General features: G+C 60.8%; 51 protein-coding genes (2 of these 51 only partly in view). 21 read left to right on the top strand and 30 right to left on the bottom strand.

The window, feature by feature from the left end:
- Together GOQ28_RS17215 and GOQ28_RS17220 are read left to right on the top strand one after the other, a co-directional pair.
- Window positions 1–1022, top strand: partial view of an MFS transporter gene (locus GOQ28_RS17215; RefSeq protein WP_160357319.1) — the 3' portion only. The gene continues 292 nt to the left of window position 1, outside the view; only the last 1022 of its 1314 coding nucleotides appear in the window; the start codon falls outside the window, past its left edge; it ends in the stop codon at window positions 1020–1022.
- A 7-nt stretch (window positions 1023–1029) separates the two neighbouring features.
- Window positions 1030–2523 (top strand): M81 family metallopeptidase, encoded by a 1494-nt coding sequence (locus GOQ28_RS17220; protein WP_160357320.1) that lies wholly within the window; start codon window positions 1030–1032, stop codon window positions 2521–2523.
- Here the strand turns inward: GOQ28_RS17220 and GOQ28_RS17225 are convergent.
- Window positions 2520–3410 (bottom strand): AraC family transcriptional regulator, encoded by an 891-nt coding sequence (locus GOQ28_RS17225; RefSeq protein WP_160357321.1) that lies wholly within the window; start codon window positions 3408–3410, stop codon window positions 2520–2522. The two genes, GOQ28_RS17220 and GOQ28_RS17225, sit on opposite strands and share 4 nt — an antisense overlap.
- A 142-nt stretch (window positions 3411–3552) precedes the next feature.
- On the opposite strand from GOQ28_RS17225, the gene GOQ28_RS17230 reads away from it, so the two are divergent.
- Entirely contained in the window at window positions 3553–4308 is a 756-nt protein-coding gene (locus GOQ28_RS17230) for an SDR family NAD(P)-dependent oxidoreductase (protein ID WP_160357322.1), read from the top strand.
- A 79-nt stretch (window positions 4309–4387) separates the two neighbouring features.
- On the opposite strand, the gene GOQ28_RS17235 is transcribed toward GOQ28_RS17230, so the two are convergent.
- From GOQ28_RS17235 to purL, 4 genes are all read right to left on the bottom strand, one after another.
- Window positions 4388–4945 (bottom strand): DUF1415 domain-containing protein, encoded by a 558-nt coding sequence (locus GOQ28_RS17235; RefSeq protein WP_160349573.1) that lies wholly within the window; start codon window positions 4943–4945, stop codon window positions 4388–4390.
- Between the two features lie 21 nt (window positions 4946–4966).
- The gene (locus GOQ28_RS17240) at window positions 4967–6433 is read right to left on the bottom strand and encodes a M20 family metallopeptidase (RefSeq protein WP_160357323.1); all 1467 of its coding nucleotides are present in this window, start codon (window positions 6431–6433) and stop codon (window positions 4967–4969) included.
- A 142-nt stretch (window positions 6434–6575) separates the two neighbouring features.
- Window positions 6576–6773 (bottom strand): YqaE/Pmp3 family membrane protein, encoded by a 198-nt coding sequence (locus GOQ28_RS17245; RefSeq protein WP_160357324.1) that lies wholly within the window; start codon window positions 6771–6773, stop codon window positions 6576–6578.
- 183 nt (window positions 6774–6956) lie between these two features.
- Window positions 6957–11006: a phosphoribosylformylglycinamidine synthase gene (purL, locus tag GOQ28_RS17250; RefSeq protein ID WP_160357325.1), complete on the bottom strand. Its 4050-nt coding sequence runs from the start codon at window positions 11004–11006 to the stop codon at window positions 6957–6959.
- Window positions 11007–11420: 414 nt separating this feature from the next.
- Between purL and GOQ28_RS17255 the strand changes: the two genes are divergently transcribed.
- The 3 genes from GOQ28_RS17255 (at window position 11421) to GOQ28_RS17265 (ending at window position 14346) form a co-directional block, all read left to right on the top strand.
- A complete protein-coding gene (locus GOQ28_RS17255) occupies window positions 11421–11960 on the top strand; it encodes a TRAP transporter small permease (protein WP_160357326.1) in 540 nt (179 codons plus the stop codon).
- Entirely contained in the window at window positions 11957–13255 is a 1299-nt protein-coding gene (locus tag GOQ28_RS17260) for a TRAP transporter large permease (RefSeq protein WP_160357327.1), read from the top strand. Before GOQ28_RS17255 ends, GOQ28_RS17260 begins: the two co-directional genes overlap by 4 nt.
- A 62-nt stretch (window positions 13256–13317) precedes the next feature.
- Window positions 13318–14346 carry a DctP family TRAP transporter solute-binding subunit gene (locus GOQ28_RS17265; RefSeq protein WP_160357328.1) on the top strand — a complete coding sequence of 343 codons (1029 nt, stop codon included), beginning with the start codon at window positions 13318–13320 and terminating at the stop codon, window positions 14344–14346.
- Window positions 14347–14444: 98 nt separating this feature from the next.
- Here GOQ28_RS17265 and GOQ28_RS17270 read toward each other — a convergent pair whose 3' ends face one another.
- Together GOQ28_RS17270 and GOQ28_RS17275 are read right to left on the bottom strand one after the other, a co-directional pair.
- Complete coding sequence (locus tag GOQ28_RS17270) at window positions 14445–15455, bottom strand: Bug family tripartite tricarboxylate transporter substrate binding protein (protein WP_160349580.1); 1011 nt, start codon at window positions 15453–15455, stop codon at window positions 14445–14447.
- 46 nt (window positions 15456–15501) lie between these two features.
- A complete protein-coding gene (locus GOQ28_RS17275) occupies window positions 15502–16578 on the bottom strand; it encodes a TauD/TfdA family dioxygenase (protein WP_160349581.1) in 1077 nt (358 codons plus the stop codon).
- A gap of 118 nt (window positions 16579–16696) precedes the next feature.
- Here GOQ28_RS17275 and GOQ28_RS17280 point away from each other — a divergent pair, with 118 nt between their 5' ends.
- Window positions 16697–17662 carry a LysR family transcriptional regulator gene (locus GOQ28_RS17280; protein WP_160357329.1) on the top strand — a complete coding sequence of 322 codons (966 nt, stop codon included), beginning with the start codon at window positions 16697–16699 and terminating at the stop codon, window positions 17660–17662.
- 22 nt (window positions 17663–17684) lie between these two features.
- Here GOQ28_RS17280 and greB read toward each other — a convergent pair whose 3' ends face one another.
- The 6 genes from greB to GOQ28_RS17310 all read right to left on the bottom strand — a co-directional run bounded on the left by greB (window position 17685) and on the right by GOQ28_RS17310 (window position 25289).
- Window positions 17685–18236, bottom strand: coding sequence for a transcription elongation factor GreB (gene greB / locus GOQ28_RS17285; protein WP_160349583.1), 552 nt, complete (start codon window positions 18234–18236; stop codon window positions 17685–17687).
- Window positions 18237–18243: 7 nt separating this feature from the next.
- Window positions 18244–19089, bottom strand: a complete 846-nt coding sequence (locus GOQ28_RS17290; protein ID WP_160357330.1) for a 3',5'-nucleoside bisphosphate phosphatase — start codon at window positions 19087–19089, stop codon at window positions 18244–18246.
- 97 nt (window positions 19090–19186) lie between these two features.
- Window positions 19187–20905 carry an NAD+ synthase gene (locus tag GOQ28_RS17295; protein WP_160357331.1) on the bottom strand — a complete coding sequence of 573 codons (1719 nt, stop codon included), beginning with the start codon at window positions 20903–20905 and terminating at the stop codon, window positions 19187–19189.
- Between the two features lie 123 nt (window positions 20906–21028).
- A complete protein-coding gene (locus GOQ28_RS17300) occupies window positions 21029–21970 on the bottom strand; it encodes an alpha/beta fold hydrolase (RefSeq protein ID WP_160357332.1) in 942 nt (313 codons plus the stop codon).
- 30 nt (window positions 21971–22000) lie between these two features.
- On the bottom strand, window positions 22001–24511 hold the full coding sequence (locus GOQ28_RS17305; RefSeq protein WP_236844399.1) for a DNA internalization-related competence protein ComEC/Rec2: 2511 nt from the start codon (window positions 24509–24511) through the stop codon (window positions 22001–22003).
- Between the two features lie 112 nt (window positions 24512–24623).
- Complete coding sequence (locus GOQ28_RS17310) at window positions 24624–25289, bottom strand: FCD domain-containing protein (RefSeq protein WP_160349587.1); 666 nt, start codon at window positions 25287–25289, stop codon at window positions 24624–24626.
- A gap of 284 nt (window positions 25290–25573) precedes the next feature.
- Here GOQ28_RS17310 and GOQ28_RS17315 point away from each other — a divergent pair, with 284 nt between their 5' ends.
- The 5 genes from GOQ28_RS17315 to GOQ28_RS17335 are packed head-to-tail and all read left to right on the top strand — an operon-like array spanning window position 25574 to window position 30994.
- A complete protein-coding gene (locus GOQ28_RS17315) occupies window positions 25574–26356 on the top strand; it encodes an SDR family oxidoreductase (RefSeq protein WP_160349588.1) in 783 nt (260 codons plus the stop codon).
- Window positions 26357–26383: 27 nt separating this feature from the next.
- Window positions 26384–27517, top strand: a complete 1134-nt coding sequence (locus GOQ28_RS17320; RefSeq protein ID WP_160349589.1) for a pyridoxal phosphate-dependent aminotransferase — start codon at window positions 26384–26386, stop codon at window positions 27515–27517.
- 10 nt (window positions 27518–27527) lie between these two features.
- Window positions 27528–28409, top strand: a complete 882-nt coding sequence (locus GOQ28_RS17325) for an alpha/beta fold hydrolase (protein WP_160349590.1) — start codon at window positions 27528–27530, stop codon at window positions 28407–28409.
- Window positions 28406–29650, top strand: a complete 1245-nt coding sequence (locus GOQ28_RS17330; protein ID WP_160357333.1) for a M20 family metallo-hydrolase — start codon at window positions 28406–28408, stop codon at window positions 29648–29650. Before GOQ28_RS17325 ends, GOQ28_RS17330 begins: the two co-directional genes overlap by 4 nt.
- Window positions 29651–29680: 30 nt before the next feature.
- Window positions 29681–30994 (top strand): MFS transporter, encoded by a 1314-nt coding sequence (locus tag GOQ28_RS17335; protein WP_160349592.1) that lies wholly within the window; start codon window positions 29681–29683, stop codon window positions 30992–30994.
- 158 nt (window positions 30995–31152) lie between these two features.
- On the opposite strand, the gene GOQ28_RS17340 is transcribed toward GOQ28_RS17335, so the two are convergent.
- The 5 genes from GOQ28_RS17340 to GOQ28_RS17360 form a co-directional block, all read right to left on the bottom strand.
- Complete coding sequence (locus GOQ28_RS17340) at window positions 31153–31809, bottom strand: hypothetical protein (protein WP_160357334.1); 657 nt, start codon at window positions 31807–31809, stop codon at window positions 31153–31155.
- 128 nt (window positions 31810–31937) lie between these two features.
- Window positions 31938–32585: a hypothetical protein gene (locus tag GOQ28_RS17345; protein ID WP_160357335.1), complete on the bottom strand. Its 648-nt coding sequence runs from the start codon at window positions 32583–32585 to the stop codon at window positions 31938–31940.
- A gap of 221 nt (window positions 32586–32806) precedes the next feature.
- Window positions 32807–33619 (bottom strand): TatD family hydrolase, encoded by an 813-nt coding sequence (locus tag GOQ28_RS17350; protein WP_160357336.1) that lies wholly within the window; start codon window positions 33617–33619, stop codon window positions 32807–32809.
- Between the two features lie 21 nt (window positions 33620–33640).
- Window positions 33641–34336: an ABC transporter ATP-binding protein gene (locus GOQ28_RS17355; RefSeq protein ID WP_160357337.1), complete on the bottom strand. Its 696-nt coding sequence runs from the start codon at window positions 34334–34336 to the stop codon at window positions 33641–33643.
- Window positions 34329–35561 carry a lipoprotein-releasing ABC transporter permease subunit gene (locus GOQ28_RS17360; RefSeq protein WP_236844400.1) on the bottom strand — a complete coding sequence of 411 codons (1233 nt, stop codon included), beginning with the start codon at window positions 35559–35561 and terminating at the stop codon, window positions 34329–34331. The genes GOQ28_RS17355 and GOQ28_RS17360 overlap by 8 nt, the downstream gene beginning before the upstream one ends.
- Before the next feature lie 175 nt (window positions 35562–35736).
- Here GOQ28_RS17360 and GOQ28_RS17365 point away from each other — a divergent pair, with 175 nt between their 5' ends.
- The 7 genes from GOQ28_RS17365 to GOQ28_RS17395 all read left to right on the top strand — a co-directional run bounded on the left by GOQ28_RS17365 (window position 35737) and on the right by GOQ28_RS17395 (window position 43234).
- The gene (locus GOQ28_RS17365; protein ID WP_202109769.1) at window positions 35737–36708 is read left to right on the top strand and encodes a hypothetical protein; all 972 of its coding nucleotides are present in this window, start codon (window positions 35737–35739) and stop codon (window positions 36706–36708) included.
- On the top strand, window positions 36690–38390 hold the full coding sequence (gene recJ, locus GOQ28_RS17370; protein ID WP_160357340.1) for a single-stranded-DNA-specific exonuclease RecJ: 1701 nt from the start codon (window positions 36690–36692) through the stop codon (window positions 38388–38390). Before GOQ28_RS17365 ends, recJ begins: the two co-directional genes overlap by 19 nt.
- A gap of 48 nt (window positions 38391–38438) precedes the next feature.
- A protein-coding gene (gene prfB, locus GOQ28_RS17375) for a peptide chain release factor 2 (protein WP_160349600.1) occupies window positions 38439–39543 on the top strand; the annotation gives its coding sequence in 2 pieces (ribosomal slippage) (window positions 38439–38519 and window positions 38521–39543; 1104 coding nt in all).
- A gap of 52 nt (window positions 39544–39595) precedes the next feature.
- On the top strand, window positions 39596–40351 hold the full coding sequence (locus tag GOQ28_RS17380; RefSeq protein ID WP_160357341.1) for an SDR family oxidoreductase: 756 nt from the start codon (window positions 39596–39598) through the stop codon (window positions 40349–40351).
- 6 nt (window positions 40352–40357) lie between these two features.
- The gene (gene lysS, locus GOQ28_RS17385; protein WP_160349602.1) at window positions 40358–41881 is read left to right on the top strand and encodes a lysine--tRNA ligase; all 1524 of its coding nucleotides are present in this window, start codon (window positions 40358–40360) and stop codon (window positions 41879–41881) included.
- 17 nt (window positions 41882–41898) lie between these two features.
- Window positions 41899–42216 carry a hypothetical protein gene (locus tag GOQ28_RS17390; RefSeq protein ID WP_160349603.1) on the top strand — a complete coding sequence of 106 codons (318 nt, stop codon included), beginning with the start codon at window positions 41899–41901 and terminating at the stop codon, window positions 42214–42216.
- 43 nt (window positions 42217–42259) lie between these two features.
- Window positions 42260–43234: a Bug family tripartite tricarboxylate transporter substrate binding protein gene (locus GOQ28_RS17395; RefSeq protein ID WP_160357342.1), complete on the top strand. Its 975-nt coding sequence runs from the start codon at window positions 42260–42262 to the stop codon at window positions 43232–43234.
- Window positions 43235–43337: 103 nt separating this feature from the next.
- Here the strand turns inward: GOQ28_RS17395 and GOQ28_RS17400 are convergent, their stop codons facing one another.
- From GOQ28_RS17400 to uvrB, 11 genes are all read right to left on the bottom strand, one after another.
- Window positions 43338–44228 (bottom strand): methylglyoxal synthase, encoded by an 891-nt coding sequence (locus tag GOQ28_RS17400; RefSeq protein WP_160349605.1) that lies wholly within the window; start codon window positions 44226–44228, stop codon window positions 43338–43340.
- A gap of 157 nt (window positions 44229–44385) precedes the next feature.
- Complete coding sequence (gene iscX, locus GOQ28_RS17405; RefSeq protein ID WP_160349606.1) at window positions 44386–44580, bottom strand: Fe-S cluster assembly protein IscX; 195 nt, start codon at window positions 44578–44580, stop codon at window positions 44386–44388.
- Window positions 44580–44921 carry an ISC system 2Fe-2S type ferredoxin gene (fdx, locus tag GOQ28_RS17410; protein WP_160349607.1) on the bottom strand — a complete coding sequence of 114 codons (342 nt, stop codon included), beginning with the start codon at window positions 44919–44921 and terminating at the stop codon, window positions 44580–44582. The genes iscX and fdx overlap by 1 nt, the downstream gene beginning before the upstream one ends.
- 3 nt (window positions 44922–44924) lie before the next feature.
- Window positions 44925–46844 (bottom strand): Fe-S protein assembly chaperone HscA, encoded by a 1920-nt coding sequence (gene hscA / locus GOQ28_RS17415; RefSeq protein WP_160357343.1) that lies wholly within the window; start codon window positions 46842–46844, stop codon window positions 44925–44927.
- A gap of 64 nt (window positions 46845–46908) precedes the next feature.
- Window positions 46909–47418, bottom strand: a complete 510-nt coding sequence (hscB, locus tag GOQ28_RS17420) for a Fe-S protein assembly co-chaperone HscB (RefSeq protein WP_160357344.1) — start codon at window positions 47416–47418, stop codon at window positions 46909–46911.
- A 2-nt stretch (window positions 47419–47420) separates the two neighbouring features.
- On the bottom strand, window positions 47421–47744 hold the full coding sequence (gene iscA, locus GOQ28_RS17425) for an iron-sulfur cluster assembly protein IscA (RefSeq protein ID WP_160349610.1): 324 nt from the start codon (window positions 47742–47744) through the stop codon (window positions 47421–47423).
- Between the two features lie 2 nt (window positions 47745–47746).
- Window positions 47747–48172 carry a Fe-S cluster assembly scaffold IscU gene (iscU, locus tag GOQ28_RS17430; protein WP_160349611.1) on the bottom strand — a complete coding sequence of 142 codons (426 nt, stop codon included), beginning with the start codon at window positions 48170–48172 and terminating at the stop codon, window positions 47747–47749.
- 30 nt (window positions 48173–48202) lie between these two features.
- Window positions 48203–49414 (bottom strand): IscS subfamily cysteine desulfurase, encoded by a 1212-nt coding sequence (locus GOQ28_RS17435; RefSeq protein WP_160349612.1) that lies wholly within the window; start codon window positions 49412–49414, stop codon window positions 48203–48205.
- Window positions 49415–49429: 15 nt separating this feature from the next.
- A complete protein-coding gene (gene iscR, locus GOQ28_RS17440; protein WP_160349613.1) occupies window positions 49430–49966 on the bottom strand; it encodes a Fe-S cluster assembly transcriptional regulator IscR in 537 nt (178 codons plus the stop codon).
- Window positions 49967–50200: 234 nt separating this feature from the next.
- Window positions 50201–50692, bottom strand: coding sequence for a low molecular weight protein-tyrosine-phosphatase (locus tag GOQ28_RS17445; protein WP_160349614.1), 492 nt, complete (start codon window positions 50690–50692; stop codon window positions 50201–50203).
- Window positions 50693–50960: 268 nt separating this feature from the next.
- On the bottom strand, window positions 50961–52982 hold the full coding sequence (gene uvrB, locus GOQ28_RS17450; RefSeq protein ID WP_160357345.1) for an excinuclease ABC subunit UvrB: 2022 nt from the start codon (window positions 52980–52982) through the stop codon (window positions 50961–50963).
- Between the two features lie 78 nt (window positions 52983–53060).
- Between uvrB and GOQ28_RS17455 the strand changes: the two genes are divergently transcribed.
- Window positions 53061–54263 (top strand): amino acid aminotransferase, encoded by a 1203-nt coding sequence (locus GOQ28_RS17455; RefSeq protein WP_160357346.1) that lies wholly within the window; start codon window positions 53061–53063, stop codon window positions 54261–54263.
- 385 nt (window positions 54264–54648) lie between these two features.
- Window positions 54649–55341 (top strand): transcriptional repressor LexA, encoded by a 693-nt coding sequence (gene lexA, locus GOQ28_RS17460; protein ID WP_160349617.1) that lies wholly within the window; start codon window positions 54649–54651, stop codon window positions 55339–55341.
- A gap of 272 nt (window positions 55342–55613) precedes the next feature.
- Here the strand turns inward: lexA and lon are convergent, their stop codons facing one another.
- Window positions 55614–57671 carry the 3' portion of an endopeptidase La gene (gene lon / locus GOQ28_RS17465; RefSeq protein WP_160357347.1) on the bottom strand. The gene runs 405 nt beyond the window's last position, so only the last 2058 of its 2463 coding nucleotides appear in the window; its start codon lies off the right edge, out of view; it ends in the stop codon at window positions 55614–55616.

A 57671-nucleotide genomic window follows, 5' to 3' on the forward strand; every position in this document is an offset into this window, starting at 1 on the left:
GCCGCATCATGCTGCTTTGGGGGCTGACATCGGCCAGCATGTTGTTCGTGCAAGGTGAATACAGCTTTTACGCGTTGCGCTTTTTGCTCGGCGTATTCGAAGCCGGCTTCGCGCCTGGCATGATTTTCTTTTTGACCTATTGGTATTCAAGTTCGCGCATGGCGGGCGTCATGGCAGTGGTGATGTGCGCGGGGCCCATCGGCGGCATGCTTGGCGGCCCGGTGTCCGCATGGATCATGACGCGCTTCAATGGTCTGCATGGACTGGAGGGCTGGCAGTGGATGTTCCTGATCGAAGGCTTGCCCTGTGTGTTGCTTGGATTCATCGCCTATCGATGCCTGACGGATAAACCCGAAGAAGCGCGCTGGCTGACGGATGACGAACGCAAGCTGCTTGCCGCCGACCTGCAGACCCGCAAGCCCGCCGACACCACGCACTCGTTTCGCGACGTGTTGAAAGACCCCGGCATCTACGCGCTGGCGATTCCTTATTTCTGCCTGATCTCGGGTATCTATGCCGTGAGCTTCTGGCTGCCGACGTTGCTACAGGCCTCTGGCGTGCAGGACACCATGGCGATCGGCTTCTGGTCGGCCGTGCCGTATATCGCGGCCATCATCGCGATGTTTGTGTTGTCACGTAGCTCCGACAGAATGCGCGAACGCCGCTGGCATGTGACCGGCACGGCGATTGTGGCGGGCGTGGCGTTGATTGCCGCATTGCGTATGCCCGAGTATTTCCTGCTGTCGATGACCTTGCTGGTGATTTCCACCGCATTGATGTGGGCCGCGTATACCGTGTTCTGGGCAGTGCCGTCGCAGCATCTCACGGGTCCGGCCGCCGCTGGCGGTATCGCATTGATTAATAGCATCGGTCTGCTCGGCGGTTTTGCCAGCCCGGCATTGATCGGCTGGTTGAAGACCGCGACCGGGTCGCTCAATGCCGGTTTGTATGTCATCGTGGGACTGCTGATTGTCGGCACTCTGCCTTTGCTGTTTACCCGCCACGCGCGTGTCCAAGGATAAATCTGTCATGAGAATTCTGGTCGCTGGTTTCCAGCATGAAACCAATACCTTTGCACCTACGCCGACCGATTACGATAATTTCGTGCGCGGCGAAGGCTTTCCTGCCCTGGCGCGTGGCGACGAGGTGCTGGCGCTAGCGGGCGTCAACATCCCCGCGGGCGGCTTCTTGCAGGCCGCCCAAGCCGACGGGCATGAGATCGTGCCAGTCCTCTGGGCCGCCGCCAGCCCGGCCGCGCATGTGACGCGCCGAGCATTCGAAACGATCGCCACCGAGATTGTCGAGGCCGCGCGCAAAGCAACGTATGACGCGATTTATCTGGATCTGCACGGCGCCATGGTGACGGTTGATGCGGACGATGGCGAGGGCGAACTGCTGGCGCGCCTGCGGGCCTGTGTGGGACCCGACATGCCCATCGTGGTGAGTCTGGACCTGCACGCGAACGTCACTGCCGGCATGCTGCGCGACGCGACGGCGATGGTGGCGTATCGCAGCTATCCGCACGTGGACATGGCGGACACGGGTGCCAACGCCTATCGGTTGCTTCAACAAGTGATGCAAGCCGGCGGCAAACTGCATACCTTCTCGCTGCGTCTGCCCTTTCTTATTCCGATCAATGGCATGTGCACGCTGCTGGAACCGGCGCGTTCGATTTACGACGCCGTGGCGTCATTGGAAGCTGAGGCGGGGCTGGCGTCGCTGTCGTTTACTCCGGGTTTTCCGGCGGCCGATTTCCCCGAATGCGGACCTGTCGTATGGGGCCACGGCACCGATCCCGAGGCGCTGCGCACGGCGGTGCAGGCCCTGTACGATCGCGTCGAACAGGCTGAACCCGAATGGGCGGTGCCCTTCCTGGCACCCGCCGAAGCAATCCTGCAAGCGCAGGATTTGGCCAGACATGCATCCAAGCCCGTCGTGATCGCCGATACGCAGGACAATCCGGGTGCGGGCGGCGACTCCAACACTACCGGCATGCTACGCGCGCTCATCGATGCGGATGCGCAGGACGCCGCGCTGGGGCTGCTCTGGGACCCCGAGGCCGTCCAGCAAGCCATTGCTGCTGGCGTGGGCAACAAGGTGACACTCTCGCTAGGCGGGAAATCCAAGGTAGCCGGGGTGGAACCTTTGCTAGCCGAATTTCTCGTCGAATACGTGGGGGATGGAAAATGCCGCTTTGATGGCCCGATGATGCATGGCGTTCAGGCTGATGTGGGGCCTGTCGTATGTCTGCGTATTGGTGGCGTGCGCGTCGTGGTCAGTTCAGGTAAATCGCAGATGCTGGACCGCAATCTATTTCGCACTGGCAACGTACAGCCAGAGACCATGAAGATTCTGGTGGTCAAAAGCTCTGTACATTTCCGCGCGGACTTTCAGCCGATTGCTGAAGCCGTACTCGTGGCGAAAGCGCCCGGCCCCATGATGGCGGACTGCGCGGACCTGCCATGGACGCGGCTTTCGCCTGGCATACGTACGCGCCCAATGGGGCAAGCGTTCGCGAGTTAGGCCGACACGGCTTGGTCTTGCCGCGCCGCTCGCACATCCCTTGCGGGCGGCGTGCCGAAGAATCGCGCATAGTCCCGGGTGAATTGCGGCACGCTTTCATAGCCCACCGCAAAAGCCGCACGACTAGCCGTTGCGGCTTGTCCATGCATCAGGCGGCGCGCCTCGATCAGGCGCAGTTGCTTTTGAAACTGCAGCGGAGACAACGACGTCGCGCGACGAAAGTGCTGGTAGAACGACGACGGACTCATGCCCGCCACGTCGGCGAGTTTTTCCATCCGCAGCTTCTGCGTGTATTCACGCCGCAGCACTGCTACCGCTCGCGCGATACGACGGGCGGGGGCATGGTTCAAGCCTAAACGTCTGATCGCGGGACTATGTTTTCCTTGGAGCAACCAGTAGTGCATTTCACGCACGAGTTGCGCCTGTAACACGGCCAGCGCGTCGGGACGATCCAGCAGTTGCACCAGCCGCAATGCGGCGTCCGCTACTTCACGCTCGGTGGATATCACTCGGATTGGACTTTCTTCCTCGGGCACGCTGTCCGCGATCTGTTCGGTCAGTTCGGCGATCAGCGCCAGATCGAGTTCCAAGGTCAGCGCCAGATAGGGTTTGACCAGGGTCGCAGCCGTGATCTGGCTTGTGGTGGGCACATCGCCGGTGATCAAGAGCGAGTCGCCCGCATTGAAGATAAAGGTCTGGTGGCCCAGCGTGACGTGTTTTGTGCCTTGCAGGATGAGGCAAACCAGTGGACGCGGAATAGAGTGCGCGAGCCCACTGGGCGCCACTGCACGCACGGTTGTCAAACCCGCGACAGGGGTGACCCCCACGCCTTCCAGCAAGCCGTGGGCCTCGGTGTAACGCGTGACGGCATCGAGCAAGGAGTCCATGCGCAGAGTCTACTGCCGATGGCGCACTCTCGGCTGGCCGTTGGAGAATCAGGCAAGAAAATCCCAATATCCGGCAACGCGCGTTTCTCGTGGCGGCGCATCATTTGTCCACCCTCTTCCACCACTTAATTGAGGAACCGCTATGACCACCATTTCCCTCATCACCGGCGCCAGCCGTGGCCTGGGCCGCAACACCGCATTGAGCATCGCCAAGCGCGGCGGCGATGTCGTCCTGACCTATCGCAGCCAGGAACAAGAAGCCCAAGCCGTCGTAGAAGAAATCCAAGCACTGGGACGCCAGGCAATCGCCCTGCCCTTGGATACGGGCAACGTTGCCAGCTTCGTGGCCTTCGCGGAAAGCCTGCGCGCCGCGTTGCGCGAGAACTGGTCGCGCGACACTATCGATCATCTTGTCAATAATGCAGGCCACGGCGACTACGCGACGATTGATCAGTTGACCGAAGCGCAGTTCGACGGCCTGGTCGATGTGCACTTCAAGGGCGTGTTTTTCCTGACGCAAACGCTGTTGCCAATCATCGCCGACGGCGGACGCATCATCAATCTGTCCACGGGTCTGACACGTTTCAGCGCACCAGGGTACTCGGTCTACGCGGCCGCCAAAGGCGCGGTCGAGGTGCTGACCCGCTATATGGCCAAGGAACTAGGCCCGCGCGGCATCGCGGTCAATACGGTGGCGCCGGGCGCTATCGAAACCGATTTCGGTGGCGGGGTCGTGCGCGACAACCTTGAGCTCAACCGCCAGTTCGCGGCGATGACGGCGCTGGGCCGCGTAGGCATGCCCGATGACATTGGCCCCATGATCGCGAGTCTGCTGTCCGCCGACAATCGTTGGGTAACGGCGCAGCGTATCGAGGTGTCGGGCGGACAGGCGATCTGATCGCGCACGCAAGGCGTCTCGTTCGGGCGGGCTCGCGGGCAGATCTTCTTTAATCGCGAGCCCGCCCGGTTTGATGCGCCTATTCTTGCGACATCAGCTTGCGCCAACCTTCCCAGCCCAGGCGCTGCATCGTCGCGATGTTCTTCTCGTAGATCTCCGACGCGTCGGCAAAGGCTTCCACCGCCCGGTCGATGCTGTCTTCGCGCAAGATGTGCAGAATCGGATGCGGCGAACGATTCGTACAGTTTTCTATGTCGTCGGGATTCGTGTCGGCAAACTGAAAGTCAGGATGAAACGTCGCGACCTGGAAATCGCCAACCAGACGCATGCGTTTGAGCAAACGCTCGGAATAATCTTCAAAGTCGTTGAAGTCATAGAAGTCATTCAACGCGTCCGGCAGAATCAACAGCGTGGTGTCGATGTCCTCTGGCGCGGCTTCCGAGATCAGCATCAACTCGCTTTCCAGATCGGTCAGCACGCCCTCGTCATCGGTGGCGTCGCTGACCGCATAGCGCACTTGGTTCTTGACCTGCACGGCCTTGGCGAAAGGACAGAGATTCAAGCCAATGACGGCCTGCTCTACCCATCGGCGGGTCTCGTCGATGACACGCTGATAGGCGCCGTCGGTGTGAATCATTTATCTACTCGATCAAAAAGATTAAACCGGCATTTGCGCCATGATTTGCGCAACGGAAGCGGTCAGACGTTTGCCGTAAGGCACGTGCAGGAATTCATTGGGGCCGTGCGCGTTCGATCGTGGACCCAGCACGCCACACACCATGAATTGTGCTTTGGGGAAACCCTCTTGCAACAGGCTCATCAAGGGAATCGTGCCGCCCTGGCCGATATATCCGCAAGGCGCATCGTAGTACTGACGCGATGCCGCATCGAGCGCGTGGGTCAGCCAGGCCTCGGAAGCCGGGGCGTTCCAACCGGTCGCGCTGTGGTCGGCGCTGAAGATGACCTTGGCGTTGTAAGGAGAGTCCGCTTCCAGCAAGTGTTTGATCTCGTCCGACGCGGCGGCGGCATCGACCAGCGGCGGCAGGCGCAGCGACAGCTTGAACGAGGTACGCGGGCGCAAGACATTGCCCGCGCTGGTCAAGGGCGGCAGGCCTTCGGCGCCGGTCACCGAGAGCGTGGGGCGCCATGTACGGTTGAGCAAGGCTTCTTCGGGCTCGGTGGTCATCGGCAGCACAAAACTGCCGTCCGCGCCACAGCTCCAGGGGAAACGCCGCCACACTTCATCGCCCAAGATGCGCGCAGCTTCGACGACTTGTTCGCGGCGTTCTGCGGGAATCTCGCAGTGCAGGCTCTGCGGCAACAAACGGCCGGTGGAACTGTCCTCAAGCCGATCCAGCAAATGACGCAGAATGCGGAAGCTCGACGGCACCACCCCGCTGGAATCGCCCGAGTGCACGCCCTCGTCGAGCACCTGCACCTCCAGCGTGCCCGCGACCATGCCACGCAGCGAGGTCGTCATCCACAGCTGATCGTAGTTACCCGCGCCGGAGTCCAGACACACCACCAACGCGACATTGCCTAGGCGGTCACGCAGTGCATCGACGTAGGGCAGCAGGTCATAGCTGCCTGATTCCTCGCAGGTTTCCACGATGCCCACGCATCGCGGACGCGGGATGCCCTGTGCGTCCAGCGCCATGATCGCCGTGATCGACGCGTAAATCGCATAGCCGTCATCGGCGCCGCCACGGCCATACAGCTTGCCGTCTTCGTATTTCGGCGTCCACGGACCTAGATCGGACCGCCAGCCGGAGAACTCCGGTTGTTTATCCAGATGCCCATACAACAACACCGTGTCGCCATTATCCGCACGCGTGGCCGGCGCATCGAAGAAAATCACCGGCGTGCGACCCGGCAGGCGCACCACCTCGAGTTTCAACCCATGGATTTTCTTGGACTCGACCCACTGCGCGGCATCGCGCACGACGCGCTCGATGTACGCATTCTTTTCCCAGTCGGGATCAAACGCCGGGCTCTTGGCCGGGACGGCAATGTAATCGGTCAACGCCGGGACGATTTCGTCGTCCCATTGGCGATCGACAAACGCCTGCAAGGCGTCGGGGTCTAAGGTCGGCGGCAGAGCGTCGTCGGGGATGCGTGCATTCATGGCGCAGATCCTGTACGAAAGAGAGCAAACCCCATTTTATGCCTTTCGTGCGCGACAGTTGCGCATGGGGCGCCGACTGTGCACCGCAAGCGAGCGATTTTGCCCGGACGCACCGCCGGGCATCCGGGCCGATACAGTGGCTTTATCGAGATTTGGGGCCTAGCGCTTTCTCGATCTTTTTGTCCACGTGGTATTGGTTGAGGGCATACACCGACCATATGGCCGCGGGTACCCAGCCAATCAGTGTCAATTGCAAAATCAGGCAGATGATGCCCGCGATGGGACGGCCGATGGTGAAAAACTGCAACCAAGGGAGCAACAGGGCCAAAATCAAACGCATATTCGAGAGTTCTCACAAAGAGTGTGTTGCGGGCATTCTAACGCGCTGATACCGATGCCAAAGGGACAATTCTGGCCCATGTACGACGGGCGTCGTTGCGGCTCATCCAGCGGCATTGAACCACCGGCTGATATAAAGAAGCCTGGCCAAAGCCAGGCTTCTTTAAACGCCCGTCAATCGGACTTAACCGACCCAGACCCGCGCATTACGGAACATACGCATCCAGGGTGTAAACGCACCGCCGCTATCGGCCTCGCCCCACTGCTTGGGCGCCCAAGACATCATCACATTTCGCGTGACACGCTCGGGGTGCGGCATGATGACCGTAAAGCGGCCATCGGCCGTGGTCACCGAGGTCTGGCCGCCCGGGCTGCCGTTCGGGTTGAACGGATAGGCCTCGGTAGGATTGCCACGGTGGTCAATGAAGCGCGCGGCCACCAGCACCTGGCTGGCGTCGCCTTGCTTACTGTAGTCGGCATAGCCTTCGCCGTGCGCCACGGCAACCGGTACGCGCGTGCCTTCCATGCCTTTGAAAAAGATCGAGGGCGACGCGGTCAGTTCGACCAGCGACAGACGGGCTTCGTATTTTTCCGACTGGTTGCGCGTGAAGCGCGGCCAGTACTCGGCGCCCGGAATCATGGGCGCGAGAGCCGCCATCATCTGGCAGCCATTGCACACGCCCAGCGCGAACGTATCCTGACGGGCAAAGTACTCGGCAAACTGATCCGACAGACGGCTGTTGAACCGGATCGTACGCGCCCAGCCCTCGCCCGCGCCCAACACGTCGCCGTAGCTAAAGCCGCCCACGGCGACCAGGCCTTGCATGGTGCTGAGGTCGATGCGACCGGACAGCAAATCCGTCATATGCACGTCGATGGCGTCAAAGCCTGCCGTATCGAACGCCCAGGCCATTTCCACCTGGCTGTTGCAACCCTGCTCGCGCAGGATGGCGACACGCGGACGCTTGCCGGTGGCGATAAACGGCGCGGCGATGTCTTCTTGCGGATCGAACGCGACGCGCGGCGACAAGCCGGGATCTTGTGTGTCGTTCCAGATGTCCAGCTCGGCTTGCGCGCAGGCGGGGTTATCGCGGCGCGACATGATGCGATAGCTGACTTCGCTCCAGGCGCGGCCCAGATCGGCGCGCGGTTGGCTCCAGATCTTTTTGCCATCGCGATAGAACTCGATGGTATCGGAGTCGTTCAAGCCACCAATCACATGCGAATGGGCGGACAACCCGGCGCCACGCAGCACCTGCATGACGGCATCACGCTCGGAGGCAGGGACTTGAATGACAGCGCCGGCTTCTTCGCAGAACAGCGCCTTCAGTGTCAGCTCGTCGCGTTGTACCGCGACCTGTTCCGGACGGATCTTGTAGTCGCCCCAGTCGGCCGAATTGGCGTCGAAGGTGAGCATATCCAGGTTGACCGAAATACCGGTGCGGCCAGCAAACGCCATTTCGCACAGCGTGGCGAACAGACCGCCATCGGAACGATCGTGATAGGCGAGCAGCACGCCGGCTTCGGCCAGCGTACGGATCGTCACGAAGAACGCACGCAGATCCTGCGGCGAGTCGATATCGGGCACGTTTTCGCCGACTTGATTGAACGCCTGAGCCAGGATGGACCCGCCCATGCGATGCCGGCCACGACCCAGATCGATCACGATCAACACACTGTCGCCCGCCTCGGCGCGCAGTTGCGGCGTGAGGCTGTTGCGCACATCGCCCACCGGCGAGAACGCGGTGACGATCAGCGACACTGGCGCGACGACCTGGCGATTTTCGCCGTCCTGGTTCCAGGTGGTCTTCATCGACAGCGAATCCTTACCGACCGGGATCGACAGACCCGTGGCCTGGCACAGTTCGCTGACAGCAGAAACGGTGTCATAGAGCGCGGCGTCCTGGCCCTCGACGCCGCAAGCGGCCATCCAGTTAGCGGACAGCTTGATGTCTTCCAGACGCGCCACATCGGCGGCCGCGAGGTTAGTCAGCGCTTCGGCCACGGCCATACGACCCGAGGCCGGTGCATTCAGCACGGCCAGCGGCGTGCGTTCGCCCATGGCCATGGCTTCGCCACGGAATCCCTCGTAATCCGCCAACGTCACCGCGCAATCGGCGACGGGGACTTGCCACGGGCCGACCATTTGATCGCGGCTGGACAGGCCACCCACGGTACGATCGCCGATGGTGATGAGAAACGATTTATTGGCCACGGTCGGGTGGCGCAACACGCGGTAGGCGGCCTCGGTCAGATCGATGCCGACGAGATCCAGCGGCTCGGACACGCCGGGCAGACGCTTGACATCGCGCGTCATGCGGGGCGGTTTGCCGAGGATCACATCGATGGGCACATCGACCGGGCGGGCGTTCGCTTCGGAAGCCTGAATCAATTCGTCCAAACCGGGCAGGCCCTCGCCATCGACCACGCGCAGTTGGCGCTCTTCGGTAGCGACGCCGACAACGGCATAGGGGCAACGTTCGCGGCGGGCAATGGCATCGAAACGGGCCAGGTCCTGGGGCAGAATCGACAGAACATAGCGTTCCTGCGACTCGTTGCTCCAGATCTCGGCAGGCGATAAGCCGGATTCTTCTACCGGGACGCGTTTCAGATCGAACACGGCGCCACGACCGGCATCGTTGACGAGCTCGGGGAAGGCATTCGACAAGCCACCCGCGCCCACGTCGTGAATCGCCAGGATGGGGTTGTTATTGCCTTGCTGCCAGCAGCGGTCGATGACTTCTTGTGCGCGGCGCTCGATTTCCGGGTTGCCACGTTGCACGGAGTCGAAATCCAGCTCGGCGGAGTTGCTGCCCATGCTGATACTGGAAGCCGCGCCGCCGCCCATGCCGATACGGAAGCCGGGGCCGCCCAACTGAATCAGCAAGGCACCGGGAGGGATGATTTCTTTCTTGGTCAGCTCGGCGTCGATGCTGCCCAGACCACCCGCGATCATGATGGGCTTGTGATAGCCCCAGCGCGTATCGCCAGCGGTTTGCTCGTAGGTACGGAAGTAACCCAGCAGGTTCGGACGACCGTATTCGTTATTGAAGGCCGCGCCGCCGATGGGGCCATCGATCATGATGGACAGGGGCGAGGCGATACGGTCGGGCAAGCCGTGATGGTCGGCTTCCCACGGTTGAATCGCGTCGGGAAAGCGCAGATGCGACACGGTAAAGCCGGTCAGGCCGGCCTTGGGCTTGGAACCCCGGCCGGTCGCGCCTTCGTCGCGGATCTCGCCGCCCGCGCCCGTCGAGGCACCCGGGAAAGGCGCGATCGCGGTCGGGTGGTTGTGCGTTTCGACCTTCATCAAGGTGTGCACGAGCGCGTCGCGGCGCACGTAGCGCGCGGCTTCGCTGCCCTGGCCATCATCGGACGGCACGCCAGCCTGGAATCGCTGCGCGGGGCCGCCTTCCATCACGGCGGCGTTATCCGAATAGGCGATGACCGTGCCTTGCGGCTGGGCCTTGTGCGTGGCGCGGATCATGCCGAACAGGGTTTCGGACTGCGGCTGGCCGTCGATGACCCATTGCGCGTTAAAGATCTTGTGGCGGCAGTGTTCGCTATTAGCCTGGGCGAACATCATCAGTTCGACATCGGTCGGATCACGGCCCAGGGTGGTGAAGGACTGCGCAAGGTAGTCGATTTCGTCTTCCGACAGCGCCAGACCCAGCGTAGTGTTGGCTTCGACCAGCGCATCGCGTCCCTGGGCTTGCACCGCGACGGTACGCATCGGCTTGCCCGCCAGCGGCTGGAACAGCGCCTGGCTGTCAAAATCGGCGCCCACCACGGTCTCGGTCATGCGGTCATGCAGGCAGTCGGCCGCGCGCGCCAGCATGGCGTCATCGATGGACTTCGTGCCGAGCAGGCCTTTTTCCGGGACCAGGAAATAGCGGATGCCGCGCTCGATGCGCCGCACGGCATCCAGGCCGCAGTTGTGCGCGATGTCGGTGGCCTTACTGGCCCACGGCGAAATCGTGCCCAGGCGCGGAATCACCAGCAGCGACAGGCTCTTGGCCGGCGGCTCGATCGCGTCGGCCGTGCCGTAGTCGAGCAGTTGGGTCAGCTGTTGCTGTTGTGCGGCATCGAGCGCCGCCTCCGTGCTGACAAAATGCTCGTAGCGAGCGGAAATATCCGCGACGGGCAGGCCCGCCTCTCGCAGCTGTGCCAGGAGACGCTCACGGCGGAAGGCGGAAAGGACAGATGAACCGGGCAAATGCTGGACGAGAGACACGATGCGGGCGCCGTTTGGAGAAGTGAATAGAAGCAAAAGCAGCATTTTACCTTTTCAGGGGTTTTCCCGAAGCGGCGGAGCAAAAAGAAGCTGCAATTGAGCCGCTGCCTCCGTTACAAATTCGTGGGATCGTTACCCTGCCCCCGTTTTTTGCGGCGCAAAAAGGCGGTGGCGCTGGCGCGATTCACCTGAATCCTGCCTGCACTCACGGGCGGCATGACGGCGAAATTGCCGCCCCGCAGCATAGGCGCCCGCCCTTCACCCACGGGAAAACACGCACTACCTTGCACCATTCATGCAGGTAGGATGCTGCAAGTTCGCATCGCAAGGGTGGACTGGATGGCGTTGGCTGCCTCCCATAAGGAAAGGTCAACGCTGTTTGTCCGCGTTTTATGTCCAGGCTGTTCGCTATCCATGTCCCGTCCTGACGTTCCCGTTAACCCGCCGTCTTCCCCTGAGCCCATCATCGCCGTCGAACCCGACCCGCCAGTGAAAGTGCCGCTGGCCATCGAGGACGGCCTCGCCGTGGGCGTGCTGGCCACTCTGGCTTTGATCACGCTGGGCAACGTGCTGGTGCGTTACTTCACCGACCAGTCGTTCGCCTGGACTGAAGAGATCTCGGTATTTCTCTTGATTGTGCTGACCATGGCCGGTGCGAGCAGTGCCTTTGTCAGGAACCACCACATTCGTATCGAAGCCTTCGCCGATGGCGGGACACCCGCGCGCAAACGGGGTTTGGCTATCGCCTCGCACACGATCGTTCTGCTGTTTTTCATACTGCTCACCGTGCTGTCCGCCCGTCTGGTGTGGGATGAATACCGTTACGAAGACACCTCCCCCGCCATCGGGGTGCCAACGTGGTGGTATTCAATCTGGCTGCCCGCCATGTCCGCGGCAATCACGTTGCGTACGTTGGGCATCCTGCGCCGTCTGCTGCGAGGCGCTGTGCAATGATCGCTGCGCTGCTGTTTGTCGTTTTCGCTATCTTGATGATTATCGGCGTGCCGGTGGGCGTGGCATTGGGAATCGCGGGCACGCTGGCGATCGCGCTGTCGAATCTGGACGTGGCCTGGTTCGGTCTGCTGGCCGTGCCTCAGAATTTTTATGCGGGGCTGGCGAAATACCCGCTCTTGGCGATTCCGATGTTTGTGCTGGTCGGCTCGATATTCGATCGATCGGGCGTGGCGCGGCGGCTGGTGGATTTAGCCATCGCCATCGTGGGCCGGGGATCGGGCATGCTGCCGCTGATCGCGATCGCGGTGGCGATGTTTTTGGGTGGGATTTCCGGTTCGGGTCCAGCGTGCGCGGCTGCCGTGGGCGCGGTCATGATCGCCGCCATGTCGCGTGCCGGTTACCCGGCGTCGTTTTCGGCCTCGGTCGTCGCGGCGGGCGCGGCCACGGATATTCTGATCCCACCGTCCATCGCCTTTATTGTTTATTCCGTTCTGGTGCCCGGCGCGTCCGTCCCCGCCCTGTTTGCCGCCGGCATGGTGCCGGGGCTACTGGCGGGGATCGCGCTGATCGTGCCCGCGGTGTGGCTTTCGCGTAAGTACAAACTTGGCATTCATGAATCCCATCTGCCTCGCCCGCCTTTCTGGGCGAGCCTGCGCGAGGCGGTGTGGGGGCTGGCCGCGCCGGTGCTGATTCTGGGCGGCATGCGGCTGGGCTGGTTCACGCCCACCGAGGCCGCCGTGGTGGCCGTGTTCTACGGGCTGTTTGTCGGCATGTTTATTCATCGCACGATACGCGTGCGGGATCTTTATACGATCCTGCGCGAGGCGGCGGAACTGTCGGCCGTCATCATGATGGTGGTGGCGTTGGCGGGTGTATTCGCGTGGGCATTGTCGACGCTGAGCATCATCGACCCGATCACGCATGCCATCGTCAACTCTGGCTTAGGCGAATGGGGTGTGATGTCCTTATTGGTGCTGCTCCTGATGGTCATGGGCATGTTCCTCGATGGCATCTCGATATTCCTGATTTTTGTGCCGCTTCTGATGCCGATAGCCGATGCGTATGGCTGGAACCCGGTATGGTTCGGTGTCATCCTCACGCTGATGGTCGCACTGGGTCAGTTCACGCCGCCCTTGGCAGTGAACCTGATGGTGTCCTGCCGCATTGCGCGCGTGCCTATGGAGTCCACCACGCGGTGGGTGCTATGGCTGCTTGCGGCCATGTTCGTGGTGTTGGTAGCGGTGATCGTGTTTCCGCAGCTCGCGTTATGGCTGCCGCATCAATTGGGGTACTAGCCAGGAGGCGCAGTTGGCGTTCCAATAACGCACAGATTAGACAAACATAAGGAGACAAACCGATGAAACTACACAAACTGTTTTGCGCCGCTCTTGTTGCGGCAACGGCGTTTGCCTTAGCGCCAGCACAGGCGCGCGAGTACAAGCCCGAGTACAAGCTTTCCATCGTCGTCGGCACCACATTCCCTTGGGGCCAGGGCGCGGTGATCTGGTCGGATCTGGTTCGCGAGCGTACCAACGGCCGCATCAATATCAAAGTCTACCCAGGCACCTCGCTGGTCCAGGGCGATCAAACCCGCGAATTCACCGCGATCCGGCAAGGCGTCATCGACATGGCCGTCGGTTCGACCATTAATTGGTCCCCGCAGGTAAAACAGCTGAACCTGTTCTCCCTGCCCTTCTTGATGCCCGATTACGCAGCCATTGACGCATTGGTGCAAGGCGAAGTCGGCAAAGAACTATTCAAGGTCATCGAGAAAGCCGGCGTCGTGCCGCTGGCCTGGGGGGAAAACGGCTATCGCCAGCTCAGCAATTCGCGCCGGGTGATTTCCAAACCCGAGGACATGAAAGGCATGAAGCTGCGCGTGGTCGGCTCGCCGCTTTACATCGACACGTTCACCGCCCTGGGCGCCAACCCAACGCAAATGAGCTGGGCCGATGCGCAGCCGGCGCTGGCCAGCGGCGCGGTCGATGGTCAGGAGAATCCCCTATCGATTTATACCGGTGCAAAGCTATACGATGTGGCCCAGAAATACCTGACGCTCTGGAACTATGTCGCCGACCCACTGGTATTCGTGGTCAATCGCGAGGTCTGGGAGTCCTGGTCGGAAGAAGATCGCAAAATCGTGCGCGAAGCCGCACTGGAAGCCGCAAAAAAGGAAATCGCTATCGCCCGTAAAGGGGTAACGCCGGAAGATCCCTCCTTGCTCAAGGAGATCGAGAGCCATGGCGTCACCATCACCACGCTTAACGAAGATCAACACAAGGCGTTTGTCGAGGCCACCAAACCCGTCTACGAAAAATGGAAGCCTCGCGTGGGCAACGAACTGGTCGACCTGGCCGAGAAATCGATCGCGGCACGCAACAAATAAGCAGTAACCCAAGGGGATCGGCGGTCACACCGCCTGGGGAGGCAAGTACGCAAGTGTTTGCATCCGGCACGGACGCCACGAGGCGTCCGTGTTTTTTTTCAGCCTTCAAGCTTGATGTTGCCGGCCTGAATGATGTCACGCCACTTGGCGATCTCTGCAGCGATGAGCCGCGAGAAATCCTCGCCGCCCGTCGACACGTTTTCAGAGCCAAACGAAGCAATGACGGAACGCACAGACGGCACGCTCGCCGCTTGCATGGTCGCCTCGGTCAAGCGCTTGGTGATCTGCGGATCGATGTTGGCGGGCGCCAACAGACCATACCATCCCCGCGCCTCGAAGCCATCCACGCCCGATTCGGCCACCGTGGGCACATCCGGTAGCTGCACGGTCCGGCGCGCGCTCGAGACGGCCAGCGCCTTCATCTTTCCACTTTGCAGATGCGGCTGCACAAGCGCGAGATTTTCGAACGAATACAACACCTCGCCGCCAATCACCGCGACCACCGCGGGCGCCCCACCTTTGTACGCAACATGCGTGGCATGACCACCGGTTCGCTGCTTTAACAATTCGCCGGCCAGGTGCTGCGGTGTGCCTGTTCCCGCCGAACCATAAAAGGGCGGATTCTTGGCGTCTTGCATCCGGCTCATCAGCTGATCAAACGAATTGATGCCCGATTGGCTGCCGGTGACCAACACCAGCGGCGTCGCGGCGATCAGCGAGATCGGGGTGAAATCACGGGTGGAGTCGTAAGTCAGATTTTTCTGCAGCGAGACATTGATTGCCAAAGGGCCGCTCGCGCCTAACAGCAGCGTATAGGGATCGCCCGAGGCCCGCGCCACGAACGCGGTACCGATATTGCCGCCTGCGCCGGGCTTGTCCTCCACAATAATGGGTTGCCCCAGCGTTTTACTGATTTCCGCCCCGACCAACCGCGCCAGAATATCCACGATCCCGCCTGGCGGGTATGGGTTGATGATGCGCAGTGGCTGGCTCGGCCAATTTGTCGCGGCGGCACTCGCCTCCGCTGCCCACGCTCGCATAGAGTGTGTTGCGCCGAGCGCACCCGCCATGGCGGTCGCGACACCGCCTAGAAATTCACGTCTTTTCATATATTTGTCCCCCTCCAACCGGCCAACATCATGCCCTCGATCCGGCTCAAGCCGGTTGCAAGGCAAAAGTCAGCGTCGTGCCTTTCACAATAATGCCGCCGCGCTCACCCGGCGTCAGCGAGCCATAGCGCGCCGCGAACGACGGCGGCAAGGCACGCGCTTCCTTAGGCGCTAACCATAGGCGCAGCAAATGACGTTTGCGCTCCGGCTCGGGCCAATCTTCGAAATCGGTGCGCGAGTGCAGGATTTGATGGTTATGCAGGAACTGTATGTCGCCGGGCAGGAACTCCATTTGCAGACAGAACTGCGGATCGTTGGCCAGCTCGTCGAGCATGGCGAGCGCCTCGATCTCCCGCTCGGTCAGACGACGCGCCTGTGGGAAGTTTTTCTGTGCACTGCGGATGTATTGGCCCACATAGATAGTGGTGAGCTGTCCGTCGAACCAGTTGAACACCGGCACATCGAACCAGGGTTTTTGCCCGTCGGGGACTTCGCCGCGACGATCCGTGGGAAACGCATGGAACAGCTCCGCCGCGAGGTCGGGCCGGCGTTCCATCATGGCGTTGTAGATCGAATAGGAACTGACGATACGACTCTCGCCGCCAGACTTGGAAGTTTTCAAACACATCAGACCGACGATGTCGCACGAGTCGGTGTGATATTCCAGCTGCCGGTTCGTCTGATAGTAACGAGTCGCCGGCTGATTGATGTCGGCACCCGTATCACGAACATGGCCCAGCAAATGCCCGGCTGCATTTTGCGAGCGGAAACTGCCGAACCAAGAACCAATCCCGAGGTACGCGATCGCCGCCTGCTCGGTCGTATAGCGCTCAACCGGAAAGCCGCGTAGCAACACAAACCCCCGGCCGTTGAGCACCTCTTGCAGCATATCCTTCAGACGCGGTCCGAGCGTGGGTAGCAGAAAGGTCTCTGGCGAAATATCAGCGAAGGTTCGGCCGGAGGTGAGGTGGTGCCGGATGGCGGCATCGATCTCCTCGATTTCGGTGGGCGTCAGGACTTCAATCCATCGGGTGTCCCGCGCCATTTCCGCACCCAGCCAAGCACCGGGGCTGGTCAGGCGCGCGGGCGGCAGATCTTCCTGCACGTTGGCAAGCTGTTGCATCGTGGTCTCCTTCACTCAAGCATCTTGTGGCATTGCTAAAACGTGGCTATAAGTCTACTGAGCGACCCGGATCGCTCCAAACGAATAATATTTATTAACTTATCGCTTCATTCAATAGATGAGTTCCGCCAACATCACGCTCAAGCAGTTGCGCGCCTTCACCGCCGTTGCCCGCGAAGGCAGCTTCACACGCGCCTCTGAAATGCTGCACGTGACACAGTCCACGCTCACCACATCGATCAAGATTCTGGAGAGCGAGATCGGTGTGCGTCTCTTTGATCGTTCGACGCGCGCGGTGCTGTTGACGGCTCAGGGCACGCAGTTCTTGCCAGCGGCCGAGCGCATGCTGCGTGATCTGACCGAGTCGCTCGAAGAACTGCGCCTGACGGTCACGCGACAGCGCGGCTCGGCCGTGGTCGCGGCGGCGGCTTCGTTCATCAACTATGTGATGTCACCCGCAGTGATGGAGATGGCCTCGCGGTATCCGGGCATCAGCGTACGGATGCGCGAGGAAACCACGGAAGGCGTCTGTCGGCTCGTACTAGGGGGTGATGCGGATTTTGGCGTAACGACGCTGTTCCAGACCGTACCCGAGCTCGACAGCACACTGATACTGACGGACGACTATGGCGCGGTCTATCACAGCGGCCACGCACTCGCTCAGGAAGACTCGCCCATGCCCTGGAGTCGTCTGGCCTCGCACACCATGGTGGCCCTGCATCCCTCTAACGGGATACGGGCGCTGGTCGATCTACATCCTCGCATCGCCACGCGGTATAAGAAACCCGCTTATGAAGTGGGATCGATGTCCACGCTTTTGCCATTGCTGCAACGCGGACTGGGTTACGCCGCCCTACCAGCGCTGGCTGCGGCGCCGCTAGTGACAGCGGGCTTGAAATTCAAGCCCCTACGTCAACCGGTATTGCGCAGGAACCTGTACATAGTGAAAAAACGCGGCCGAGCCCTGTCGCCTTCGGCCTATGCAATGCTCGAAGCCATGACACGCGCGGTCCAGCGTATCGATGTACACGCCCAAGTTGATGTGGCGTTTAACGAAGCCAGGATGCGGGAATTCGCGGGATAGCGGTGCTGCTTGGACCAAAGCGCTAGTCTGGGTAGCGAACCTCGAGAATATCGAGTTCCTGCACACCGCCAGGCGTGCGCAACACGACTGTGTCGCCCTCGCGCGCTTTGATCAACGCGCGCGCAACGGGCGAAATCCAGCTGATCTTGCCCGCCAGCGGCTCGGCTTCGTCCACGCCGACGATGGTGACGGTTTGCTCCTCGCCGTTCTGATCGGCGTAGGTCACCGTAGCGCCAAAGAAAACTTGATCACGATTAGGCTGGGCGGCGGGATCGACAACCTCGGCAATGTCCAGGCGTTTCGTGAGGAATCGCATGCGCCGGTCGATTTCGCGCAGGCGTTTTTTCCCATAAAGATAGTCGCCGTTTTCTGAACGATCGCCGTTGGAGGCCGCCCAGGATACGACTTGCACAACAGAAGGACGCTCGACGTTCATCAGATGCGCCAACTCATCGCGCAAACGGGCATAGCCCTCGGGCGTCATATAGTTGCGTGTACCCGTGGGCAGCGCCTGCGCTTCGGGCAATTCCTCGTCGTCGTCGCGATCCGACTCTTTAACAAAAGCCTTGTTCATTCGTCGCCTAGAACCAATCGTGCCACACGGGCTTTAAGTCATCGGGCAAGGGTGGCAAGGCACCAAGATCCGCCTTGCTCTCCGTTGGACTATGGAAGTCGGATCCACGCGAGGCCAGAAACCCATAACGCCGTGCCACGCCGGCATAGTGGCGCGCTTCATCCGGGGTGTGGCTACCGGTCACGACCTCGATGCCTTCCCCGCCTAGTTGAATGAATTCATCGAATAACGCCTGAAACTGCAGGATGGAGTATTTATATCGTCCCGGATGCGCGATCACCGCGCGACCGCCCGCGCCTCGGATCCAGCCTACCGCATCAGAGAGCGTCGCCCATTGCATCGGCACATGCCCCGGGCAGTCGTCGCCGAGGAATTTGTTGAATACGGTTTGCACGTCGGGACAATAGCCGGCCTGAACCAGATAGCGCGCGAAATGGGTGCGACTGACAAGCTCCGGGTTTCCAGCCAGCGGAATTGCGCCTTCGTAGGCGCCGGGCATGCCCATTTCCGCCAGTCGATCACCCATCCGGCGGGCGCGTTCGGCGCGCCCCGCGCGCGTGCGCCGCAAGCCGTTGACCAACGTGGCGTTGCTGGCATCGAACCCCAGGCCGACGATGTGCACGGTGTGACCGCTCCAGGTCACGGAAATCTCGCTGCCCGTGACGAACCGCATGCCGAGCTCCTGCGCGGTGGCTTGCGCCTCGGCCAGACCGCCCACTTCGTCATGATCGGTCAACGCCCACACATCCACCCCGTTCGCGTGTGCGCGCCGCGCCACTTCCGCTGGCGGCAGAATGCCGTCAGACACCGTGGAATGGCAATGCAGGTCGATATTCAAGGCGGTAGGATCCATAGCGGGTATTGTACGGCTGCAAACCAGGCCCACAAGCGCTAAGCGACGGGCCGCCATAAAACACAGCCGTGCCTCGCACCCATGTGAGCCTGCCGCATCAATACTGACGCGCCACGATAAATACGCGCCTACCCGCCTCGGGCGCGGCGCGCATTCTGATAATTGGCGGCGACTGCCGCCGTTTGTATTCGCTGCGCGCGATGAGCTGCTCAACTTTCTGCAATGTGGCTCGGCCGTTCTCCGTCAGCTGTAAATCGTCAACCGTGCCTTGAGCCGCCTCGCGCTCCTCGGGTGCGAGGAACGCGCCTTCGACGCGCACTTTCAGAATGTCATCCAACACCTCGTATGGCGGTAAAGCGTCGGAATCTTTCTGCCCCGGCGCCAGCTCAGCCGATGGCGGCTTGTCGATGATGGCGTTCGGTATCAGCTCGCGCCCCGCCGTATCGTTGATATGCCGCGACAACGCAAAAACCTCGGTCTTGTATAGATCGCCGATCAAACCCAAACCACCATTGGTGTCGCCATAAAGGGTGCAATACCCCACCGACGCCTCGGACTTGTTACCCGTGGTCAATAGCAAGGGCCCATACTGGTTCGAATACGTCATCAACAACGTGCCGCGCACCCGGGCTTGCAGGTTTTCCAAAGCCAGACCACTGGGCGCCTCCTGCACGTCGCTCTGCTCCATCGAGGAGGAAAACTGCGAGACGATGTCGCGGATCGGGACCTGATATAGCGTCACACCGAGATTGCCGCACAGCGTCACCGAATCCGACACACTGCCTTCGCTGGAATAAACGGAGGGCATCGTAATGGCGACGACGTTTTCCGCGCCCAGCGCCTCGGCGGCCAAAGCGATCGTGAGTGCCGAATCAATGCCGCCGGACGAACCAACCAGGGCCTTTTTAAATCCACAGCGGCGTGCATAATCGCGCAGGCCCACGACAGCCTGACGTCGGTAGAACTCCATCAATGGCAAGCCTTCGGGGTCTATCGGCGCGAGCGCCTCGCCTTGCCCGTCAACAAACCGCGGCGGATCCAGTTCGAACCGCAAGGTCGGCGCATCTGGCTCGAACCGTTTGGCTTCGAATACCACGGTGCCTTCTGCATCGACCGCAAACGACCCGCCATCGAACACAATATGATCCTGCCCGCCGACCTGCGCCACGCAGACCATGGACAGGTGATAGCGCGTGCAGACCTCGGCAATACGCTGGTGACGGTTGCGACGCGCGCCTTTGCTACTTGGGCTTGCCTGCAGCGACACAACCAGATCCGGCGAGGCATCAGCCAGTCGTCGCAGCGGCGCTGTCGGGCAATCCGAGCCCCCGTCGCACCACGCGTCCGCGCCAATCAGAAAACCCACGGTGGCATCGCGAATACGCAGTACTTTCACGCTTTCGCCGCCTGCGCTGAAGTGCCGATGCTCATCAAAGACGCCATCACCAGACAGCGACTGCTTGCTCTGAGTCAAGACGACCACCCCGTTGAGCAAGACCTGCACACCGTTATAAAACGATCCGCTCGCGCCACCCTCCTTGCGCAAAGGCTGGCCGACTACCCAGTAAACATCGGGAGTTTTCCGGCTGGCTTCGCACAAAAGCGCACGCGCGTCGTTCAAACGCTCGGCGAACAAGGGATCGGCCAACAGGTCGCCCGGCGTATACCCGGTGAGTGCCAGCTCCGGAAACACCACCATGTCCACGCCCTCAGCCTGCGCTTCGGCGGCGACGGCTGACATCAAGGCAACATTGCCTTCCATGTCGCCGATGGTGGGATTGATCTGACCAAGCTTGATTGAAAGGGGGTTTCGCATAGTGAACCTTCGAAGCATTCAAATAGGCGTTGCCCGAAGTGGGTCGTTACTATGACCACCGCTCCTGGCGCGATGCGCGAACCCCAGCATCTATCGTTCCCATCACCCAGGACCCGGGCGGGATCATGGGTGAGTCGGCTCACGCTCCAATAAAAACCCCACGACGGGATCGAGCTGCGCCGCATCCATCAGAGTGGGCGCATGTCCGACGAGCGGGACAGTCACAAGACGCGCCCGAGGATTTCGCCGCAGCATTTCCGACGCGGTAGCCGTCGACAGCAAGTCCGAAGCTTCACCGCGTACGATCAGCACCGGACAATCCAGCGAGTCGTAGGCATTCCATAACATCTGCTCGCCCGTGGAATAGACTTCCGCAGCCTGGGCGGCCAGCGGCAAGGCGAGATTCAGATCGTAGTGCTTGACCCATTTCCCATCGCGCTCTACGTAGGTTCGGCGGGTAAAGCGTTCCCACTGTTCATCTGTCATGGGACCGAACGGCGCCGCTGTCTGGCGCACCGACCGGATAGCCTCGTCCAACGAATTGAATTCCCCCGTTTGACCGACATACTGACCGATACGACCGAGCGCCAGGGGGTCCAATCTAGGCCCGACATCATTGAGCACCATGCTATCGAAACGGATCTGCGCATCAGGTGGCAAGCCCCCCACGCGAGGCTGCATGACCGAGCTCATGCGCGCCCAGTTCGCCACGCCAGCCAAGGACAAACCTATGAGTCCGCCCATCGAGGTACCCACCCACGACAGAGACGCTGGCCGCAGTCGCGCGATCAATGTCACCATATCCGCGACATATTGCGGCACGCTGTACAAAGTGGGCGTCGTCAGCCAATCCGAGCGGCCACGCCCGACCACATCCGGACACACCACTCGGAATTCACCGGCCAAACGCTGCGCGAGCTCATCGAAATCCCGCCCGTGCCGCGTCAAACCATGCACGCAGATGAGCACGCGATCATTGTCGGGGTCTCCCCATTCGGTATAGGCCATGCGATGCAGCCCGGCAGGACTGGCGCACGTGACGTAATCGAATCGCGGCGTGAACATGCGTGCTCCTGGGTGACAGAAACAGGCATCTTATCGCAAGGCCGGGGCGGCGACAGCAGGTGTTTCCCGATGCCAATAACGGCGCGCGGACTGAGCATATGACTGCACGTCCAGGCCACCCGCATAAGATTGCACGATCATGGCGCCATGATGATCGGTACGCCAAAACTGCGCGCCCGCCTCGGTCCAACGTGTTTGTACCGCGGGCGTGGGATGGTTAAACCGATTCATGTACCCCGCTTGAGCAATGACATGCTGTGCTTGCACCGTGCGCACCAACGCGGCGCTCGATGAAGTCTTCGACCCATGATGCGGAGCAAGGACGATATGAACTTGTGGCAAGGCGGCGATCAGACGGCGTTCCTGCGCAACGCCGATATCTCCGGGTAGCAGTGCGGTATGCGCTCTACCCTGGATGAGCAGTACACAACTACTCGCGTTACCCGGTTCATCGCTAGCCTGCCCCGACGCCGGATGCAGGAAGCGAAACTGCACATCATCGGCTGTCCACGTCAAACCTGCATAGCAGCGATCCATCGAATTAGGCAACCGTTCTTCGCTCGTCAGCGCGGCGTTGCTGTCGTTGCGACCTCGTTTACGCAGGAATTTCGACAGATCGAAGGAGGTATACGCACGATCGACCGGCATCGCCGCGAGCACACTGGCCGAACCGCCCGAATGATCCATGTCGGCATGCGAAACGATCAGGCCATCAATGTGTCGATGGCCTCTGGCACGTAGATACGGGACCACCACGCGCTCACCGGCATCCGTGCCTTGACGCGAGCTCGGGCCAGTATCAAAGAGCCAAACCTGTGTCGCCGTCTCCACCACAATAGCGCCTCCCTGCCCCACATCCAACGCCGTCAACGTCCAATAACCCGGCGCTGGACGGTCGGGCTTAGACAAGAGCATGGGCAGCATCAGCAGCCATCCCGCCCATCGCAATGGCAGACCCGCCGGCTGCACCGCCCAAACGACACCGCAAACCGCCAGGACCACCCACGGCAATGGCGCCGCTGCCACGTCCAGCACCGCCCATGAAGCATCGCTCATCCAGCGTACCGGGCCCATCATCGCCTCGAACACGGCATGCCCCATGACGCCGGTGACTTCGGCCAACCAATGCAATCCTGGCACGGCGCTCAACATCGCGCATGCCAAGGCGAGCGGCGTCACCACGAAGCTGACAATCGGTATCGCATACACGTTAACCAACGGCGAGACGATCGATACCTGATTCATCAGGAAAGCAAGCAAGGGAACCAAGCCTAATGTGATCGCCATCTGCACCATACCGAACTCACGAAGCATGGCTCGCAAACGCGTGCGCCAACCGTCGGTTTTCAGCGACCCGCTTTGCTCCACGGACACGGCCAGACGAAGCAAGATCGCCACCGCGCCAAACGATAACCAAAACCCTGGCGCGAGAGGCGCCCAAGGATCCATCAATGCAATCGACGCCCCGGCCACCGCCAGGATTCGCGAGGGCGACAAAGGCAGGCGTGCCATCGCCGCCAAAGCCACGACGGCCAGCATGAAGAAAGTCCGCCTTGCCGGCACGCCCCATCCTGCCAACAGGCAATAAAGCAATGCCACCCATAACGCGATGGCCGCGCCCACTACTTGTGCCGGCAAATACTCGGCCAGCCTTACTCCGCGCCAGCTTGCTCGCCGCCAAAACACCATCGCCAACACGCTTCCCATTGCCGCGATTAAGGTGACATGCATGCCGCTGATCGACACCAGATGCGTAATGCCACTGCGATTGAATATTTGCCAATCGCCTCGCGCCACAGCCGCCTGATCACCCAACGCCAACGCAATCATCACGGGCGCATATCGACGCTCGCCCAAGGCGCGGCGCATGCCCTCGCGCAGCCAATGACGAATCCGCTCTATCAATATGCCGGCGCTATGGAATGGTTCGTCCGCCAACAGTACCGGGACGCCTCGCACAGTCGCTGTTGCCAGGATGCCCGAGGCGAACATGCGCCCTTCCGCGTCGAAGCCATAAGGGTTACGCAGCCCGTGCGGTTGACGAAGCACCAATGCCATACGCCACAGCTGGCCAGGCTTCAGTTGAGTCGCGGGCTTATCGCCCACGACATCCCAGCTCACGGAGATACGCGCGGGTATGCCGTCGGGTCGAGGTTCGCTCACATCAGCCGCGAATCGGTAATGCCCTTCGTCGCCCTGGGGTAGATCCGCGATACGCACGACCAGACGGCTTACCACATCGTGATGGGTCCAGGCGAGCCGGTCGCCCATGCGGATTTGCGCGCGCCAGATCGCTGTGCCTAAGCCGAGGCCTAACCCTAAAACGACTGCCACCAGGCTGAGAGCGACCGTTCTTAAACAACGTCCTCGTCGTTTCGAACCTGCGGGTAAGGAAAATGGATTTGAGATCCGCGACGCCGCGTACAGGAGGGGGATTGCCGCCGCCAGTGCCGACACACCGGCGCCAATCCAACGCGAAGCCGGCAACGCGGAGAGACATTGCGCTGCAGCGGCGCCCGCGACAACGCCCAGCAGAAACAAGCGACCAATAATGGTTGACTCCCCAAATGGTCAAGCATAGGAGTCCCCCCTCGTCCCTCGGAAGAGCAAGTGAACGAAAATATCCATGCGGATATTTCCCTAGGGCTTGAGATCAATCGCCCCGCATTTCGGGAAACAACGCGATGAAATCCAACAATTTCTCGCCCAAGAGATTGACATGCTCCGTCATCATCCGGTCCGCCAGATCTTCGTCACCGTCGACGATAGCCTGCAGCACTGCCGCGTGCTCTGTGAGCGAGTCAACGCGCCGGCGTCGGCGCTGCGTGACCAGTTTGCGATACGGCGCGACGCGATTACGCAGGCCCCGCGTCTGTTCGGCCAGGAACTCGTTCTGGCTGGCTTCGTAGATGACTTCATGGAAATCGCGATTGATCTCGTAAAACAGATCCACATCGTCACCGTCCGCAATCGCCTCCAGACGCGCATGGGCATCGCGCATTCGGGCAATCTGCGCGCCGGTCGCGCGGCGAGCCGCCAGCCGCGCGCACAGTCCTTCTAGTTCCGCCATGACCTGGAACATCTCGATCAGCTTGCGCGCCGACAGCGCCGACACCTCGGCGGGCTGGCGCGCCCGGACGGTGATAAGCGAAGCCGCAGCCAGCTGGCGGAACGCCTCTCGCACAGGGGTTCGCGAGCACTTGAAGCGCGCGGCGATTTCTTCCTCTTCGAGGCGAGTGCCCGGGGCGAGTACGCCTGACAAGATTTCTTGTTCGAGTGTCTGCTGAATGGTCTCGGCGTACGTTGCGGCTTCTTGCACTGAGCGGACTCCATGATCGAGAGGCGTGATTCTAACGCTAAGCGCGCAAACTCCGGTTATTTGTATACGTTTCAACCAGTTTATGTATACCTTAAGTAATAACTCCAGTGGGCCACTAATGTTCCGTCGCCGTGCACATAGGCACCCACAGCAGGCCCGAATGCCCACTTTTAGGGCATGCACCAAAAACGAGATAGGTGTAATCCCGAGCTACAAGCAAAAACATGAAGTCCCTATCATGTATACACATACAAGATTTTTGTATTTCGAATAGGATTTCCACAATGGATTTGCAACTCAAGGGGAAGAAAGTCCTCATCACCGGGGCATCGCAAGGGATCGGCGAAGGGTTGGCCTACGCCTTTGCCGAAGAAGGGTGCGACCTACATCTCACTGCACGGTCCGAAGAAAAGCTGGAAACACTACAGCGCCAAATTTCGGAACAGCATGCGGTCGCGGTGACCACAACGGCCATCGACATGACTACATCAGGGGCGTGTGAACGCATCGTGGACGAGGCCGGTGATATTGATGTGCTGGTGAACAATGCTGGCGTCATCCCCAGCGGCACGATTTTCGACCTCGATGCGCAAAAATGGCGCGACGGCTGGGCGTTGAAGGGTTTCGGCTACGCCGACATGATCCGCCTGGTGTACCCACGCATGAAACGCCGTGGCGGCGGAGTCATTCTTAATAATATCGGCAATGGCGGCGAGGTATGCGACCCCAATTACATCGCAGGTGCGGCCGGCAACGCATCCCTGATGGCGATGACTCGCGCGCTGGGCGGTTCCAGTCTCGACGACAACATACGCGTGGTCGGTGTCAATCCGGGTCCGGTGGATACGACCCGGATCTACAACATGCTGAAAAAATTCGCCGAGAACCGGCTTGGCGATGCCGGACGCTATGAGGAACTGCTGGAACGCTACCCGCTGGGCCGTCCCGCCAAAGTCCATGAAATCACGGACTTATTCCTGTTCCTGGCGTCGTTTCGCTCTGGCTACACCTCCGGCACCATTTTCACGGTGGATGGCGGTATCGCCTCGCGCCGCGCCGTCGTCTGACCGCCCTATCACTCCGTGAACGAGACCATGAAGAACTTCGAAATCCGTAATCAGTATTTCGACCGCCTATGCAACACATCGGGACTGATGTGGCTAGGCCAGAACACCAATCATTATGCTCCCCACGAATCGGTGCGCGAGGCAGTCATTCAAGCGATGGACAATGGCGAATACCACGCGTATGCGCCGCCTGCGGGCTTTGAAGAGCTGCGTCAATTGATCCGTGAAGACATGGGCACGCCCGACGCCGCCGTCCTGGTCACCGACGGCGCGGTCGAAGCTCTCTACAACGTCTGCAGCAATATCTGCGCGCCCGACACCGACTTCATCACCACCGATCCAAGTTGGGCGTGGCCGGTGCATTTTGCGCGCAAAGCCGGCGCGAACATCATAGAGCTGCCCATTTACAACGCCGAACAGCACTACAAACTCACGGCCGAGCAGTTGCGCGCCGCCGTGACCGAGAAAACGCGCGTGATTTATCTGGTCGACCCGAACAACCCTTTGGGCACCTGCCACACCGCCGACGAGATCGAGGCCTTTACCGACATCGCGCGCTCGGTCGGCGCCTATCTGATTCACGACGCCACCTACAGCAGTTTTGCCGAACGCTTCACTCCCGCCTATCGCTTCTATCCCGAAAAATCGATCCAGATTTACAGCTTTTCTAAATGGCTGGGTTTGGCTGGCATGCGGCTGGGCGCAGTGCTGGCGCATGAAGACCTGGTGGAACGATTCGCCAGTGCGCCGCCGAACAATCTTGGCAGCAACGTACTGTCGCAGCGCGCCGCCATCGCAGGGTTAAAGACCAAGGCGCAATGGTTTCCTGAAATCTGGCAGCGGCAGCGCCGCAACCAGGAAGTCGTGGCCCAAGCCGTCGCCCGCGTACCCGGCCTGGTTCTACCGGTCTATCCGTCGCAAGCAAACCTGTTGATCATCGAGACCGTCGATGCGGGCATCACGCCCGAAGCGTTGGTGGCTGCCTATCAAACAAAAGGCATCATGATCCGGCAAGGCGCCTATCACACCAAACGATTCGGTCATCGCTTCGTCAAGGTCAGTCTGACCGTGCCGGAAGGCTGGGCCGACCGGTTCTGCGAACTGCTGCCCGAGATGGTTCAGTTGGCGCGCACCATCGACGTCCCTCAAAACTTGTTCTGAGCGTAGCCCCATGCCCTATATCAAGACCTCCGACGACATACAGCTCTATTACGAGGAAACAGGAGAAGGCGAGCCGATCATCTTCGTCCACGAATTCGGCGGTGACATGCGTAGCTGGGAGCCGCAGATGCGCTACTTCGCGCGTCGTCATCGCTGCATCGCGTTCAATGCGCGCGGCTATCCCCCATCGGATGTGCCGGACGACCTCGAACGCTATTCGCAGCGCCGCGCCGCGCTAGACGTGGTGGATGTGCTCACCGCGCTGGACATCCCAAAAGCGCACATCGTAGGCCTGTCCATGGGCGGCTTCGCGACGTTGCATGTGGGCCTGATCGCGCCCGACCGTGCACTATCGTTGGTCGTGGCCGGCGCCGGGTATGGCGCGGAAAAGGAACACGAAGCGTACTTTCGCGACGTGTCGCTAGAGGTAGCGGCGCAGTTCGAAAAACAAGGTGCAGAAGCATTCTCCAAGACCTACGCACTGGCCGCTTCGCGCATCGCCTTTCTACTGAAAGATCCGCGCGGCTGGGACGAATTCGCCGAGCATCTTTCGCAGCACTCGGCCAAGGGTGCGGCGATGACCATGCGCGGCGTGCAAGCGCGCCGCCCCTCCCTCTACGATCTGGCTGACGAATTCAAAGCCATGACCGTCCCGACTCTGATCGTAGTGGGAGACGAAGACGACCATTGCCTACAGCCCGGCATATTTCTTAAACAGACGATTCCCGCTTCGGGATTGGCGGTTCTACCAAAAGCGGGCCATACGCTCAACCTGGAAGAACCAGCACTCTTTAACCAGGTCGTCGCCGATTTCCTCGCCTCCGTTAGCCAGAACCGATGGCTGCCCCGAGACCCTCGCGCGCAGCCGTCTCAAATCATGAAGACATCATGAGCGCCCGGGTATCTGACTATGTCTCGATGCAGCGGCTATGGAACCGTCATGAAGCACTCGCGCGTATTGGCGCCACAGCCGCTGGTGGCGTGAATCGTCAGGCCTTGTCTGCTGAGGACATCGACGCATGCCGGCTGCTCATCGATTGGGGAAAATCGCTTGGCATGCAGCCCTCGCGCGATGTCGCAGGCAATGTATTTTTACGCCTGGCCGGACGCGACGATCGCGCTGCGCCGGTGCTATCGGGTTCCCATCTTGACAGCCAACCCAGCGGTGGAAAATACGATGGCGCATATGGCGTCCTGGCCGCACTCGAAGCTTGCGAGGCGATCATCGAATCGGGATGCCAGCCACAGCGAGCCATCGAAGTCGTAGCTTGGATGAACGAAGAAGGCTCCCGTTTTGCGCCAGGGATGATGGGCTCGTCCGTGTTCGCCGGAGCACGCACATTGGACGATATCGGTTCAATCCAAGACCGTGACGGCGTCACGGTAGCCAGCGCTTTGCAAACGGCGCATGACGCGTTCGCGGATATCCCTACACACCCACTGTGCACGCCGGTCCACAGCTACGTCGAAGCCCATATCGAACAAGGCCCATTATTAGAACGACTGGGAACAACCATCGGTGTGGTCAGCGGCATTCAGGGGAAACGGACATTCAAGGTACACATAGATGGTGAAGCCGCGCACGCGGGAACATCGTTGCGTCGCGAGCGCAAGGACGCACTGCTTGCCGCGGTGCGCATTATCGATGCGTTGACCCAGCGCATGCACGATGACCAGGACCTGGTGAAATTCACAGTCGGCCGGCTCGACGTGCATCCGAATGCGCCTTCCGTGGTAGCCAAAAGCGTTGAGTTCTCTATCGATTTGCGTCATCCCGATTCGGAAGCTCTGACGACGTTAGGCGATGCGGTGGCGCAGATTTGCCAGGCGCATGCCGGTCCTTGCTCGGTCAAGGTCGACGAATTGTCCAACGCGATGTCGCTCGAATTTCCGCAGTCGATGAGGCAACGCATACGGTCTGCGGCCGAAACGATAGGCGTGAGCTGGATGGATATGCTCTCGGCGGCTGGACACGATGCGCGGTATCTGCATCCGATCTGCCCGTCCGCGATGCTCTTCATCCCTTGCCACCAAGGTATTACCCATAACGAAGCTGAATCCATTACCGCGGCCGACGCAGCCGCTGGTGCCCGAGTATTGAGTGAGGTGTTGTTGAGTTTGGCCGATTCTTAATTTTGCATTCAGAAATTCAAGGGGAGAACGATGAATGATGCTGTACTTTCAGCGCCAGTGGCGCTGCCGGTGGATGAGGAAAAACGCCTGTTCAGGAAAATCACCTGGCGCCTGATTCCATTTTTGATGTTTTGCTATGTAGCGGCCTATATTGACCGGGTAAACGTCGGCTTTGCCAAACTGCAGATGCTGGACGAGCTGGGATTCAGCGAAACGGTCTATGGCCTGGGCGCCGGAATCTTCTTTATCGGGTACTTCTTGCTCGAGGTGCCGAGCAACCTGGCGCTGCGTAAAGTCGGCGCGCGCGTCTGGATTGCTCGCATCATGCTCACCTGGGGGGTTATCTCGGCCGCATTCGTGTGGGTGACCACTCCCACACAATATTATGTGCTTCGCTTCTTACTCGGTGCCGCCGAGGCCGGTTTCTATCCAGGCGTTATCTATTACCTCATGTCCTGGTACCCATCGAGAAGACGGTCGCAAATCATTGCGCTATTCATGGTGGCGATCCCTGTGGCCGGCATACTGGGCGGGCCGATATCCGGGTGGATTATCGCCGAGTTCGACAAATTCCACGGCTATTCCGGTTGGCAATGGATGTTCTTTCTAGAAGCCTTGCCGTCAATCGCGCTGGGCGTGGCCACGTTTTTTGTGCTGGACAGCACGCCGGATAAGGCCAAATGGCTCACCGCATCTGAAAAAGCCTATATCGCGAGGGAACTCGAGCCCCCAACGAATCCGCATGCGCGGATGCTGACTTCGGTCGGGCATGTTTTCCGGGACCCGCGCATGCTGCTGCTGTCGTTGATCTATTTCTGCGTCATCATGGGGCAGTACGGCCTGACGTTCTGGATGCCAACATTGATCAAAGCGTCGGGCGTGACGGGCGTGGTCAATATCGGGCTGCTCTCCGCAGTGCCGTATATTTTCGCGATTATCGCTATGCTGGGATTCGGCCGCAGCTCCGATCGCACCGGCGAGCGGCGCTGGCACCTCATCATTCCCATGCTAATGGGAGCGACCGGATATATGGTCGTGGCGATTGCTGGAAACAACATCCCGCTCGCACTGGTGGGACTCTCGCTCGCCGCAGCCGGGGTGATCACCCCGGGCCCGCTATTCTGGGCACTGCCGTCGGCCTTTCTGGTGGGCAGCGCCGCCGCTGCGGGCGTAGCGGCCATCAACGCCTTCGCCGGCCTCGCCGGCTTCGTCAGCCCATACTTCATTGGATGGCTGCGCGATCTGACCCAAAGTTCCACCATCGCCATGTATGTCTCGGCGGCGGTGTTATTGGCCGGCGCCATGATGATTCTGTTGATCCCGGCTAAGGTGGTCAATCGCTGATTGCGCTGACTTAACGGAATGGAAGAGTGGCGCGGAGCGCAATGCCGGGCAATGGCGGTTTCAGACCTACCAAAGCACCGTTAGCGCTCCGCGCTAACCTAAAGGGCTAGCGCTAACTACACTCAAAAATACAATCGCGGTTGTTCCTCGCATTTCAGTCATTTCGGTTGTCCTCGCCTTCGGACCAGCTGAAGTGAAGTCGACAGAATACGGACGCACACCGGTATCAAAGCAGCCAGATAGAGCGCTGGTACGGCCGTGAAAACGAGAATCTGAGTAGCAGACGCAAAAGTGCTGGCGTACAGAAGCACCGTCCGCCTGGACAGCGTCGGCCCAACGTAATCATGGTTGATTACGTCATAGGCAAGTAGAGCGAAAAGGGGGATAAACAGCGCAACCAAAATCGACTTCCACATGGGAATCTTCTTCAGTTCGGCTCGAAGCAGCACTGTCTTAAGGATACTTGGCCGCACAGACCACAACATCCCCCACGCGGTAAGCAGGATGGCCCCAGGAAACAGGTAAAGCACCACCACCTTCATCGGCATCGGCTCCAAACCCGTCATGACCGCGACACGATCCACCATTCGCAGCGCATCAATCCGCTCGGTCCACTCGGCGATCCACGCACTGTCATTGGGCGGATATTCCATCAGCCATGATGCAAAAAACAACGCATAACCGACCAGCATGAAGACAAGCGCGCCGATCAGCAACGGTGCAGCTTGCCGCAAGGTGATCCGCGGCAGCCCATCGTCTGGCGCGAACTGTTTCACCAGCTCTGCCTTAAAATTTTTCCAAAACACGCCGTTCACCCTCATGCCTATGCGGTCTGCCGCCCAAACCGCTCTATCGACAAGATATAGAAACCGCTCGCGCGCCAACACCCCGAGTGAACGAAAACATCCATGAGTAATTACCGCAATGCGCGAGCCACGCGCCTTCACCGCCTCCGCGCTGAACAGTGCCGATTCATCAGTTTCATCACTCTGGCATCGGTCTGTGCGAATTGCGCGAGCAGGCTACGTGGCATCTCGTAGTCCACTTCCAATTCGGCACTGACCTGTCGCAACACGCGCAATCGTTCCGAATTGATATCCGGGTCGTCAATCAAAACGGATAGTCCGTTGGCATCACGTTTCACATAACTGCGATCCACGCGCAAAGGGTGGCGCTGTAGTTCGCAGACATAGATAGCGAACCCTTCGCTCGTTGTCCCCACCATCCGCGTCGCAGTGGCGGTTTGCGCCGCTCTGGACAAGCGCGTTGCCATCACGCGCGAGCGCATCGATTCCGGATTCCCGGCGTGAAATACCCTGACGTTCGTCGCGTCTTGCGACCCATGCTCGGCGGCCGGCAACAGATCCGGAACAGTGAGACTTAATGTCGTGGGTTCAACCACCCACTTGGCATCAAAACCGCGTGGAAACCGACACGTACGGTCGCCGATATCTATTGGATCGTCGTAGCGGATCGCGACGATAGCTTCGTACAACAGCCAGTTCATCAATGCGACGCAGATGATGACGACGGTATAGAAAACCAGCGACCGCCTGCGGCTGAAAGGTGCGTTCCAAGTGATGCGTCTCATATCTGGCCACCCTGACTCTATCGGTTGATAGCCGCAGCGTAACGGTGATTACGGTAGAAATACTGACGCAGTGAACGTTTTTGTCCCTTTGAAATTGTTTCAAGCGGAATCGTGAGAGGGACAGTGCAACACCCTAATGCGAATAGGCTCGCAAGGTCTGTGCGGCCCGCGTCCAACGCATAAAACTTCGGCGAACTTAGACTGCAAACGAAGATTTCAACTTAATGCTGACCCGCCGCAGCCAATCGAGGAATGACGCGATACGCGGTGCTCGTCGTCGCTCGAACAACCTCCTGCACATCCACCCCGCGCAGCTCGGCAAGCACGTCTGCAATACGGGGCAACTGATCCGGTGAATTGCGCCGATTCGGCGCATGTAGCCACGCGGGCGGAATATCCGGCGCATCGGTCTCCAAGACCAAGTGCTCCAGTCCAATATCCACGGCATGACGCCGAATCTGCAGCGCGCGCTCGAACGTCATCGCTCCGCCCAGCCCCAACGCAAAACCGCGTTCGACAAACCCCTGCGCCTGTTGCGCGCTGCCGTTAAACGCATGCGCGATGCCACAACGCACGCCGGTGCGACGACGCAGATACTTCAGCACAATATCTTGCGAACGACGCACATGCACCAGCACCGGCAAATCGAATTCCGCCGCCAGCGCAAGCTGCATGTCGTAAAAATATTCCTGCCGTTCGCGCGCTTGGCCACTCGAAATCTCGGGCACAAAGAAATCCAACCCGATCTCGCCAATCGCGACGAACAGCGGATCGTCCATCGCGGAAATCACGCTCTGCCGCAGGAATTCGAGGTCTTCATCGCGTGCGCGCGCAACGAATAAGGGATGAATGCCCAACGCATAGGCGCCACCCTGGATACCGTGCGCCAGATCGCAGACCGTCGAAAAATTCGCCACTTCCACGGCCGGAATCACGATGCGCTTCACCCCGGCTGACCAGGCGGCATTCGCCACCTGCTCACGATCGGCATCGAATTCCGAGGCATCGAGATGACAGTGCGTATCGACCAGCATGGCGACCTCCCGTGTTCCGTTTTAACCGGAAACGAGGTGGCCGCCGTCCATCAGCAACTGCCGGTCGGCACGCGCGGCCAACTCGTTATCATGGGTGACGATAGCAAACGCTGTTCCCGATTCGCGGTTGACCTGGGTGAGCAGTTCAAACATCTTATGCGCGGTGCCGCGATCCAGATTCCCCGTGGGCTCGTCCGCCAGGACGCACGCGGGCCGCGTGACCAACGCCCGTGCCAAGGCCACACGCTGACGCTCACCCCCAGACAGCTGCCCCGGGAAATGGCCTTCGCGCGCCGCCAAGCCGACCATCGCCAGAACCTCGCGCGCCGCTTCACGCGCCTTGTCGCGATTCTCGCGCCGCACGATCAGCGGCATCGCCACGTTATCCAGCGCGGAAAACTCCGACAGCAGATGATGGAACTGGTACACGAATCCCAGACTGCGATTCCGCAAGGCGCTTTTCTGACTTTCCGACAAGCCAGTCGTCGAGACGCCGTCGATCGTCACCTGACCCGTACTAGGCACATCCAGCAAGCCGAGGATATGCAACAGCGTGCTTTTTCCGGAGCCCGAGGCCCCAACGATCGCCACCATCTCGCCACGTTCAACCGTGACGCTCACATCATTCAGAACCTGAATCCGCGCGGGGCCTTCGTCATAGACCTTGGTCAGGTTCAGCGCTTGCAGCGCGGGCGTCGTCATATCGCGATCAATCATGGCGCAACACCTGTGCGGGTTGCAGGCGCGAAGCGCGCCAGCTCGGGTACAAGGTTGCCAGCAAGGACAAAATCAGCGAGGTCACGGCAATCACCATAATGTCTTGCGATTGCGGATCGGATGGCAACGCACTAATGAAATAGATCTCGCGTGGCAGGAAATGCACGCCCAGCAGCCCTTCGATAAACGGCACGATGACGTCCACGTTATGGGCGATCAACATGCCAGCCAATACGCCAACTATCGTCCCCACCACACCGATCAACATGCCCTGCACCAGAAAAACACGGGCAATCACGCCGGGCCCGGCACCCAGGGTACGCAGGATGGCGATATCCGACTGCTTGTCCTTGACCACCATGACCAGCGAAGACAATAGATTAAACGCCGCCACCGCCACGATAATCGCGAGGATCAAAAACATCATGCGCTTCTCGGTTTGCACGGCGGCAAACCAGGTGCGATTGTTGCGCGACCAGTCGCTGGCCATCACATACGGCGGCAGCGTCTTGCTCAGCTCCAGCGCCACCTGCGGCGCGCGCTGCATGTCATGGATACGCAGCCGCACGCCGCCCGTACCGCTGTCGCGGAACATCTTCGCGGCGTCCTGATCGTCGACAAACACCAGCGTCGAGTCATATTCATAGTGACCGGACGAGAAAATCCCGACCACCGTGAACTGTCGCATCCGGGGCGTAAAGCCGGCCGGGTTGATCGAACCTTGCGGGGCCATCAACATCAGCGTGTCGCCTTCTCTGACGCCCATCATATTGGCCAGGTCACTGCCCAATACCGCGCCAAAGCCCCCTGGCTTCAGATCGGACAGCTTGCCGCTGACCATCTGCTGCGGCAGATCCGACACCTCGCCCTCGCGCTCGGGATCAATGCCTCGAATCTGCGCACCGCGCAACGTCTGTCCGCGCACCACCATACCTTGCGCCCCGACAAAGGGCGCCGCGCCCGCGACCTCGGGATTACGCTCTGCCACATCGGCGAACTGCTGCCACTGCTCGAGCACGCGTTCCGGCGACGCGCCCGGGATATACAGTTCGATATGCGGCAACACCGACAGCATGCGGTCGCGCACCTCTTTCTGAAATCCGTTCATCACGGACAGCACCACGATCAGGGCCGCCACGCCCAGCGCGATACCCACCATGGAACTGGCGGAAATAAAGGAGATGAAGCCGTCGCGACGGCCGCGTCTTTTGCGGAGTCTGGCCATGCCCGCATAGCGGGCGCCGATCCAAAGTTCGTAGGGTATTTTCAGCACGCGTGCATTATGGCATTAACGAAAGACGCCATTTTGAACTAAACCGAGCGGGACAGTTCCCGGCGCCGTGACGATGATGGTCACCGGACGTACCAGCCCATTTAGCCATGTAACGCGACCCAGTTTGCTGGCCTGCACCTGGACGCGCCGTAGCGACTACAATTCCAGCATGCAAATTGTGATTCCGGGGGCACTCCCCCCTTTGTCGGTCGCCGGCGAGCTGGGTCGACTGCTACCCGAGCGCGCGCCAGTGTTGCTGAGCTGGTTCCAGGCCGCCACGGCGCAAGCCGAAAATTTCGACCTGCGCGCCCTGGGCTGCACGCCGTTCGAAGCTTGGCAACTGGAACAAGCAGGCTTTCGACCCCAGCCTGGAATGCCACCAGGCGCCGGCCTCGGCCCGTTACGGGCCGGTACGAGTGTCACGGATGCGCAACCAGTCTGGTTGGCCGAGCTTGCCCACCTTTCGCTAGGTACGGATCAGGCCGCCCTGCTCCACCCGGACCATATGGACGTACGCGCCGAGGAATCGGATGCGCTCTTTGCCGCGGCACTGCCGAGTTTCGAGGCGGCCGGGTTCACCGCGACCCCAATCGCGCCACAACGCTGGCGCCTGATTCTGCCCGCGGACCTGCATCCTGCCAGCGCCAGCCCGGCTGCCGTGGCCGGCCAGCCCCTGCGTGACTGGTGGAGCCAGGACGCCGACACGCGCCCGTGGCGCCGGCTGGTCAATGAGATCCAGATGGCGTGGTACGAGCATCCCGTCAATGAGGCACGCGCACTACGTGGCGCACCGCCGGTCAACACTCTCTGGCTCTATGGCGGCGCCGCTGCCTGGCCTGCCGCCACGTCCGACGCCGCCATGCACCTGTACACCGAGCTCGCCGCCGCCCATCGCGACGAAGATTGGGCCAGTTGGCTGGATGCGCTCGGCGCCCTGGACCAACGTCTGCGCGCCGAAATCACCGGACAGCCCAAGCAGCTTATTCTGCTTGGCGCCGACCGGCGCGTCACGCTCACCTTGCAACCGCGCAGTCGCCTGCTCGCCTGGCTGCCTGCGCCTAAAAAGAATTGGAATACCTGGTGGTCTCGCCCCGTTTAACTGTCCGCTCGACCAATCACGAAGCGCGTCTCGCGCTGGAAGCCGCCGGCATCCACCCGCTGCTGGCCCGACTGTGGGCCGCGCGCGGCGTCTCGCATCCTGACCAGACGCGCCTGGCTTGGCCCGCGCTCATTCCGCCCAGCGGTTTGACCCATGTGGATCATGCCGCGCGTATCCTGGCCGACGCCATCGGAGCGGGTAAAAAGCTGCTCATCGTCGCGGACTACGATTGCGACGGCGCAACCGCCTGCGCGGTCGGCCTGCGGGCGTTGCGTGCCTTTGGCGCCAATGTCGACTTTCTCGTACCCAACCGTTTCGAGACTGGGTACGGCTTGTCGCCGGCCGTGGTCGATCTCGCTTGCGCCCATCGTAACGGCAAGCCCGATCTCATCATCACCGTCGACAACGGTATCGCCAGCGTCGACGGCGTCGCCGCCGCCAACGCAGCAGGCATCGGCGTCGTGGTCACGGATCACCACTTACCCGGCGACCGGCTCCCCGATGCACTCGCACTGGTCAATCCGAATCAGCCCGGCTGCGGTTTTCCCTCCAAGAACCTCGCCGGCGTGGGCGTGATTTTCTACGTCATGCTCGCGGTGCGCGCGGAACTGCGTCGCCGTGGCGTGTATCCGCCGGATGGCGGACCTCGCCTGGACGCGCTATCTGATCTGGTCGCCCTGGGTACCGTGGCCGACGTCGTCAAACTGGACAACAACAACCGGCTGCTCGTCACGCAAGGCTTGCAGCGCATGCGCGCCGGCCGCATGCAGCCAGGCATACGCGCGCTATTCGCCGTGGCCAGCCGCGAACCGCGCAACGCCAGCGGCTTCGACCTGGGCTTCGCGCTGGGCCCGCGCATCAACGCCGCCGGGCGTCTGGCGGACATGAGCCTGGGCATCGCCTGTCTGACCACCGACGACGAAGCCGAGGCCCTGGACATGGCCCGCCAGCTCGACCAGATCAACCGCGAACGCCGCGGCATTGAAGCCGAAATGCGGGAACAGGCCCTGGCCGCCATGGAAAGCGCGGGCGCCGCCCCGGGCGCATCCGTCTGCGTCTTCGACCCCGGCTGGCACCAGGGCGTGGTGGGCCTCGTCGCCTCACGCCTGAAAGAAAAATTCTGGCGCCCGACGCTCGCCTTCGCCCCCGCCGACGACGACGAAATCCGTGGCTCGGGCCGTTCCATCCCCGACGTGCATTTGCGGGACGTGCTGGATCTGGTCTCCAAGCGCCACCCTGGCCTGATCCGCAAATTCGGCGGCCACGCCATGGCGGCCGGCCTCACCCTCGGACGCCAGGATTTCCCGACCTTCGCCCCCGCCTTCGATGCGGCCGTGCAGGAGCTGACGGGCCGTAGCCAGTTCGAGCCGCTACTGGAAACCGACGGTTCGCTCGAAACAGGCTATGCCAATGCCGAGGTCGCCACATTGCTGCAACAGCAAGTCTGGGGCGCGGGCTTTGCGGCGCCGTTGTTCCTGGACGAGTTCACCGTTCGTAATCAGCGGCTCGTCGGCGAAAAACACCTGAAGCTCTCGCTCGAACGCGGCCACCAACGTTTCGACGCCATTTGGTTCGGCCACGATCAGTCCGTACCCGAACGCGTCAATGTCGCCTACCGCCTGGAACCCAACGTCTGGAACGGCATGGTCTCCGCCCAACTCGTCGTCGAGCATGCCGAGTAAACCACGGTAAAATGCGGGGTTTCGCACTAATCGCTATCAGGAAGCACCATGGAAGCCGAACGTCAGAACCAGCTCGCCGCCCGCCTCGCCGACTACGCCGAGCGCGAGTTGGCGCTACGGGGGTATCTTTGACTACGATCTGAAGGCCGAACGCCTGCAGGTCGTCAACGCAGAACTCGAAGACCCCGCCGTCTGGAACGATCCCAAGCACGCCCAGGATCTGGGCCGTGAGAAAAAATCCCTCGAAGACGTCGTCGAAACGCTGAGCGCCTTGCACAGCGGCGTCGCTGACGCGCTGGAGCTTTTCGAGCTCGCCGCGGCTGACGATGACGACGCCACGTTGCAGTCCATCGAAAAGGACGCCGACGGATTCCAGGAAAAGCTCGAGGGTCTCGAATTCCGCCGCATGTTCTCGAATCCCGCCGATCCGCTGAACTGCTTCCTGGATATTCAGGCCGGCGCCGGCGGCACCGAAGCCCAGGACTGGGCCTCGATGCTGCTGCGTCAGTATCTGAAATACGCCGAACGCAAAGGCTTCAAGGCCGAAGTCCTCGAAGAATCCGAGGGCGAAGTCGCCGGCATCAAATCGGCCACGATCAAGATCGAAGGCGAATACGCCTTTGGTTTCCTGCGCACCGAAACCGGCGTGCACCGCCTCGTGCGCAAGAGCCCGTTCGATTCGTCCGGTGGCCGTCACACCTCGTTTGCCAGCGTGTTTGTCTACCCCGAGGTCGACGACTCGTTCGAAGTCGAGGTCAACCCGGCTGATCTGCGCGTGGATACCTACCGTGCCAGCGGCGCGGGCGGCCAGCACATTAACAAGACCGACTCGGCCGTGCGCTTGACGCACATGCCGACCGGTATCGTGGTGCAGTGCCAGAACGACCGTTCGCAGCACCGTAACCGCGCCGAAGCCATGCAGATGCTCAAATCCAAGCTCTACGAGCTGGAAATGCGTAACCGCATGGCCGAACAGCAGAAACTCGAAGACTCCAAAACCGATGTGGGTTGGGGCCACCAGATCCGTTCCTACGTGCTCGACCAGAGCCGTATCAAGGACCTGCGTACCAACGTGGAAATCTCCAACACCCAGAAAGTGCTGGATGGCGACCTCGATCCCTTCATTCAGGCCAGTCTGAAACAAGGCGTGTGATCTAGCTGGGCGTCTGCGATCGCGGACGTCCCACCCATCAGGAGACCAGCGCATGACCGATACCATTGCAGTCCTCACGGGCGCGTCACGCGGCCTGGGCGCGGGCTTGGCTCGCGGCCTGCTGCGCAAAGGCACGCGCCTTATCACTTTAGCGCGCCGCCCCGATGCAGAATTGCAATCGCTGGCCGCGCAGCACGGCGTGGAACTCGAACAGATCGAGGTCGACCTGTCCGATCTGCAAGCCGCAGGCGAAGTCGCCGAACGCGTGTGCGCCAGTCTGCCTCGTGATGCGAAACGCTATCTGCTGATCAACAACGCCGGCACCGTCGAACCTGTCGCCTCCGCCGCAAAGCTGACCGATGGCGCCGCCATCAACGCCGCCTTCACGCTAAACGTATCGGCCGTCATACTCCTGACCGCGCGTTTCGTCGCGGCGGTGCAAGACCTGGCCGCGGATCGCCGGGTGCTAAATATCTCTTCCGGCGCGGGCCGCAACCCGAACGCCGGCTGGGGCGTCTATTGCGCCACCAAGGCCGCGCTCGATATGTACACCCGCGTGCTGAAGCTCGAACAAGGCAACAGTGGCGTGCGCACCGTCTCCCTGGCCCCCGGCATCGTCGATACCGGGATGCAGGAAACGATCCGCGCCAGCGACCCGGAGAACTTCCCGGCGCTCGCCAAATTTCAGGAATACCACGCCACTGGCAAACTGGCCGCGCCCGCTGACGTCGCCGCCCGTATCCTGGCCTACCTAGACCGTGACGATTTCGGCAACACCGAAATCGACGACATTCGAAATTACAACTGATTCACCATGACCGACCACACGCCCGCCGCCCCGTCCGCCCAAGATGAAAACCGCTTGATCGCCGAGCGGCGCGGCAAACTAGCCAAACTGCGCGAAGCCGGGGTGGCCTACCCCAACGACTTCGTGCCCGACGCACGCGCCGCCGACCTGCACGCCCGCTACGACGACCAGGAGCAACAGGCCCTGGTGGACGCCGGCATCCAGGTCAAGGTCGCCGGCCGCATGATGCTCAAGCGCGTCATGGGCAAGGCCAGCTTCGCCACCGTGCAAGACAGCACCGGCCGCATCCAGATCTACCTGGAACGCGGCACGCTGGGTGAAGACGTCTACGCCGCCTTCAAGCAATGGGACATCGGCGACATCATCGCTATCGAAGGCTCGGTCTTTAAAACGAACAAGGGCGAGTTGTCGATTCACGCTACCGCCGCGCGTCTCTTGTCCAAATCCCTGCGCCCGCTGCCCGATAAATTCCACGGCGTGGCCGACCAGGAATTGCGCTATCGCCAGCGCTATGTCGATCTCATCATGACCGAGGCGACGCGCCGCACCTTCGAGGCGCGCAGCAAGGCCATCGGCAGCATTCGCCAGGTCATGTTGGATTCCGGCTTTCTGGAAGTCGAAACGCCGATGCTGCATCCCATCCCGGGCGGCGCGGCGGCCAAGCCTTTCGTCACGCACCACAACGCGCTGGACATGCAAATGTACCTGCGCATTGCCCCCGAGCTCTATCTGAAGCGCCTGATCGTCGGCGGCTTCGAACGCGTCTTCGAGATCAACCGGAACTTTCGTAACGAAGGCGTGAGCCCGCGTCACAATCCCGAATTCACGATGATGGAGTTCTACGCGGCCTACGTGGACTACCGCTGGCTCATGGACTTCACCGAACGCGTGATCCGCGAAGCCGCCATCGCCGCCACTGGCAGCGCCGTGCTCACCTATCAAGAACGCGAACTCGATCTGTCCAAGCCGTTCGACCGTCTGACCATCTGCGAAGCGATCCTCAAATACGCCCCGCAGTACACCCAGGCGCAACTGGACGACGCCGACTTCGTGCGCGGAGAACTCAAACGCCTGGGCGCCGATGTGAATGGCCCCACGCTCTCACGCGCCGGTCTGGGCGCACTGCAACTGGCGCTCTTCGAGGAAACCGCCGAAGCGCTGTTGTGGAATCCGACTTACATCATCGACTACCCCGTCGAAGTGTCCCCCCTGGCCCGCGCCTCGGACACGCGCCCGGGCATCACCGAGCGTTTCGAGCTGTTCATGACAGGCCGTGAAATCGCCAACGGCTTCTCCGAGCTGAACGACCCCGAAGACCAGGCCGACCGTTTCCGCGCCCAAGTCGAAGCCAAGGACGCCGGCGACGAAGAAGCCATGTACTACGACGCCGACTACATCCGCGCGCTCGAGTACGGCATGCCTCCGACCGGCGGCTGCGGCATCGGCATCGACCGTCTCATCATGTTGTTGACCGACAGCCCCACGATCCGTGATGTGCTGCTCTTCCCGCACCTGCGACGCGAAGACTAACCGAGGGCCCGGCCGCCATGCTCGTCAAAATACTGATCATCGCGGCCTTTATTGGTCTCATCCTCTACGTCGTTCTACCTAAGCGACGCATTCCCCAAGCCCCAGCCGTACCCGCTCGCCGCGGGCGGCTGGTGTTCAGCTTGCTCAGCAGCGCCGCGCTGCTCTTCATCATTCTCGCTCTCTTCTGCCTGATGCTTTGGCTGGGCGGCGCGACCAGCGCCATCTCCGGTAGCGGCGAGGTGCTTAGCGGCAATGGACTATTGCGTATCGCCGGCGTACTCGGTATCTTGGCGCTCATTTGCGGTATCACGGCCTGGATTAAGCGGCCGCGCTAAAAATTCGAATTGCAAAACGCATCCCTCCAGAGGAGACACCTCAATGAAGCCGTTGTTGGGCATTCTCGCCCTTAGTTTGTCATCCGTTTGCGTCACGGCGCCGGCTGTTGCACAGACCAGCACCTTTCCCGATCGCCCCATTAAGATCGTAGTCCCCTTCCCGCCTGGCGGATCGACCGATGTGCTGTTTCGCATGATTGGCCCGCGCTTGTCCGAACGCCTCGGCCAAACCGTCGTCATCGAGAACAAGCCCGGCGCGGCTGCCACGGTGGGCGCCGACAACGTGGCCCGCTCCAACCCCGATGGCTACACATTGTTGGCCGCCTCCGCGCACCACACCATCGCGCAGGCCGTGCTGCCCACGCTCAACTACCGCATCGACAAGAGCTTCGCACCCATCGGCACCGTGGCCATGGTCCCGAACCTCGTGGTCGTCAACAGCACACTGCCCGTTGAAGACATCGACCAACTCGTCGCGCATACCAAGATTGATCCTGGCCGCTATAACTACGGCTCCGCGGGCCCGGGCACGGCGCACCATCTGATCGGGGAAATGTTCAAGCAACGCACTGGCGCACAGCTCACGCACATTCCCTATAGCGGCAGCGCTCCGGCCGTCACGGGCTTACTGTCGGATCAAGTACAGGTGATGTTCGACACCGTCCCATCGGCGCTGCCCCATATCAAGAGCGGCAAAACGCGCGCGCTGGCCACCACCACGGCTCGACGCTCCACGGCTTTACCCAACGTGCCGACGTTACAGCAAAGCGGCCTGGAAGGCTTTGATGTCGGCACCTGGATGGGCTTGGTCGCGCCCGCTGGCACCCCGCCCGAGGTCGTGGAACGCTTGAATCGTGAAATGGTCGCGGTCGTGAACGATCCCGCTGTTCAACAACAGCTACTGAACCAAGGCATCGAACCCGATCCCAGCACGCCCGAAGCGCTGCAACAGCGTATCGAACGCGAAGTCCGTCAGTTCGGCGATCTGGTCAAACAGGCCAAGCTAAAAGTCGAATGAGGATCTGACCAGGTTCTTTGCATGCTCGTTGCGTCGAGCATGCAAAGACGTCACCTCATCGCAAGACGCTGCACCGTCGCTAGACGATACTCGCCGCCTAACCCTACTTCATCGCTTGACGCTTACGCACCGCCTCGGCCCACCGGCGCGCCACCGAGGGCGACGTTGCGCACGTCGCATGCGCGGTCACGACGCGCACCGCGCGTTCCAGCAATTGAATATCTGCTTCATGTTGACGCGCGACATGCGGATCCTCGAAGAAGATCACGCGCTGGCACTGATATTCCAACACCAGTTCGGCGATCTGCGCATCGCCGCCAAGCGGCCCGCTCAGATAACGCGTCACCCAGGGCGTATCCTTAGGCCAGCCCTTCGACCAGGCCAGCTCGTTCAAACGCCCACCGGTCGTGCCCGTCGCGACACGTCGCGCATACTGCGACAGCAGATCGAAATGCTCGTCCGCAAACGCCACCATTTCGTCTTTGAGCGCATCGTGAGCGATCATGGCCAGCGTTTGGCCTTCAAAATTGAAGTAACGCGACAACGCCGGATCGGGTGCCAATCCCGCCAACACACGCTCCACCTCGATCCATTCAATCGCGCCCGCCAGCGTCGAAATAAACGGCCGTCCATGCGTGATGCACTGGCGCTTCAACGCCAACGCTTCCGGGAAAATCGAAGACGGGTCCACGGGGTCAATCAGATAGATCGCGCCATCAAACGGCGCTTGTCCGTCACGACCCTCCGTCACACGCGCCACGAGCTTCATCAATCCGCCCTCACGCCCATACGGATACCGGACCAAGCCTTTATAGCCTTGCAGCATGCCTTCCCGAATAATCGCGTCATGGGTGCGTCCCACCGTATGCAGCTCGATCCCCATCTCGCGGATCGAGGCGCCGGAGGCGCGCAACCACGTGAACAGCGCCGCATCCGGCGTTTCATGATGAAGTCTGTTGGCCGCCAGGCCAAATCGCAAAGCAGGCGCAGTCATAAGGGTCAAATCATTCAGCTAATCGAACCTGAATCATATACCGCCAGAAACACAAAACCCCGGTTCGGAACGCATCCGATACCCGGGGTTATTCGTTGATGGCCCACGCGAAAACTGCGCGAGAGGCTTCAACCCATCATTGCCGACCCAAAGCGACTCATTCGGCCTCTTCGATCCACGCCATTTGAATGGCTTCCAGAATCTTCTCGCCGCTGCGCCCGGGCTCATCATCAAAATCAGGCAAAGCCATGACCCATTCACGCAGCTGCGTGAAGCGCACGGTCTTCGGATCCACGTCCGGATGCGCATCCACCAGCGCCGCCGCGATTTCGTATGTGTCGACCCACTTCATCAATGTGCCTCTTTCGCGTGATTGATCGTGTACTTGGGGATCTCGACGGTCAAGTCCTTATCCGCAATCATGGCCTGACAGGATAACCGCGATGTAGAGCTCAGGCCCCAGGCCTTATCCAGCATATCCTCTTCGTTATCGGACGCATCCTCCAACGAAGAAAAGCCCTCGCGCACGATAACGTGACACGTCGTGCAGGCGCAGGACAGCTCGCACGCGTGCTCGATCTCGATGTCGTGATCGAGCAGGACACGGCAGATCGACTTGCCCTGCGGTGCGTCCTCGATGACGGCACCCTCGGGGCACAGTTCCGGGTGAGGTAATACAGTAAGTTTAGGCATAACTCAGGCGATTTCGTCTAGTTTACGGCCGGCCAGGGCGGCGCGGATCCCGCGGTCCATACGGCGCGCGGCAAAGTCTTCAGTCGCGTCCGACAGCGCTTGCACCGCCGCGCGCACCACGTCGACGTCGTCGGCATGCTGCGCCGCCGCGGCTGCCGCCAGACGCTCGTCCACCAGCGCCCGTTCGGTCTCGTCTAACAAATCCCCGTCCGCCGCCAGCGCGGCCTGTACGGATTCCACGAGCTGGCGCGCTTCCACCTGTTGCTCACGCAGCATACGGGCACGGGCATCGCTATCGGCCTGCGCCACGCTATCGGACAACATGCGGGTAATTTCGTCGTCCGACAAGCCATAGGAGGGCTTGACCGACACCGAAGCTTCTACACCGGTACTCTGCTCGCGCGCAGTCACGCTCAGCAGCCCATCGGCATCCACTTGGAACGTGACGCGAATACGCGCCGCGCCCGCCACCATGGGCGGAATACCACGCAATTCAAATCGGGCCAACGAACGGCAGTCAGACACCAAATCCCGCTCGCCCTGGACCACATGCACGCTCATCGCGCCCTGGCCATCCTTGAACGTGGTGAACTCCTGCGCACGCGCGACCGGAATGGTGCTGTTGCGTGGAATGATGCGTTCAACCAGCCCGCCCATCGTTTCCAGGCCCAGCGACAGCGGCGTCACATCGAGCAGGAGCCAGTCTTCACCCGGCATGCGATTACCCGCCAGCAGGTTCGCCTGCAGCGCGGCACCCAATGCCACGACTTCATCAGGATTCAGATCCACCAGCGGCTCGGTGCCGAAGAATTCCGCCACCGCACGCCGAATCACCGGCATACGCGTCGCGCCGCCAACCATGACGACACCTTTGACATCGGCAACCTTCAAGCCCGCATCGCGCAACGCGGCGCGAGCACGATCCAGGGTGCGGCGCACCAAGGGCTCGGCCAGCGTTTCAAACGCACCACGGGTGACCGTCACGTTGAGCTCACGGCCATCTTGCAGTGAGACTTGAAGCGATGCACTGCCGGCATCTGACAACGCCTCGCGCGCCGCGCGGGCCGCAACCAACACGGCGCGGCGATCAGAGGGGGCCAATGCTCCCAGCGCGCCGGCACGGCCTGGTGCAGGCGCGTCGGCAGCCTCCGCATCGGCGGCTTCGCCGGACAACGACGCCACGGCAAATTCGCCAATGGCCCAATCAAAGTCGTCCCCACCCAGCTCCGTATCGCCGCCGGTGGATACCACTTCGAACACGCCCTTGGTCAGACGCAGGATCGACACGTCAAACGTGCCACCACCGAGGTCGTACACGGCATAAGTGCCCTCGGCAGCTTGATCCAAGCCATAGGCGATCGCGGCCGCCGTCGGCTCGTTGAGCAGACGCAGTACATTCAAACCCGCCAGACGCGCCGCATCGCGCGTCGCCTGCCGTTGCGCATCGTCGAAATAAGCCGGCACCGTAATCACGGCGCCCACCAAATCATCGCCCAACACGTCTTCCGCGCGCTGGCGTAACTTTGCCAACACCTGCGCGGAAACTTCAACCGGGCTCAGCTCGCCTTGCACCGTGCGCAACCGCACCATGCCAGGAGCATCCACGAATTCATAAGGCGCGCCACTGGCTCGCGCCTCATCGAGCGAACGCCCCATGAACCGCTTGACCGACACAATCGTATTGAGCGGATCAGCCGCCTGCTGCGCCAGCGCCTCGCGGCCGATCGCGACCCCGCCATCCGCAAAATAACGCACGGCGGAGGGCAGCAACACAGCCCCCTCCTCATCACGCAACACTTCGGCCGTGCTGCTACGCACCGCCGCGACCAGGGAATTGGTGGTTCCCAGATCGATACCTACCGCCAGTTTGCGTTGGTGAGGGGCCGGCGATTCGCCAGGCTCGGAAATCTGCAATAAGGCCATGTATATGCTTTGAATCGGTTAACGCACCCGCGGCGCGGGCGTCGCGGCGCCGCCAGGCAAACCGCTAATGTGAGGATACGGCGTCAAGTTCCTGCGCGATTTTCTCGATGAACATCCATTCGCGCACTTTGCCGCCAGCGGTGGCGTAGTCCTGTTGCTCGTCCAGCAAACGGGTCAGCGTCTCGCGCATCTGCGCGCGCGCCTCGTCAAGCTCGCCCTTCAACGCGGCCTGCGCCTGCGCATCGTCGCGCGCATCGTCCAACATCTCGCGCCACTGCATCTGCTGCATCAGAAACGACACATCCATGGACGTATTGCTTTCCGTTTGCAGATCAACGCCATGCTGCTCGCACAAGTAACGCGCGCGCGATAACGGATCGCGCAACAGCCGATAGGCTTCGTTCGCCCGCGCGGCCCATTGCATGGCAACGCGCCGCTCGGCCGGGCTGGCCGTGGCGAAACGGTCCGGATGCACCTGCGCCGCCACGGTGCGCCAAGCACTTTCGAGTGCCTGGGCATCCATGGCGAATCGCGCCGGCAAACCAAACAAGCTGAAGTGATCGTCTGCCGCCAACGTTACACCGTGAACGACTCGCCGCAGCCGCAGGTCGCCTTTTCGTTAGGGTTACGGAACTTGAAGCCTTCGTTCAAGCCCTCGCGAGCGTAGTCGAGCTCCGTACCTTCCAGGTACGCAAAGCTCTTGGGATCGACGAAGACCTTTACTCCAAAACTCTCGAAGACCATGTCTTCCGACGCCGGCTCATCCACGTACTCGAGCTTATACGCCATGCCCGAGCACCCCGTGGTGCGCACTCCCAGGCGCAAGCCCACACCCTTGCCGCGCTTCTGCAAATAGCGTTCTATGTGCGAGGCGGCCTTTTGAGTCAAGGTCACCGCCATATTCACCCCGCTGTCGCAACAGCAGCCGCGTCATCCTTGGCGGAAGCAACGGCATGCTTGTTCTTGTAATCCTCGACCGCCGCCTTGATCGCGTCTTCGGCCAGGATGGAACAGTGAATCTTCACCGGCGGCAAGGCCAGCTCTTCGGCGATCTGGGTATTACGAATGCTCAGCGCCTCGTCCAACGATTTGCCTTTGACCCATTCCGTCACGAGCGAGCTCGACGCGATGGCCGAACCGCAGCCGTAGGTCTTAAAGCGCGCGTCTTCGATAATGCCCGACTCGTTGACCTTGATCTGCAACTTCATTACGTCGCCACAGGCCGGCGCGCCCACCATGCCGGTACCCACCGAGGTGTCGCCCTTCTCGAACGCACCCACGTTGCGGGGGTTTTCGTAGTGGTCCAGAACTTTATCGCTGTATGCCATGATGTTTCTCCCGTATCTTTGTCGTGGCGCTCAGTGAGCAGCCCATTGCACACTGTTGAGGTCGATGCCTTCTTGGGCCATCTCCCACAGCGGCGACATGTCGCGCAATTTACCCACGCGGCTCTTGATCAATTCGATCGTGAAATCGACTTCCTGTTCCGTCGTAAAGCGACCCAGCGTAAAGCGGATCGAGCTGTGCGCGAGTTCGTCATTACGACCCAGCGCGCGCAACACATAAGACGGCTCCAGGCTGGCCGAGGTACATGCCGATCCGCTGGACACCGCCAGCTCTTTGATCGCCATGATCAACGATTCGCCTTCGACGTAGTTAAAGCTCACGTTGAGGTTATGCGGCACGCGGTGTTCCATGCTGCCGTTCAGATAGGTTTCCTCGATCTGCGACAGACCAGCCCACAGGCGATCGCGCAGCATGCGCACGCGTTCGTTCTCGGTGCCCATCTCTTCGCGCGCCAATCGGAAAGCCTCGCCCATACCGACGATCTGATGCGTAGCCAGCGTGCCCGAACGGAAACCCCGCTCGTGACCGCCGCCGTGCATTTGCGCTTCGATACGCACGCGCGGCTTGCGGCGTACGTACAAGGCACCAATACCCTTCGGACCATACGTCTTGTGGGCCGAGAACGACATCAGATCGACTTTCAGCTTTTGCAGGTCGATCGCGACCTTGCCGGTGGCTTGGGCCGCGTCGACGTGAAAAATGATGCCCTTTTCACGGCAGATCTCGCCGATCGTTTCGATATCCTGGATCACGCCGATTTCGTTATTGACCATCATCACCGAAACCAGAATCGTGTCGGGGCGCAGCGCGGCCTTGAACACATCCAGATCCAGCAAACCGTCGTCACGAACGTCAAGGTAAGTCACCTCAAAGCCCTGACGCTCGAGTTCACGACAGGTATCCAGTACCGCCTTGTGTTCGGTCTTGACCGTGATGATGTGCTTGCCACGCTCGGCGTAAAAGTTCGCCGCGCCCTTCAATGCCAGGTTGTCAGATTCGGTCGCGCCCGAGGTCCAGATGATTTCGCGCGGATCCGCGTTCACCAGCTTGGCCACTTCGTTACGCGCGTTTTCGACGGCCTCTTCCGCGTCCCAACCGAACGCGTGGCTACGCGAGGCCGGGTTGCCGAAATTGTCATACAACCAAGGCACCATCTTTTCCACCACGCGAGGATCGACAGGCGTGGTAGCGGAGTAATCGAGATAAATGGGACGAGTAGTCATGAATGATGCTCCTGCTTATAGGGTGGCGCCGGCGGCGGCGACAGAGGGGGTGGCCACGGCGTCGCCTGCCCCGCGCTCCACTCTGACAGTGGAGCAGCCTTGGGCCGCCTTGGAGGCCTCCTGCAATTGGCGCAGCCGTTGCTGATCGACCAGATCTTGCAGGGAAACGGAATCCAGGTAGTCGACCATCTTGCGATTCAGCGTGGTCCAGAGCTCGTGCGTCATGCACTTACCCGACTTGCCGTCGCGCCCGCTGGTACAGTCGCGCTTGCCCCCACAGCTGGTCGCATCCAGCGGCTCATCGACTGCGAAAATGATGTCGGCGACCGTAACGTTGCGCGCCAGACGGGCGAGCGAGTAGCCGCCGCCGGGGCCGCGTACGCTATCGACCAGCTCATGACGACGCAGTTTGCCGAAGAGCTGCTCGAGATACGAGAGCGAAATATTCTGGCGCTGACTGATCGCCGCGAGCGTTACCGGACCGCTGTGCTGCCGCATGGCCAGGTCGATCATCGCGGTAACCGCGAAGCGCCCCTTAGTTGTGAGCCGCATGGTGCATTCCTGTGGAAACGTGCTGGCGCCCAAAGCCGGGCGGCCAATACCTGAGTGATTAGGTCAAGTATAGCAAATTCCTGACTAAATCGCTAGGTCTTCTTGTTGCCTGGAATAACACCGGAGGCGCGGAGCGAGACCCCTCGCCGTTCAGCGCGTTGCGCGCCGCCTACTCACAAAAAACCGCGCCTGAGCGCGGTATGGAAAGCCGGCCATGGCCGGCGATGATGATGATCAGGCTGCCTGATATTGCGTAGCCCGCTTGCGAACCAACTCGAGCACACCTTGACAGGAGTCTTCCAGGTAGTCGAGGACCTTGCCAAAACCGTCCAATCCGCCATAATAGGGGTCAGGAACGGTAGCTTCTTCGAACTCATTGGCAAAGCGCATCAACAGCATCAGCTTATGCTGATAGACTTTCGGGCATTGCTGTTGCAACGCGGACAGATTGTCCCAGTCCATTGCCAGAATGAGATCGAAATCGCGGAAATCCTCGGCGGTCACCTGGCGCGCTTGGCAGTGCGAAATGTCGTAGCCACGCTTACGTGCAGCCGCCTGAGCTCGGGCGTCAGGAGCCTCGCCAATGTGATAGGCGTGCGTAGCTGCGGAGTCCACGTGGACCACGTCGCCCAAACCGGCATCGTTCACCATATGGCGAAAAACGCCCTCTGCGCTGGGTGAGCGGCAGATATTACCCATGCAAACGAAAAGTACCTTGGTCATCATGGGTGTAAGTCTGAGGGAAAACCCGGAATATGGCAAGAGTTTTTTCTGTGGCGCAGCCCAGGAAACGGGCCGCCAGAACTCTCATTTTGTGCCGATACTTCAGGCACTTACAGCGCGTTTTCGGCGTAGAAATCAGGTTTGTAACGGCGACCGGACAGTAACCGCCATTAAACGCTTTTGCGGCGCAACAACGACATTTAGTTTTCGCTGCGGCGCCCACTCGGGCCCCGTACAGGGCCCCTGAAGACCACCGCCGGCCGCCCTTGCATCATCCGCCTAATATCAGGCGCTGCTTGAGGGCCGTCAACGCATCGCGCGCGGCCGCCGCCTGTTCGAACTCCAGATTCCGGGCGTGATCCATCATGAGCTTCTCGAGCCTACGGATCTCCTTGGCCATCGCTTTCTCGTCCGTCAAGATTTCGGTGTTAACGGGTGTCTCCAACGCTTCCTCGCGGGCCGGGGCCACAATGCCGTCGATCAGTTCGCGCACGGCCTTGTTCACGCCCCGCGCGGTGATACCGTGATCGGCATTGAACTTCAACTGCTTCTCGCGTCGGCGCTCGGTTTCGTCCATGGCCTTGCGCATCGAAGCCGTGATCTGATCGGCGTACAAAATGGCATAGCCATTCAAATTTCGCGCCGCGCGTCCGATCGTTTGGATCAAACTCCGTTCGGAACGCAGGAAGCCTTCTTTATCCGCATCGAGGATCGCCACCAAGGACACCTCAGGAATGTCCAAGCCTTCCCGCAAGAGGTTGATGCCGACGAGCACATCAAAAGTCCCCAGGCGCAGGTCACGGAGGATTTCGACCCGTTCGACGGTGTCAATGTCGGAGTGCAGATAGCGTACGCGGATACCGTGCTCGGTCAGGTAGTCCGTCAGATCCTCGGCCATGCGCTTGGTCAGCGTGGTCACAAGCACCCTTTCCTGCTTGGCCACGCGCAGTTTGATCTGGCCCAACAGATCATCGACCTGGGTACGTGCCGGGCGCACTTCGACGATCGGATCGACCAGACCGGTGGGACGCACGACCTGTTCGACGACGTTGTCCGCATGCTCTTGCTCATAGGCCGAAGGCGTCGCAGAAACGAAGACGCACTGACGCATGCGGGCCTCGAATTCCTCGAGCTTGAGCGGCCGGTTATCCATGGCGGAAGGCAGGCGAAAGCCGTATTGCACCAGGGTTTCCTTGCGGGCGCGGTCACCACGGTACATGCCGCCAAGCTGCCCTATCGTTACGTGACTCTCGTCGATGAACATCAGCGCATCGGCGGGAAGGTAATCAATCAGCGTGGGCGGCGGCTCGCCGGGGCCGGCCCCCGACAGGTGGCGGGAATAGTTTTCGATCCCTTTGCAAAAGCCTAGCTCCTGCAGCATTTCCAGGTCAAAGCGCGTGCGTTGCTCGAGGCGTTGCGCTTCGACGAGCTTGCCTTCGGAGGTAAAGAACTTCAGGCGTTCGCGCAGTTCTTCCTTGATGGTTTCAATCGCACGCAGGACCGTGTCACGCGGCGTCACGTAATGCGAACCCGGGTAAACGGTGAAACGCGGCACTTTCTGGCGCACACGGCCCGTGAGCGGATCGAACAGCTCCAGGGTTTCAATTTCGTCGTCGAACAGCGTCAGGCGCAGTGCAAGCTCCGGGCTTTCCGCCGGGAAGATGTCTACGGTTTCGCCGCGTACACGGAAAGTGCCCCGGGTGAAATCGGCATCATTGCGCGTGTATTGCATGGCCACCAGGCGCGCCAGAATCTCGCGCCGGGAAATGCGGTCACCCGAGCGCAGAATGAGCACCATGGCGTGATAGTCGCCGGGGTTACCGATACCGTAAATGCACGATACCGTGCCCACGATCACGGTGTCGCGGCGTTCCAGCAGGCTCTTGGTCGCCGACAATCGCATCTGCTCGATGTGCTCGTTGATGGACGAATCCTTTTCGATGAACAGATCGCGCGTCGGCACATAGGCCTCGGGCTGGTAGTAATCGTAGTACGAGACGAAATACTCGACGGCGTTCTTCGGGAAGAACTCGCGCATCTCGGCGTACAGCTGCGCGGCGAGCGTCTTGTTTGGCGCCAAGACGAGCGCCGGGCGGCCCAGACGCGCGATGATGTTCGCCATCGTATAGGTCTTGCCCGAACCGGTGACGCCCAGCAGCGTCTGGTACATGAGCCCGTCGCGGATGCCTTCGGTCAACGCCTCGATGGCCGTCGGCTGGTCACCGGCCGGCGGATAAGGCTGATAGAGGTGAAACGGGCTGTCGGGAAATTCGACGAATCCAGGAGCTGTCATGCTAGACTGTCTCTCAGGGTAAACCCCCCATTATCCATAGCACTGCTTGTTGCGTCTATCTCTCCTTAGCGAACCCTCATGAGCTCTCTTTTCGATTCCGTCGAACTTGCGCCGCGCGACCCCATTCTGGGCCTGAACGAACAGTACAACGCCGATCAGCGTCCCGGGAAAGTCAACCTGGGCGTGGGCGTGTACTACGATGACGACGGTCGCATCCCCCTGCTGAACGCCGTCCGTAAGGCCGAAATCGCGCGTATTGAAGCCGCCGCCGCGCGTGGCTATCTCCCCATCGAAGGTATCGCTGGTTACAACAAGGGTGCGCAAACGCTGCTGTTGGGCGCGGATTCCAAGCTGGCGGCCGAAGGCCGTGTGCTGACCGCCCAGGCACTGGGTGGTACGGGCGCGCTGAAAATCGGCGCCGATTTCCTGCGTCAGCTGCTGCCGCAATCCAAGGTTCTGATCAGCAACCCCAGCTGGGAAAACCACCGCGCCCTGTTCGAGCGCGCCGGCTTCCCGGTGGACACCTATGCGTATTACGATGCCGCGACGCACGGTCTGGACTTCCAAGGCATGCTGGCTTCCCTGCAAGCCGCGCCGGAACAGACGATTGTCGTGCTGCACGCTTGCTGCCATAACCCGACCGGCGTGGACCCCACGATCGAGCAGTGGGAACAGATCGCTCAGGTCGTGAAGGCACGCAATCTGGTGCCGTTCCTGGACATCGCCTACCAAGGCTTTGGCGCCGGTCTGCAAGAAGACGCCGCCGTGGTCCGCATGTTTGCCGATCTCGGCCTGACGATGCTGGTCAGCTCGTCGTTCTCGAAGTCGTTCTCGCTGTATGGCGAGCGCGTCGGCGCCCTGACGGTCGTCGCTGGCAACCAAGACGAAGCCAAGCGCGTGCTGAGCCAACTCAAGCGCGTCATCCGTACGAACTACTCGAACCCGCCCACCCATGGCGGCACGGTAGTTTCGTCGGTGCTGAACACGCCCGAGCTGTACACCCTTTGGGAAGAAGAGCTCGCTGGCATGCGCGATCGTATTCGTCTGATGCGTCAGCAGCTGGTCGAAAAGATCAAGACCGCGGGTGCGACGCAAGACTTTAGCTTCGTGCTGCAACAGCGCGGCATGTTCTCGTACTCGGGTCTGACCTCGGCGCAGGTGGATACCTTGCGCGAAGAGCACGGTATCTACGCGGTGAGCAGCGGCCGTATCTGCGTCGCGGCGCTCAACAGCCGTAACATCGATACGGTGGCGAAAGCCATTGCCGCGGTGATCAAGTAAGCATTGCGTCACATAGATCGAGGCACGCGCGAACGCTGCCTCGATCGAGAAGGCCCCTCCCCAAGGAACTGTCGCAACGGGTCGGACGAGAATCCGACCCATTGCAAGCTGCACCGATCCCAAGAAGTCGGATGAATGTCCAACTTTTGAAGTGCAGCTCAGGACAGAGAAAGCGGAGGGGCTTTTTTGGCCGGTTTTGGCGGATCACGTTCATTCAGTGCCGTACCCGATCGGGTCGAAGCTGAATGCTACCCCGGACGATTAGGCGACACAGCGCTCGCGGGCCCCCAGCGCCACGCCCTCGCAATGCGGGCGACTTGCAATTTCTAGCCGTCTCGTCCAGAATCCTGACTGTATATTCATACAGTCCACGCGGATCATTGCCATGGCTACCAAACTCACCGCTCGCCAACAGGAAATTTTGACCCTAATCCGGCAGACGGTGGCACGCACCGGTTTCCCCCCCACGCGCGCCGAGATCGCGCGCGCATTGGGATTTCGTTCGCCCAACGCCGCCGAGGACCATCTGAAAGCCCTGGCGCGTAAAGGCGCGATCGAGCTGACGGCAGGCGCCTCGCGGGGCATTCGGTTGATCGAATCGGTCGAGACAGCCACCGCCGCGCGCGAGAGCTCGTCAGCGGCCGCTGCTGCCTCCACGTTGGTGGGCATGGCGACGGAAACGATTACGCGGTTAATGCTGCCCCTGGTAGGACGCGTGGCCGCAGGCAGCCCCATCCTGGCCGCCGAGCATGTGGAACGTGAAGTCGGCGTAGATCCGGGGTTGTTTGCGCAAACGCCTGACTATTTGCTCAAGGTTCGCGGCATGAGTATGCGCGATGCTGGGATCTTGGAAGGTGACCTGCTGGCCGTCAAGCGCGTTGCCGAGGCACGCAATGGCCAGATCGTCGTGGCGCGCCTGGGTGACGACGTGACGGTCAAGCGCCTACAGCATCGCCAGGGACACATCGAGTTATTGCCCGAGAACCCGGAATTTGAGCCGATTCGCGTCGATGGCACGCAAGAGTTTGCGCTGGAAGGCATTGCCGTCGGCCTGATCCGTACTCACGCATTGCACTAAAGAATATAGTTGTCGCGCTAACGCTTCAGGTGCGATGTGTCTGGACCTGTAAGCGCGGGGCATGGCGCAACGTGAAGTAGTCTGTGCTATCGAAGGAACGCCCCAAATTCCCATAGGAATTCAGGGTCTAGTCTCGCCATAACGAAGCGAAGACCCGTTGCCGCCGAACACAAAAGCCCGCGGCTGCAGTCGTATCGACGTCTGCAGCCGCGGGCTTTTGTGCAGCAGTGTTACTTACAGGCGCCCTTACGGACGCCCGCTGGTTGCCGCGATCAGTGCTTAATCACAGGATCAGCCGTCGCACTGGAGCTTTCCGCAGCTTTCGCTGCCAGAGGCTCCTTTACGACTTCGTCCTCGGCCAGGGGCTCTGGCATGCGCTCGAGCGCCAGTTCCAAGACCTTGTCGATCCAGCGCACAGGAATGATTTCCAGCTGGTTTTTGACGTTGTCCGGGATCTCCGCCAAGTCTTTGACGTTTTCCTCGGGGATCAGCACGGTTTTGATGCCACCACGGTGAGCAGCCAGGAGTTTTTCCTTTAGCCCGCCAATCGCGAGGACTTCCCCGCGCAGCGTGATTTCGCCCGTCATCGCCACATCTGCCCGCACGGGAATGCGCGACAGGGCCGACACCATGGCCGTGGTGATGGCGATACCGGCCGATGGACCGTCTTTAGGCGTGGCGCCTTCGGGCACGTGGACGTGCATGTCACGCTTTTCAAAGACGGTATCGGCAAAGCCCAAACGGCGCGCGCGCGAGCGCACGACCGTGCGGGCCGCCTCGACCGATTCCTTCATCACGTCGCCCAGCGAGCCGGTACGCTGAATCGCGCCCTTGCCTGGCATGTCCGCGACTTCGATGGTGAGCAGATCGCCGCCCACTTCGGTCCAAGCGAGTCCTGTCACCTGGCCGATCTGGTTTTCCTTCTCGGCCATACCGAACGAATAGCGGCGCACGCCCAGATATTTGCTGAGGTTGTCCGCATCGACGTGCACGGGGGTGACGGGCGAAGATGCTGCCTTGCCAGACGCCTTGGCTTCGTCGGCTTGAGCGAGCAGTTCCTTAACGACCTTACGGCAGATCTTGCCCACTTCGCGCTCGAGGGCGCGCACACCGGCTTCGCGGGTGTAGTAGCGAACAATGTCACGCAAAGCTGAGTCATCCACCACCAGTTCGCTTTCCTTGACGCCGTTGTTCTTCATGAGCTTCGGCAGCAAGTGATCGCGTGCGATATGGATTTTCTCTTCCTCGGTGTAACCCGACAGACGGATGACCTCCATACGGTCCAGCAGCGCGGGCGGAATATTCAGCGTGTTGCTGGTCGCCACGAACATCACGTCGGACAAATCGAAGTCGACTTCGATGTAGTGATCCTGGAAGGTGTGGTTTTGTTCGGGGTCGAGCACCTCGAGCAGCGCGGACGCGGGATCACCACGGAAGTCCATGCCAAGTTTGTCGATCTCGTCGAGCAAGAATAAGGGATTGCGCACCCCGACTTTGCTCATGTTCTGCAAGATCTTTCCGGGCATCGAGCCGATATAAGTGCGACGGTGGCCGCGAATCTCTGCCTCGTCGCGCACACCGCCGAGCGCCATCCGCACGAATTTGCGGTTGGTCGCACGCGCGATGGACTGACCCAGCGAAGTTTTACCCACGCCCGGAGGGCCAACCAGACACAGGATCGGTGCCTTGACCTTGTCGACGCGCTGTTGCACGGCCAGGTATTCGACGATGCGTTCTTTGACCTTTTCAAGACCGTAGTGATCGTCGTCCAACACTTTCTCGGCGTTGCCGATCGAGTTGTTGATCTTGCTTTTCTTTTTCCAAGGCAGGCCGATGAGCGTGTCGATATAGTTGCGCACAACCGTCGCTTCGGCCGACATGGGCGACATCAGCTTGAGCTTTTTCAGCTCGGCGTCGGCCTTCTTGCGCGCATCCTTCGGCATATGCGCCGCGATGATTTTCTTTTCGAGCTCTTCGATGTCGGCGCCTTCCTCGCCCTCGCCCAGCTCTTTCTGGATGGCCTTGACCTGTTCGTTCAGGTAGTAGTCGCGCTGCGACTTCTCCATCTGCTTTTTGACCCGGCCGCGAATGCGTTTTTCGACCTGGAGGATGTCGATTTCCGTTTCGAGCTGGGTCAGCAGGCCTTCCAGGCGCTCGGACGTGGCCAGCACCTCGAGCATGCTTTGCTTTTGCTCGAGTTTGAGCGGCAAATGCGCGGCGATGGTGTCGGCCAGACGGCCCGCGTCGTCAATGCCCGCCAGCGAAGTGAGAATCTCGGGCGGAATCTTTTTGTTCAGTTTGACGTACTGCTCGAACTGCGCGACGATCGC

It is taken from the genome of Bordetella sp. 02P26C-1 (assembly GCF_009763255.1).
In the GTDB taxonomy this organism is placed as follows: Bacteria; Pseudomonadota; Gammaproteobacteria; order Burkholderiales; family Burkholderiaceae_B; genus Bordetella_A.

Coding starts and splice junctions, on each gene's coding strand:
- GOQ28_RS17220 (WP_160357320.1), top strand. CDS start 1,030: ATGAGAATTCTGGTCGCTGGTTTCCAGCATGAAACCAATACCTTTGCA.
- GOQ28_RS17225 (WP_160357321.1), bottom strand. CDS start 3,410: ATGGACTCCTTGCTCGATGCCGTCACGCGTTACACCGAGGCCCACGGC.
- GOQ28_RS17230 (WP_160357322.1), top strand. CDS start 3,553: ATGACCACCATTTCCCTCATCACCGGCGCCAGCCGTGGCCTGGGCCGC.
- GOQ28_RS17235 (WP_160349573.1), bottom strand. CDS start 4,945: ATGATTCACACCGACGGCGCCTATCAGCGTGTCATCGACGAGACCCGC.
- GOQ28_RS17240 (WP_160357323.1), bottom strand. CDS start 6,433: ATGAATGCACGCATCCCCGACGACGCTCTGCCGCCGACCTTAGACCCC.
- GOQ28_RS17245 (WP_160357324.1), bottom strand. CDS start 6,773: ATGCGTTTGATTTTGGCCCTGTTGCTCCCTTGGTTGCAGTTTTTCACC.
- GOQ28_RS17255 (WP_160357326.1), top strand. CDS start 11,421: ATGTCCCGTCCTGACGTTCCCGTTAACCCGCCGTCTTCCCCTGAGCCC.
- GOQ28_RS17260 (WP_160357327.1), top strand. CDS start 11,957: ATGATCGCTGCGCTGCTGTTTGTCGTTTTCGCTATCTTGATGATTATC.
- GOQ28_RS17265 (WP_160357328.1), top strand. CDS start 13,318: ATGAAACTACACAAACTGTTTTGCGCCGCTCTTGTTGCGGCAACGGCG.
- GOQ28_RS17270 (WP_160349580.1), bottom strand. CDS start 15,455: ATGAAAAGACGTGAATTTCTAGGCGGTGTCGCGACCGCCATGGCGGGT.
- GOQ28_RS17275 (WP_160349581.1), bottom strand. CDS start 16,578: ATGCAACAGCTTGCCAACGTGCAGGAAGATCTGCCGCCCGCGCGCCTG.
- GOQ28_RS17280 (WP_160357329.1), top strand. CDS start 16,697: ATGAGTTCCGCCAACATCACGCTCAAGCAGTTGCGCGCCTTCACCGCC.
- greB (WP_160349583.1), bottom strand. CDS start 18,236: ATGAACAAGGCTTTTGTTAAAGAGTCGGATCGCGACGACGACGAGGAA.
- GOQ28_RS17290 (WP_160357330.1), bottom strand. CDS start 19,089: ATGGATCCTACCGCCTTGAATATCGACCTGCATTGCCATTCCACGGTG.
- GOQ28_RS17295 (WP_160357331.1), bottom strand. CDS start 20,905: ATGCGAAACCCCCTTTCAATCAAGCTTGGTCAGATCAATCCCACCATC.
- GOQ28_RS17300 (WP_160357332.1), bottom strand. CDS start 21,970: ATGTTCACGCCGCGATTCGATTACGTCACGTGCGCCAGTCCTGCCGGG.
- GOQ28_RS17315 (WP_160349588.1), top strand. CDS start 25,574: ATGGATTTGCAACTCAAGGGGAAGAAAGTCCTCATCACCGGGGCATCG.
- GOQ28_RS17320 (WP_160349589.1), top strand. CDS start 26,384: ATGAAGAACTTCGAAATCCGTAATCAGTATTTCGACCGCCTATGCAAC.
- GOQ28_RS17325 (WP_160349590.1), top strand. CDS start 27,528: ATGCCCTATATCAAGACCTCCGACGACATACAGCTCTATTACGAGGAA.
- GOQ28_RS17330 (WP_160357333.1), top strand. CDS start 28,406: ATGAGCGCCCGGGTATCTGACTATGTCTCGATGCAGCGGCTATGGAAC.
- GOQ28_RS17335 (WP_160349592.1), top strand. CDS start 29,681: ATGAATGATGCTGTACTTTCAGCGCCAGTGGCGCTGCCGGTGGATGAG.
- GOQ28_RS17345 (WP_160357335.1), bottom strand. CDS start 32,585: ATGAGACGCATCACTTGGAACGCACCTTTCAGCCGCAGGCGGTCGCTG.
- GOQ28_RS17350 (WP_160357336.1), bottom strand. CDS start 33,619: ATGCTGGTCGATACGCACTGTCATCTCGATGCCTCGGAATTCGATGCC.
- GOQ28_RS17355 (WP_160357337.1), bottom strand. CDS start 34,336: ATGATTGATCGCGATATGACGACGCCCGCGCTGCAAGCGCTGAACCTG.
- GOQ28_RS17360 (WP_236844400.1), bottom strand. CDS start 35,561: ATGGCCAGACTCCGCAAAAGACGCGGCCGTCGCGACGGCTTCATCTCC.
- GOQ28_RS17380 (WP_160357341.1), top strand. CDS start 39,596: ATGACCGATACCATTGCAGTCCTCACGGGCGCGTCACGCGGCCTGGGC.
- lysS (WP_160349602.1), top strand. CDS start 40,358: ATGACCGACCACACGCCCGCCGCCCCGTCCGCCCAAGATGAAAACCGC.
- GOQ28_RS17390 (WP_160349603.1), top strand. CDS start 41,899: ATGCTCGTCAAAATACTGATCATCGCGGCCTTTATTGGTCTCATCCTC.
- GOQ28_RS17395 (WP_160357342.1), top strand. CDS start 42,260: ATGAAGCCGTTGTTGGGCATTCTCGCCCTTAGTTTGTCATCCGTTTGC.
- GOQ28_RS17400 (WP_160349605.1), bottom strand. CDS start 44,228: ATGACTGCGCCTGCTTTGCGATTTGGCCTGGCGGCCAACAGACTTCAT.
- iscX (WP_160349606.1), bottom strand. CDS start 44,580: ATGAAGTGGGTCGACACATACGAAATCGCGGCGGCGCTGGTGGATGCG.
- fdx (WP_160349607.1), bottom strand. CDS start 44,921: ATGCCTAAACTTACTGTATTACCTCACCCGGAACTGTGCCCCGAGGGT.
- hscA (WP_160357343.1), bottom strand. CDS start 46,844: ATGGCCTTATTGCAGATTTCCGAGCCTGGCGAATCGCCGGCCCCTCAC.
- iscA (WP_160349610.1), bottom strand. CDS start 47,744: ATGGCGGTGACCTTGACTCAAAAGGCCGCCTCGCACATAGAACGCTAT.
- iscU (WP_160349611.1), bottom strand. CDS start 48,172: ATGGCATACAGCGATAAAGTTCTGGACCACTACGAAAACCCCCGCAAC.
- GOQ28_RS17435 (WP_160349612.1), bottom strand. CDS start 49,414: ATGACTACTCGTCCCATTTATCTCGATTACTCCGCTACCACGCCTGTC.
- iscR (WP_160349613.1), bottom strand. CDS start 49,966: ATGCGGCTCACAACTAAGGGGCGCTTCGCGGTTACCGCGATGATCGAC.
- GOQ28_RS17445 (WP_160349614.1), bottom strand. CDS start 50,692: ATGATGACCAAGGTACTTTTCGTTTGCATGGGTAATATCTGCCGCTCA.
- uvrB (WP_160357345.1), bottom strand. CDS start 52,982: ATGACAGCTCCTGGATTCGTCGAATTTCCCGACAGCCCGTTTCACCTC.
- GOQ28_RS17455 (WP_160357346.1), top strand. CDS start 53,061: ATGAGCTCTCTTTTCGATTCCGTCGAACTTGCGCCGCGCGACCCCATT.
- lexA (WP_160349617.1), top strand. CDS start 54,649: ATGGCTACCAAACTCACCGCTCGCCAACAGGAAATTTTGACCCTAATC.